Annotated in this window: 51 protein-coding genes and 1 pseudogene (1 of these 52 running past the window's edge); 22 read left to right on the forward strand and 30 right to left on the reverse strand. The window is 59.7% G+C overall.

Features of this window, described 5'->3' with window-relative positions; all coding sequences use genetic code 11:
• Positions 1–42: 42 nt before the first annotated feature.
• From ACI77D_RS05905 to ACI77D_RS05920, 4 genes are all read right to left on the reverse strand, one after another.
• Positions 43–420 carry a hypothetical protein gene (locus tag ACI77D_RS05905; protein WP_237140866.1) on the reverse strand — a complete coding sequence of 126 codons (378 nt, stop codon included), beginning with the start codon at positions 418–420 and terminating at the stop codon, positions 43–45.
• An 83-nt stretch (positions 421–503) separates the two neighbouring features.
• On the reverse strand, positions 504–1,802 hold the full coding sequence (locus tag ACI77D_RS05910; RefSeq protein WP_407016222.1) for a sensor histidine kinase: 1,299 nt from the start codon (positions 1,800–1,802) through the stop codon (positions 504–506).
• A complete protein-coding gene (locus tag ACI77D_RS05915; protein WP_064453983.1) occupies positions 1,792–2,490 on the reverse strand; it encodes a response regulator transcription factor in 699 nt (232 codons plus the stop codon). The genes ACI77D_RS05910 and ACI77D_RS05915 overlap by 11 nt, the downstream gene beginning before the upstream one ends.
• A gap of 75 nt (positions 2,491–2,565) precedes the next feature.
• On the reverse strand, positions 2,566–4,515 hold the full coding sequence (locus tag ACI77D_RS05920) for an LTA synthase family protein (protein ID WP_407016223.1): 1,950 nt from the start codon (positions 4,513–4,515) through the stop codon (positions 2,566–2,568).
• Positions 4,516–4,716: 201 nt separating this feature from the next.
• Between ACI77D_RS05920 and colR the strand changes: the two genes are divergently transcribed.
• The 7 genes from colR (at position 4,717) to ACI77D_RS05955 (ending at position 11,991) form a co-directional block, all read left to right on the forward strand.
• Complete coding sequence (gene colR / locus ACI77D_RS05925) at positions 4,717–5,400, forward strand: two-component system response regulator ColR (RefSeq protein ID WP_016975511.1); 684 nt, start codon at positions 4,717–4,719, stop codon at positions 5,398–5,400.
• Positions 5,390–6,670: a HAMP domain-containing sensor histidine kinase gene (locus tag ACI77D_RS05930; RefSeq protein ID WP_064453981.1), complete on the forward strand. Its 1,281-nt coding sequence runs from the start codon at positions 5,390–5,392 to the stop codon at positions 6,668–6,670. Before colR ends, ACI77D_RS05930 begins: the two co-directional genes overlap by 11 nt.
• 189 nt (positions 6,671–6,859) lie before the next feature.
• On the forward strand, positions 6,860–7,540 hold the full coding sequence (locus ACI77D_RS05935; protein WP_128591768.1) for a class I SAM-dependent methyltransferase: 681 nt from the start codon (positions 6,860–6,862) through the stop codon (positions 7,538–7,540).
• Positions 7,541–7,544: 4 nt separating this feature from the next.
• On the forward strand, positions 7,545–8,264 hold the full coding sequence (locus tag ACI77D_RS05940) for a lipopolysaccharide kinase InaA family protein (protein ID WP_064453979.1): 720 nt from the start codon (positions 7,545–7,547) through the stop codon (positions 8,262–8,264).
• Positions 8,261–8,488 (forward strand): hypothetical protein, encoded by a 228-nt coding sequence (locus tag ACI77D_RS05945; RefSeq protein ID WP_053257809.1) that lies wholly within the window; start codon positions 8,261–8,263, stop codon positions 8,486–8,488. Before ACI77D_RS05940 ends, ACI77D_RS05945 begins: the two co-directional genes overlap by 4 nt.
• 744 nt (positions 8,489–9,232) lie before the next feature.
• Positions 9,233–10,429: an MBOAT family O-acyltransferase gene (locus ACI77D_RS05950; RefSeq protein ID WP_407016224.1), complete on the forward strand. Its 1,197-nt coding sequence runs from the start codon at positions 9,233–9,235 to the stop codon at positions 10,427–10,429.
• Between the two features lie 11 nt (positions 10,430–10,440).
• Complete coding sequence (locus tag ACI77D_RS05955) at positions 10,441–11,991, forward strand: alginate O-acetyltransferase AlgX-related protein (RefSeq protein WP_407016225.1); 1,551 nt, start codon at positions 10,441–10,443, stop codon at positions 11,989–11,991.
• A 53-nt stretch (positions 11,992–12,044) separates the two neighbouring features.
• Here the strand turns inward: ACI77D_RS05955 and ACI77D_RS05960 are convergent, their stop codons facing one another.
• The 3 genes from ACI77D_RS05960 to ACI77D_RS05970 are packed head-to-tail and all read right to left on the reverse strand — an operon-like array spanning position 12,045 to position 15,680.
• Positions 12,045–13,142, reverse strand: a complete 1,098-nt coding sequence (locus tag ACI77D_RS05960; RefSeq protein WP_407016288.1) for a DUF1513 domain-containing protein — start codon at positions 13,140–13,142, stop codon at positions 12,045–12,047.
• A 2-nt stretch (positions 13,143–13,144) separates the two neighbouring features.
• Positions 13,145–14,209, reverse strand: a complete 1,065-nt coding sequence (locus ACI77D_RS05965; RefSeq protein ID WP_407016226.1) for an imelysin family protein — start codon at positions 14,207–14,209, stop codon at positions 13,145–13,147.
• A 31-nt stretch (positions 14,210–14,240) separates the two neighbouring features.
• On the reverse strand, positions 14,241–15,680 hold the full coding sequence (locus ACI77D_RS05970) for a di-heme oxidoredictase family protein (protein WP_407016227.1): 1,440 nt from the start codon (positions 15,678–15,680) through the stop codon (positions 14,241–14,243).
• A gap of 139 nt (positions 15,681–15,819) precedes the next feature.
• On the opposite strand from ACI77D_RS05970, the gene ACI77D_RS05975 reads away from it, so the two are divergent.
• On the forward strand, positions 15,820–16,383 hold the full coding sequence (locus tag ACI77D_RS05975) for an NAD(P)H nitroreductase (RefSeq protein WP_221295577.1): 564 nt from the start codon (positions 15,820–15,822) through the stop codon (positions 16,381–16,383).
• Positions 16,384–16,522: 139 nt separating this feature from the next.
• Here ACI77D_RS05975 and ACI77D_RS05980 read toward each other — a convergent pair whose 3' ends face one another.
• The 8 genes and pseudogenes from ACI77D_RS05980 to gap all read right to left on the reverse strand — a co-directional run bounded on the left by ACI77D_RS05980 (position 16,523) and on the right by gap (position 25,584).
• Positions 16,523–17,278, reverse strand: a complete 756-nt coding sequence (locus tag ACI77D_RS05980; RefSeq protein WP_407016289.1) for a methyl-accepting chemotaxis protein — start codon at positions 17,276–17,278, stop codon at positions 16,523–16,525.
• 102 nt (positions 17,279–17,380) lie between these two features.
• Positions 17,381–18,715: pseudogene (locus ACI77D_RS05985) on the reverse strand (HAMP domain-containing protein); the annotation flags it as partial.
• 85 nt (positions 18,716–18,800) lie between these two features.
• A complete protein-coding gene (locus tag ACI77D_RS05990; protein WP_064453971.1) occupies positions 18,801–19,202 on the reverse strand; it encodes a YbaN family protein in 402 nt (133 codons plus the stop codon).
• 169 nt (positions 19,203–19,371) lie between these two features.
• A complete protein-coding gene (locus ACI77D_RS05995; protein WP_221295576.1) occupies positions 19,372–19,980 on the reverse strand; it encodes a biliverdin-producing heme oxygenase in 609 nt (202 codons plus the stop codon).
• 138 nt (positions 19,981–20,118) lie between these two features.
• Positions 20,119–22,683, reverse strand: coding sequence for a TonB-dependent receptor (locus tag ACI77D_RS06000; RefSeq protein ID WP_407016228.1), 2,565 nt, complete (start codon positions 22,681–22,683; stop codon positions 20,119–20,121).
• Positions 22,684–22,799: 116 nt separating this feature from the next.
• A complete protein-coding gene (locus ACI77D_RS06005) occupies positions 22,800–23,768 on the reverse strand; it encodes a FecR family protein (protein ID WP_407016229.1) in 969 nt (322 codons plus the stop codon).
• 74 nt (positions 23,769–23,842) lie between these two features.
• Positions 23,843–24,361, reverse strand: a complete 519-nt coding sequence (locus ACI77D_RS06010; protein ID WP_064453967.1) for an RNA polymerase sigma factor — start codon at positions 24,359–24,361, stop codon at positions 23,843–23,845.
• Between the two features lie 221 nt (positions 24,362–24,582).
• Entirely contained in the window at positions 24,583–25,584 is a 1,002-nt protein-coding gene (gene gap, locus ACI77D_RS06015; RefSeq protein ID WP_407016230.1) for a type I glyceraldehyde-3-phosphate dehydrogenase, read from the reverse strand.
• Between the two features lie 221 nt (positions 25,585–25,805).
• Between gap and edd the strand changes: the two genes are divergently transcribed.
• The 4 genes from edd (at position 25,806) to ACI77D_RS06035 (ending at position 30,916) form a co-directional block, all read left to right on the forward strand.
• The gene (gene edd / locus ACI77D_RS06020; protein ID WP_407016231.1) at positions 25,806–27,632 is read left to right on the forward strand and encodes a phosphogluconate dehydratase; all 1,827 of its coding nucleotides are present in this window, start codon (positions 25,806–25,808) and stop codon (positions 27,630–27,632) included.
• Positions 27,629–28,585 carry a glucokinase gene (locus tag ACI77D_RS06025; protein ID WP_128591785.1) on the forward strand — a complete coding sequence of 319 codons (957 nt, stop codon included), beginning with the start codon at positions 27,629–27,631 and terminating at the stop codon, positions 28,583–28,585. Before edd ends, ACI77D_RS06025 begins: the two co-directional genes overlap by 4 nt.
• A 137-nt stretch (positions 28,586–28,722) precedes the next feature.
• Positions 28,723–29,457, forward strand: a complete 735-nt coding sequence (locus tag ACI77D_RS06030) for a response regulator (RefSeq protein WP_053257795.1) — start codon at positions 28,723–28,725, stop codon at positions 29,455–29,457.
• Positions 29,447–30,916, forward strand: a complete 1,470-nt coding sequence (locus tag ACI77D_RS06035) for an ATP-binding protein (protein ID WP_064453963.1) — start codon at positions 29,447–29,449, stop codon at positions 30,914–30,916. The genes ACI77D_RS06030 and ACI77D_RS06035 overlap by 11 nt, the downstream gene beginning before the upstream one ends.
• Before the next feature lie 125 nt (positions 30,917–31,041).
• On the opposite strand, the gene ACI77D_RS06040 is transcribed toward ACI77D_RS06035, so the two are convergent.
• On the reverse strand, positions 31,042–31,971 hold the full coding sequence (locus tag ACI77D_RS06040) for an AraC family transcriptional regulator (RefSeq protein ID WP_064453962.1): 930 nt from the start codon (positions 31,969–31,971) through the stop codon (positions 31,042–31,044).
• A 328-nt stretch (positions 31,972–32,299) separates the two neighbouring features.
• Between ACI77D_RS06040 and ACI77D_RS06045 the strand changes: the two genes are divergently transcribed.
• A complete protein-coding gene (locus tag ACI77D_RS06045; protein WP_407016232.1) occupies positions 32,300–32,641 on the forward strand; it encodes an antibiotic biosynthesis monooxygenase family protein in 342 nt (113 codons plus the stop codon).
• Positions 32,642–32,684: 43 nt separating this feature from the next.
• Positions 32,685–32,933, forward strand: coding sequence for a hypothetical protein (locus ACI77D_RS06050; RefSeq protein WP_407016233.1), 249 nt, complete (start codon positions 32,685–32,687; stop codon positions 32,931–32,933).
• Positions 32,934–33,059: 126 nt separating this feature from the next.
• Here ACI77D_RS06050 and ACI77D_RS06055 read toward each other — a convergent pair whose 3' ends face one another.
• Positions 33,060–33,692: a flavin reductase family protein gene (locus tag ACI77D_RS06055; RefSeq protein WP_064453959.1), complete on the reverse strand. Its 633-nt coding sequence runs from the start codon at positions 33,690–33,692 to the stop codon at positions 33,060–33,062.
• Between the two features lie 192 nt (positions 33,693–33,884).
• Here ACI77D_RS06055 and ACI77D_RS06060 point away from each other — a divergent pair, with 192 nt between their 5' ends.
• Positions 33,885–34,640 carry a hypothetical protein gene (locus tag ACI77D_RS06060; RefSeq protein WP_064453958.1) on the forward strand — a complete coding sequence of 252 codons (756 nt, stop codon included), beginning with the start codon at positions 33,885–33,887 and terminating at the stop codon, positions 34,638–34,640.
• A 139-nt stretch (positions 34,641–34,779) separates the two neighbouring features.
• On the opposite strand, the gene ACI77D_RS06065 is transcribed toward ACI77D_RS06060, so the two are convergent.
• The 4 genes from ACI77D_RS06065 to ACI77D_RS06080 all read right to left on the reverse strand — a co-directional run bounded on the left by ACI77D_RS06065 (position 34,780) and on the right by ACI77D_RS06080 (position 41,257).
• Positions 34,780–36,099: an MFS transporter gene (locus ACI77D_RS06065; RefSeq protein WP_221295570.1), complete on the reverse strand. Its 1,320-nt coding sequence runs from the start codon at positions 36,097–36,099 to the stop codon at positions 34,780–34,782.
• Positions 36,100–36,395: 296 nt separating this feature from the next.
• The gene (locus ACI77D_RS06070; RefSeq protein ID WP_407016234.1) at positions 36,396–37,721 is read right to left on the reverse strand and encodes a sigma-54-dependent transcriptional regulator; all 1,326 of its coding nucleotides are present in this window, start codon (positions 37,719–37,721) and stop codon (positions 36,396–36,398) included.
• Entirely contained in the window at positions 37,715–39,481 is a 1,767-nt protein-coding gene (locus ACI77D_RS06075) for an ATP-binding protein (RefSeq protein WP_407016235.1), read from the reverse strand. The genes ACI77D_RS06070 and ACI77D_RS06075 overlap by 7 nt, the downstream gene beginning before the upstream one ends.
• A gap of 252 nt (positions 39,482–39,733) precedes the next feature.
• Complete coding sequence (locus ACI77D_RS06080; protein WP_064453954.1) at positions 39,734–41,257, reverse strand: fumarate hydratase; 1,524 nt, start codon at positions 41,255–41,257, stop codon at positions 39,734–39,736.
• Between the two features lie 221 nt (positions 41,258–41,478).
• Between ACI77D_RS06080 and ACI77D_RS06085 the strand changes: the two genes are divergently transcribed.
• Both ACI77D_RS06085 and ACI77D_RS06090 read left to right on the forward strand, forming a co-directional pair.
• Positions 41,479–42,411 (forward strand): iron-sulfur-binding ferredoxin reductase, encoded by a 933-nt coding sequence (locus tag ACI77D_RS06085; RefSeq protein ID WP_064453953.1) that lies wholly within the window; start codon positions 41,479–41,481, stop codon positions 42,409–42,411.
• 30 nt (positions 42,412–42,441) lie between these two features.
• The gene (locus ACI77D_RS06090) at positions 42,442–43,191 is read left to right on the forward strand and encodes an enoyl-CoA hydratase-related protein (RefSeq protein ID WP_064453952.1); all 750 of its coding nucleotides are present in this window, start codon (positions 42,442–42,444) and stop codon (positions 43,189–43,191) included.
• Between the two features lie 197 nt (positions 43,192–43,388).
• On the opposite strand, the gene pyk is transcribed toward ACI77D_RS06090, so the two are convergent.
• Positions 43,389–44,840: a pyruvate kinase gene (gene pyk, locus ACI77D_RS06095; RefSeq protein WP_064453951.1), complete on the reverse strand. Its 1,452-nt coding sequence runs from the start codon at positions 44,838–44,840 to the stop codon at positions 43,389–43,391.
• A gap of 174 nt (positions 44,841–45,014) precedes the next feature.
• Between pyk and ACI77D_RS06100 the strand changes: the two genes are divergently transcribed.
• Together ACI77D_RS06100 and ACI77D_RS06105 are read left to right on the forward strand one after the other, a co-directional pair.
• Complete coding sequence (locus ACI77D_RS06100; RefSeq protein ID WP_017139782.1) at positions 45,015–45,389, forward strand: tol-pal system YbgF family protein; 375 nt, start codon at positions 45,015–45,017, stop codon at positions 45,387–45,389.
• A 225-nt stretch (positions 45,390–45,614) separates the two neighbouring features.
• On the forward strand, positions 45,615–45,974 hold the full coding sequence (locus ACI77D_RS06105; RefSeq protein ID WP_064455007.1) for a PilZ domain-containing protein: 360 nt from the start codon (positions 45,615–45,617) through the stop codon (positions 45,972–45,974).
• 61 nt (positions 45,975–46,035) lie between these two features.
• On the opposite strand, the gene ACI77D_RS06110 is transcribed toward ACI77D_RS06105, so the two are convergent.
• The 6 genes from ACI77D_RS06110 to ACI77D_RS06135 are packed head-to-tail and all read right to left on the reverse strand — an operon-like array spanning position 46,036 to position 52,703.
• The gene (locus ACI77D_RS06110; protein WP_407016236.1) at positions 46,036–47,367 is read right to left on the reverse strand and encodes a DUF58 domain-containing protein; all 1,332 of its coding nucleotides are present in this window, start codon (positions 47,365–47,367) and stop codon (positions 46,036–46,038) included.
• 7 nt (positions 47,368–47,374) lie between these two features.
• Positions 47,375–48,370, reverse strand: a complete 996-nt coding sequence (locus ACI77D_RS06115) for an AAA family ATPase (protein WP_407016237.1) — start codon at positions 48,368–48,370, stop codon at positions 47,375–47,377.
• On the reverse strand, positions 48,367–49,524 hold the full coding sequence (locus ACI77D_RS06120; protein WP_407016238.1) for a DUF4350 domain-containing protein: 1,158 nt from the start codon (positions 49,522–49,524) through the stop codon (positions 48,367–48,369). The genes ACI77D_RS06115 and ACI77D_RS06120 overlap by 4 nt, the downstream gene beginning before the upstream one ends.
• Positions 49,521–51,047 (reverse strand): DUF4129 domain-containing protein, encoded by a 1,527-nt coding sequence (locus ACI77D_RS06125; protein ID WP_407016239.1) that lies wholly within the window; start codon positions 51,045–51,047, stop codon positions 49,521–49,523. The genes ACI77D_RS06120 and ACI77D_RS06125 overlap by 4 nt, the downstream gene beginning before the upstream one ends.
• The gene (locus tag ACI77D_RS06130) at positions 51,034–52,014 is read right to left on the reverse strand and encodes a stage II sporulation protein M (protein WP_407016240.1); all 981 of its coding nucleotides are present in this window, start codon (positions 52,012–52,014) and stop codon (positions 51,034–51,036) included. Before ACI77D_RS06130 ends, ACI77D_RS06125 begins: the two co-directional genes overlap by 14 nt.
• Entirely contained in the window at positions 52,011–52,703 is a 693-nt protein-coding gene (locus ACI77D_RS06135) for an RDD family protein (protein ID WP_064453945.1), read from the reverse strand. The genes ACI77D_RS06130 and ACI77D_RS06135 overlap by 4 nt, the downstream gene beginning before the upstream one ends.
• A gap of 166 nt (positions 52,704–52,869) precedes the next feature.
• Between ACI77D_RS06135 and sbcB the strand changes: the two genes are divergently transcribed.
• Positions 52,870–54,297 carry an exodeoxyribonuclease I gene (sbcB, locus tag ACI77D_RS06140; protein ID WP_407016241.1) on the forward strand — a complete coding sequence of 476 codons (1,428 nt, stop codon included), beginning with the start codon at positions 52,870–52,872 and terminating at the stop codon, positions 54,295–54,297.
• 90 nt (positions 54,298–54,387) lie between these two features.
• Here sbcB and mvaT read toward each other — a convergent pair whose 3' ends face one another.
• On the reverse strand, positions 54,388–54,762 hold the full coding sequence (gene mvaT, locus ACI77D_RS06145) for a histone-like nucleoid-structuring protein MvaT (RefSeq protein ID WP_064453943.1): 375 nt from the start codon (positions 54,760–54,762) through the stop codon (positions 54,388–54,390).
• 347 nt (positions 54,763–55,109) lie between these two features.
• On the opposite strand from mvaT, the gene purU reads away from it, so the two are divergent.
• Positions 55,110–55,958: a formyltetrahydrofolate deformylase gene (gene purU, locus ACI77D_RS06150; protein WP_005790961.1), complete on the forward strand. Its 849-nt coding sequence runs from the start codon at positions 55,110–55,112 to the stop codon at positions 55,956–55,958.
• Between the two features lie 86 nt (positions 55,959–56,044).
• Positions 56,045–56,215, forward strand: coding sequence for a hypothetical protein (locus ACI77D_RS06155; protein WP_167353710.1), 171 nt, complete (start codon positions 56,045–56,047; stop codon positions 56,213–56,215).
• 36 nt (positions 56,216–56,251) lie between these two features.
• Here the strand turns inward: ACI77D_RS06155 and ACI77D_RS06160 are convergent, their stop codons facing one another.
• A protein-coding gene (locus tag ACI77D_RS06160) for a methyl-accepting chemotaxis protein (RefSeq protein WP_407016290.1) crosses the window boundary here: on the reverse strand, positions 56,252–56,517 show its end. The gene runs 499 nt beyond the window's last position; the window shows 266 of its 765 coding nt (coding positions 500–765); the start codon falls outside the window, past its right edge; the stop codon is at positions 56,252–56,254.

Below are 56,517 nucleotides of genomic sequence, written 5' to 3' on the forward strand. Positions count from 1 at the left end.
CAGCGATGCAGGCGGGGTTTTTTTATGGGGCTTGATGATGAATCAGCCGAGGGTGCGCCGTCGCAACAGCTTCCTGAAGGTCATTCCCCGCGCCAAGGTCACTTGGGCAGTCGGCATAAGTGCCAGGGGTTGCGGTGCAGCAACTTCCTTGAGTGGGCGAGGGACAGGCAGGTGCGCGAGTTTTTCAGGGGCGGTGGGCCTGGGCCGCCTCCCAGGTGCGGGTGTGACGACCAGACCCTGGGTTTTTGCGGGGCGCGCCGTATTCGCGGTGTGGTCGCCAGCGTGTTTGTCTTCCATTCGTGGCGATGGCGAGTCTGTGACCGCCAGGCGCGAGGCCGACGCATTGCCGGGCAAGAGTGAGCCGGAAAAGATGCACAGCGACAGCATCAACGTGGACAAATGCTTCTTACGGGGACGCATGAAAGAGCTCTCCAACCTGGGATTCAGTTGGTGAGGTTACGAGCAATGCGAAAGCTTCACTGTCACAGGCTGTAACACGCAGGTTACATCGGCCTTAGTGGCAGAATAAGGCTCAGGCGTGCGCCGCCCAAAGGGCTGCGCGATACCGACAATTCACCGTGATGCCACTGGGTTGCGCGCTTGGCCAGTGCCAGGCCAAGGCCCGAGCCAGTAGGCTCATCGCCGCCCAGGGCAAGCCGCACAAAGGGCTCGAAGATCTTGTCGCGGTTCTCCGCCAATACGCCGGGGCCATCATCGTCTACATGCAGCACCAGGTGATGTTGGCCGTGGTAAGTGGCACTGACGCACACCTGATCGCGTGCGTAGGTGATGGCGTTGCTCAACAGGTTGCGCACGATCAGGTGCAGCAGGGCACGGTCACCGATCAGTTCAAGGTGGGCGGGCTCGGTTTCCAGGCTCAACTGGCGGTGGTGCCCGTCGAGCAAGGCAAACTCCTGGTGCAGCCATTCTCGCAGGTTGATCGGCTCATGCTGCAGGTCGGTCGGTGCGCCCGCCAGTCTCGCAAAGGCGAGGCTGGCGCGAACCAGGGCTTCGAGCTCTTCGACATCGGTGAGCAAGCGTTCTTGCAGGCGTGTACGGGTGAGCGGGTCTTCGCTTTTACCCAGAAGCGTCAAGGCAAAACGCATGCGTGCCAATGGCGTACGCAGTTCGTGGGACACGGCCTGGGAGACTTCGCGGTGGCGTTCGTTCATGGCGCTGATATCCCGCGCGTGCTGCTGCAACGTCATCAGCAACGGCGTCCATTCCTTGCCCATGGCAGGCAACATCACATTCGGGGTGCGTGCCAGTGTGCCAAGGCAGGTCTTGAGGGTGTTCAGGTCAGTGGTGCGACGGCGGTGCAGGCGTAAACCGATCCCGAGTAGCAGTAGCACCGGCAGGCCTGCTACACCGGCGGTGATCCAGTAAACCGGGAATTTCAGCAGATCCTTGATCTCGGCACTGCCCCACATAGGGCCGAATTGGATCACCGTATCGTCATCCAGCGGAAAGTAGCTGATGTCTTCGTCGCTGCTCAGTGCCGGTTGTTTATGTTCCAGCATGACCAACGCTTCCGGCGGCAACTCGACCTCGTCCAGCGTGATCAGATTTACCGGGTACTGGAAGTGCGCGCGCAGGATGTCCATGCGTGCTTCACGTTGGTCGGCCGGCAAGGCTCTAAGCTGTTCGGCTACCAGGTAGGCCGGCCCGGCCATCAGGCGCAAAAAGCTGTCTTCGCCGACAAACACCGAGGCGTTGGCGCATAGCCACAACAGATAAAACGTCAAACTCGCCCAGCCCGCGCCTGCTACGGCGACCATCCAGGGCCGCACCTTAGTCAACATGTCGGGCCTCCTGCGGGCTTTCCACGAACAGGTAGCCTTGGGCGGTGATGGTCTGGATGGTCACCGGGCATTCCAGGCTCATCAGCTTTTTACGCAAGCGCGACACACGCATATCGATGGAACGGTTGAGCCCGTCGTATTCCAGGCCGCGCAGGCTCTGCAGGAGCTTTTCCCGCGTCAGCAACACCCCGCAATGGCGCGCGAAAATCGCCAGTAATTCGAACTCGGCAACCGAGAACTGCAAAGGGGTCTCGTCGAGCCAGGCGAAATGGCTGTTCAGGTCCAGCCGAAAGGCGCCCCACTGGTAATAAGCACGCGGGGCTTGAGGATGGCGACGCAGCAACGAGCGAATTCTGGCCAGCAACAGCAGCGGGTCGACAGGCTTGACGACATAGTCATCCGCGCCGACGTTGAAGCCGGTCAGTTGCTCGGCGTTTTCATCCAGCGCGGTCATCATCAGGATCAGCCCCGGGTACTGATCGCGAATCTGTCGGCACAGGGTAAACCCGTCGATGCCCGGCAACATGACATCGAGGATCAACAGCGCCGGCTGTTCGTCAAGAATGCGCTGTGCGGCGCGATCGCCACGGTGCTCAACCGCCACGGTAAACCCTTCGGCACGCAGGAATTCGGCCGTCAGTGCGGCCAAGGGGCGGTCGTCTTCAATCAGCAGCAGGGTGTCGGACATGAGAGGGCGCCATCGCCGGAGAATGGGCGCAAGTGTTACGCCCTTGCCATGGGGAGGCAAGGGCTCACGAGGGCGTCAGCGCACGCTGATTGCAGGCGCCGCGTCCTTGGGCGCTTTCCAGCTCAATAATTGCTGTGTGAACCCATAACTGGCGGCCTGATAGTAAGTAATTGCGCGTTGGATCAACGGGTCATCCGTGCCCACGCGTAACTCCTGGCTCTCGCCCAAGGCCTGATCGTGGCGACGCAGGCCTTGGCGTGGGCTGAGGATCGCCAGGTCCTTGCCATCAAACAACCCCAGGTGCTGGTAGTTGCCGACCACTACGCGCGGTGGCAGCGGGCTGTCTTGCAACAGGTTGCGGCCGAAGAAGGTGGATTCGTAGCTCAGGTTGATCAAACCCAGCAACGTAGGTGCCAGGTCGATCTGGCTGGCCAGTTGCGCGGTTTCCCGGGCCTCGATCAGCTTGGGTGCATAGATAAACAGCGGGATCTGGTAGTTGGCGATAGGCAAGTCTTCCTTGCCTGCGCTGCCGGCGGTGTGGTCGGCGACGAACACGAAAATCGTGTTATCGAACCACGGCTTCTGGCGTGCCGCGTCGAGGAACTCGCCGATGGCGTGGTCGGTGTATTTCACCGCGCCGTCACGGCCGTTGCCGGATTTGATATCGATGCGACCTTCCGGATAGGTGTAAGGGCGATGGTTGGACGTGGTCATCAGTTGCAGCAGGAAGGGCTGCTGCTTGGCGTAGTCGGCATCGGCCAGTTTCAGGGTTTGCCGGTAGAGGTCTTCGTCGGCCATGCCCCAGGCGTTTTTGAACGAGATTTCCGATTCCGCCACGCTGCTCTGGTCCACGACCCGATAACCGTTGCCGCTGAAAAACGCGTTCATGTTGTCGAAGTAACCGCGTCCGCCGTAGACAAAGACACTGTCGTAACCGATGGCGCCGAGTTGTTGGCCGAGGCTGGCGAAACCGCTTTCACGGCCGATGCGCTTGACGATTGAACGGCCGGGCGTGGGAGGAATCGCCAGGGTGATCGCCTCCAGGCCACGGTCTGTGCGGGTGCCGGTGGCATAGAAGTTATTGAAATACAGGCTTTGTTTACGCAAGGCGTCGAGGTTGGGTGTGAGGTTGCGGTCGTCGCCATTGCTGCCCATGTATTTGGCGCTGAAGCTTTCGATGGTCACCAGCACGATGTTGGGTTTGCGCAATGTGCCGGGGTTGGTGATTGCACGGCGGATGTCCAGCGGGTCGGTGCCGATGAAGCGCGCATTGGGCTCGCTGAGTTCAGCACGCAATTGCTTGGCGACAACCTCGGTGGGCAGGCTTTTATAGAACTGTGTGTAATCCAGCTCGTTGTTGCGGAACGCGGCAAAAAACTGATACGGGCCGTTGCTCGCCAATTCATTCTTGTAAGCGTTGCCACCCGAGGAACGTGGGCTGTCCTGACTGATCAATTGCATGAAGAGACCGGCGACTACCAACAGGCACAGGGCATTCCACAAGCGACCACGCAGGGGCGGCAGGGGCGCGTTCATGGCGCTGTTGAACGGCTTGCGCAAGGCCAGGCTCAGCACAATCGCGAGCATCGCCAACAGGCTGAGCAGCTTGCCGATCGGGTAGGATTCCAGCAGGTTGTTCATCACCTCGTTGGAGTACACCAGGTAATCGACGGCGATAAAGTTGAAGCGCACGCCGAATTCATCCCAGAACAGCCACTCGGCCACCGACGTAAACAACATGGCGAACAGGCTGACGGTCAGCACCGCCTGCAGGAACCAGCGATGGCCACGACGGCGCCACAGTGCGGGTGGGCAGAGCAGCAGATACAGCCCCAGCGGCAAAGCGGCATAGGCCAGGAAAGCCAGGTCATACAGCAAGCCAACGCCAAACACGGGCAGCAGGTTGCCACCGACTTCATCCAAATGCGTGATCAGCAGCACACTGCGGGTGAGCAGGAAAATAACCAGCCATGCGCCGGTTACGAGCAGCAGAAAGCGCATCGGCGCGGTGTTGAAAAACCCCATGTCCATATTCCTTATATCAATGGACGCCGATATTCGGCCAGTCACTGTAGCCAGTTTGTGAAGCTATAGTGAAAAACTTGTTGGTTTGTATAATTGGTTGAAAACCTATATCGACGTGGCGTCCAGCTCTATCCCTGAGCCTCGCTTGGCCTTAAGCTGCGCGAGCCAACACGGCCGTTACCGCGTACGGAGACACTGCCCATGCGAATTTTATTGGTTGAAGACAACCGCGATATTCTGGCCAATCTGGCCGATTACCTGGGGCTAAAAGGCTATACCGTAGACTGTGCGCAGGACGGTTTGTCGGGCTTGCACCTGGCCGCCACCGAGCATTACGACCTGATCGTGCTCGACATCATGCTGCCTGGCATCGATGGCTACACCTTGTGCAAACGCCTGCGTGAAGACGCTCGTCGCGATACGCCGGTAATTATGCTCACCGCGCGCGACCAGTTGGATGACCGGCTGCAGGGCTTCAAATCCGGGGCCGATGATTACCTGCTCAAACCGTTCGCCCTGTCGGAATTGGCCGCGCGCATCGAAGCGGTTCTGCGCCGTGCCCAAGGGGGCGGCCGTCGCGCGCTGCAAGTGGCCGACCTGCATTACGATCTTGATACCCTGGAAGTGACCCGCGAAGGGCGCCTGCTCAAGCTCAACCCGGTGGGCCTGAAATTGCTCGCGGTGCTGATGCAAAAGAGCCCGCACGTGTTGCGCCGAGAAATTCTCGAAGAAGCCCTGTGGGGCGACGACTGCCCGGACAGCGACAGCCTGCGCAGCCACGTTCACCAATTGCGCCAAGTGATCGATAAGCCCTTCGCCAAGCCGTTGCTGCAAACCGTGCACGGTGTGGGTTATCGCCTGGCCGAGGGGCGTGATGGAGTTTAAGCAAAGCCTCGCCCAGCGGATCATCATCGCCTTTGCCTTGATGAGCGCACTGGTGGCGGGGGCGTTCGCCATGGGCATCGTTGCGACCGTGCACCTGGTGGAGGAAAAACTGATTTCGGCCGGCCTGGGCGGCGACCTGCAGCGCCTGTTGCTGATGGACAGTGTCGAGGACTGGAGCCATCGCCCAGAGCCGGATCAACTGTTCTATTTCAGCGGCGGGCCCGGGGATTTCGAACTGCCCAAGGATTTGCGCCACCTGGAGCCTGGCTTTCATGAGGTGTTTCGCGAGTCGCTGTCGTACCACGCCATGGTCGAAGTGGTCGATGGCCGGCGCTACGTCCTGCTGCAAGACCAAAGCGATTTCGAAGAGCGTGAGCGCGTACTGTTTGCCGTAGTGCTGGTGGGTTTTGTACTCAGCCTGGCGCTGGCGGTGTTCCTCGGTTGGGTGCTGGCCCGCAAGGTGATGGCACCCGTGGTGCGTCTGGCGCGCCAGGTTCGTCATCGTGACCAGTTGCTGGGTCTGGCGCCGCCCCTGGCGCCGGATTACGCGGCCGATGAAGTCGGTGAGCTGGCCGTGGCCTTCGACGCCACCCTGGGCCGGTTGCGGCAGGCATTGTCTCGTGAGCAATTGTTTACCAGCGATGTCAGCCACGAGTTGCGCACCCCCCTGATGGTGTTGGCCAGCTCCTGTGAGCTGCTGCTGGAAAACCCCGCCATTGATCAGCGCGGCCGCAATCAGGTGCTGCGCATTGCCCGGGCCTGCGAAGAAATGCGCGAGCTGGTGCAAACCTTCCTGATGCTGGCCCGTGCCAAACACGATGATGCGGCCATGTCGCCCCAGGTCAACCTGACCCAGGTGGCCGAAGATTTGCTCGGCATCTGGCGCGAGCCCATCGAGCACAAAGGCCTTGAATTGATCTACCTCCCAGGCAATCCCCTGGATACCCGCTACAACACCACCTTCTTGCATGCAGTGATGGGCAACTTGCTGCGCAACGCGCTGCACTACACCGAGCGGGGCTTTATCCGGCTGACACTCGAACCTAGCGGCTTTGTTGTGGAAGACTCCGGCGTCGGGATTCCCGAAGACAAGCGTGAAGCGATGTTCGAGCCCTTTGTGCGCGGCAGCGAAAAGCGCGGTGAAGGCCTCGGTTTAGGCTTGTCGTTGGTGCAACGGATCTGCGAGAGCCAGGGCTGGAGCGTCAGCCTGAGCACCATGGAGCCCAATGGCTGCCGCTTTCATGTGCAGTTGAGCCAGGTCAAACCCTGAGCACCCTCCCTGCCGCTATCCTGCGGCAGGTACCCCGCTTTTCGGCGAAGATGGCCCCATGCCACTGATTGTGTCTGTAAAGTCTTGAAATGTATGGGGCTGGACAGGACAAGTTTTTCACAACGGGTTGACCTGTTAGTCACACTTCGCTGCTTAAGGTTGTAGGCATCAGCAACTGGAGAACCGTTGATGTCTACCCCGATCAAGCTCGATTTTTCTGAAAAGTACGACGATCAGCACGCGCAGGAATATTTGCTCAAACATCAGGACAATCTGGCTCGCCGGTTGTCCCACAAACGCGACGAGCAATTGGCGCGCGGCGCGTTGGCCATGGCCGGCGAGCCAGGCTTGGTGTTGGACCTGCCCTGTGGGGCTGGACGTTTCTGGCCGTTACTGGCGGAAAAGCCCAATCGGGTGATTATCGGGGCCGACAATTCGGCATCGATGTTAAACGTCGCCACTATTGCCCAACCGGCTGACGTGGTGAAACGGGTACGTCCTTTGCAGACGTCTGCGTTCGATATTGATTTACCGGATAACTCGGTCGACAGCATTTTCTGTATGCGCCTGCTGCACCACATTGGTGATGCGGAACACAGGCTGGCGATACTGAAGGAATTTCAACGAGTTACCCGCGACAGCGTGATTGTTTCGCTGTGGGTAGATGGCAATTTCAAGGCCTGGAAACGCAAGCGCCTCGAAGCGAAACGTCGCGAGAAAGGTGAGCAGGAAGGTTATCAAAACCGGTTTGTGTTACCGGCTGCTACTGTTGAGGCAGAGTTTGAGCAGGCCGGTTTCCGGGTTCAGGAGTCCCTGGACTTCATGCCGCTCTACGCCATGTGGCGAGTATATGTATTGCGTAAGAGGTAACAGGATGGCAGTTGAGTGCGTATCAGGCAGTCACGTAGCTCCCGAAGAGCGATTTGATTATTTCTGGCGCCAACGGGGCGAGTGGGTCGAGGAGCCCAACCGTCGACGTGGGGGGGAAAGTGGTGTGCAACGGGTGATCAGCCCTAATGGCCGCTTGCTCTACAGCAAGCGCCAGACCGGGCACATCTACCGCAGTTGGCTCCACCCGTTTGGACGTCCGACCGTGTTGCGCGAGCGCGATGCCCTGAAGGGCCTGCGCTCGTTGGATGTACGCGTACCGGAACTGGTGTTCTGCGGCGCGCGCCGTGATCCGGAGCACCAGTGGAAAGCGCTGTTGGTGACCGCGTCATTAGACGGATTCGATGAAATCGAAAACTGGTACGCCGCCGGTGGCCGCGAGCAGTACGGCGAGTTGGTTCACGAACGCGTGCTCAAGGAGTTGGCCTACACCCTGGCACGCATGCACAAGGGCCGCTGGCAGCATGGTTGCCTGTACATCAAACACATCTTTGTACGGGTGACTGGCGAGGGCGACTCGGCCAATGTGGAAGTGGCGCTGCTGGATTTCGAAAAGTGCCGCCAGCGTTTGACCGCTTATCGGGCGGCTTCCCATGACATGCTGCAACTGCGGCGCCATTCGTCGTGGAGCAGTACCGACTGGGAAAAACTCAGCTACTTTTACGAGACGGCGTTTGGCAGCGCTATCAAGGGTTTAACCAGATGAAGCTAGAAATAGCACGAGGTTTGTTCCTGGTCGGCGCGTTGGGTATTGCAGCCCTGGCGCTGGCTGCGTGGGAACAACCTCGCACACAAGTGCTGAGCGCGGTGCAGGGTAGCGGGCAATGTCTGTTACCACGTGTTGCCAAGGCCAGTGTGGCGGTCAAGCCTGATCATGATTTGCTGTTATTCATGTTCGGGATGTCCCAAGGGATGAGACCGCAGAGTTGAATACATCACAGCCAACGTAAAAGGCCCCGCACTGCGGGGCCTTTTACGTTACTGAACGCGCAGATACCCGCCGAAAGACGTCCGTTCCAATGACTCACCTTGTTTGAAAATTGACGCCTCTAGCGTGCATTGGTGCAGGGAGCCCTTAGGAAATGTCTGACAGGCGTGTCGGAATTTTCCTGTTTCAAGCGCTCGAATTCCTGCGCGCTATGGTGTCTTCGCTCTCCTTTTTTCCAGCGACTGGGGCTTCTGTCGACGCTTTGCGTATTGCAGAAGGGGGGGAGAAGGATAATCGACCGGATATCGGTAGCTGAAGGAACGGGTGAATGTTGATGAACGTTAATAGCTCAAGATGAACGCTTGCAGTGGTAAACATGAAGAATAGGTACCTGCGGCTCTTATGAGGGTTGGAACGCAGTGGTCTTTAACTGCAAGTTTTGTTTTTTTTGGGGTGGGTCAATGATTTTTAGCTCTTCTATATTCATATTGGTGTATTTGCCAATAGTGTTTGCCGTGTACTTTCTTTTAAATAAAGCCAGGTTGGTATCAGCCGGGAAGATCTGGTTGGTATTGGCCAGTTTGTTTTTTATGGCTACTGGAGTGTTGCCTACCTGCCGCTGTTGCTGGGCTCAATTGTCTTTAACTACGCGGGCGGTTGGTTAGTCTCGCCGTATACAAAGGCTCTTCAAACGGCGCGGGCCAAAAAAGTGGGCGCTGGCCGGTGCGATTGCGATAAACCTTTCGTTGCTTGCCTATTTCAAATACACAAACTTTTTGATTGATAACTTTAACGCGCTGGCCGGTGGTCATGTCGGGTTTGAGCAAATCATCTTGCCACTGGGCATCAGTTTTTACACCTTTACGCAAATCGCTTTCCTGGTCGATAGCTACCGCGGCGAGGCAAAAGAATATGACTTCATTAACTACGCCTTGTTTGTAACGTTCTTTCCGCATCTGATTGCAGGCCCGATTCTTCACCACAAAGAAATGATGTCCCAGTTTGAATCGCGCTGGACATTGTTTATTCGCCACAAAAACATTCTGATGGGCATCTTCATTTTCAGCGTGGGCCTGTTCAAAAAGGTCATTTTGGCAGACACCTTCTCGGTGTGGGCAGATGCAGGCTATGCACCTGGCGCTCATCATGACTTCTACAGCGCCTGGGCCACCAGCCTGTCGTATACGTTCCAATTGTATTTTGACTTCAGTGGCTACTGCGACATGGCGATCGGCGCAGCGCTGTTATTCAATATCTGGCTGCCGATCAACTTTAACTCTCCGTATAAGTCCCTCGACATCCAGGATTTCTGGCGTCGCTGGCACATGACCTTGAGTCGCTACCTGCGTGATTATCTGTATATCCCGTTGGGCGGCAACCGCTGTTCATCCCCGCGTATCTACATGAACCTGATGTTGACCTTCATTCTTGGCGGCCTGTGGCACGGGGCGAGCTGGATGTTTGTGATCTGGGGCGCGTTGCACGGTGGTGCACTGGTTATCCATCGAGTCTGGAAGCAGTTGGGCATGAGCATGCCGAACCCGCTGGCCTGGCTGGTTACTTTTCTGTTTATCAATATCACCTGGGTGTTTTTCCGCGCGACCTCGATGCAGGACGCGAATAACATCATTATCAAAATGTTTGATTTCGGCTCCATCACCGGTACACCGGTCAGCGCCATACCCCCCGCCAACCTGGCGTGGGGCGGCGTGCTGTCGGATCACTTGCTGAGCCTGCTTCCACAGGGTATCGCCGTGAACGCGATTTGCTTCGCGATGATTCTGATTGGTTTCATTATCACCCCGATGAAGAACTCGTTCACGTTGACAGTCGAAGGCGCATTTGGTTGGAAAAAAACCATCTGGATGACGCTGGTATTTGCGATTGCCATGTATTCCACCCTGAAGACGACCAGCACCGTCTTCTTGTATTTTAACTTTTGATCGGTGTCGTGATGAAAAATAAAATAGCGGTCTTTTTCATTTCTGCATTTCTGATCCTGATGATTTCGCCGGTCTTCAATCTTGCAACACGCTTGCCCGGCCATACCGATGAAAATGTGAAATGGTGGGAACTCTCGTTCCTCTATAACGTTGATTTTGCGATGCCGTTGTTGGGCAGCCTCTACAGCATGGTCGGGGTTTCTATCGATCCGGGTGAAGTGATCCTGGGCAAGGATGGCTGGCTGTTCCTGGGCGATGACTACATAAAGTCTATTTCGGTTAAACGCACCGGTATGACGCCGCAAGAGGCCAGCACTGTCGAGAAAGTCGCGGACACGCAGGCCAAGTGGGACAAGTGGTACAAACACCACGGCGTTAAGCAGTACCGCGTGCTGATTGGCCCCGATAAAGATTCCATTTACCCGGAATTCTTGCCCGCTTGGGCGGCCCATTCGGCCAACCCTGTGACCGCGCAGTTGCTGAAAGTTGCTCCGCAAGGGGTGTACGTCGATGCGTTCACACCGCTCCTGGCAGCGAAAGACAAAAACCCACCGCTGTACTTCAAGACCGACACTCACTGGAACAACCTGGGTGCCTGGATCGCCTTTACCGCCTTGGCGGATAACTTGCGCAAAGCTGAGCCGAAGCTGGTTTGGCCGGATCCTGCCGACGGTAAAGTGGCTTCTATTCTCCCGCAGGGCGGCGGTGATTTGGCCAAGTTCCAGCGCGTGCAAAACTCGACGCGTGATCAGAGAGTTGTCCTGAGCTTTGACGAAAAATACAAAATCAAGGTTGATCGTTACGACTACAACTCGGGGAAATTGCTGGGTACGAGCCAGAATATGCCATCAGAGCCACCGCATCACGCTGAGCTATTTGTCTCCAAGGACGCTCTGAATGATAAAAAGGTCCTGTGGCTGCGCGATTCGTATGGCATCGCGATGTCTCCCTTCATGGCCGCAACCTTTTCCAATGTGGTTCAGGTGCACCACGATGCCCTCGACAGTGACAGCCTGACCAAATTGGTTGAGCGCTTCAAACCTGACTACGTTGTGTATTCCGTGGTAGAGCGCGGGTCGCGAATCGGCTTGTTCGTTTCGCCGCCTGAGCTGTATGCGATGTCGCCCAATAGCGATGAGTTTGTGCCGTCCGCCAAGGGCACGGTCTCGCTGATCAACGACGTCAAAACGACGAAAACGGCAGGGCGCTATGACATTACTGGCCCGGACCCTTTCATCGTGTTCACCATGGCCCCACAGGCCACGGGTTCAAAGTCGCATCAGTTGACCTTCGATGCAGAATGCTTCAACCCAGCGGAAAAACTCACGCCTGTGCAGATTTTCTGGTCCACGCCCACTGAAGGGTTCATGGAAAGCCACAGCGCCCGGTTCTTTATTAACCAGGGCACTACGTCTGTGGACCTGTCCGGCGCGCCTGGCTGGCCGACCACAGAGCAAGTCGTCAATGTTCGCTTTGACATCGACAGCACCACTGCCTGTTCAGGGTTTTCACTCAAGAACCTGGCTACCGGCGTGAACGCAGACGCAGTTAAAAAGAAGTAACAAAGACGCTGCCACCGCTATAGGGCCATACGTGGCCCTATGCATGACGGCGATCAGATCAGGTGCAGATGGTTATCCCAAAGCCCGGCCGGCAATTCCAGTGGCTTGGCGACCAACTGCTGCTGGCGGCAATCGTAGAAGCGGCAGCGCCCCTGGCCTGACGTGACGACGAACCCATCCGCCACCGCGCCCACGCCGGCACAGTCCGGCAAAGGCCCATCCAGGCGCAGCTCACCGCTGTCCATGTCCCAGATAAAAAAGCGATTGCCCCGTGGTGCCGTCAGTGCGACCAGGCGCAGTTCGCTGTGCACGGCGACACTCGCGGTGTAATGCCCCATCGCCTGCAATTGCTCATCGGCCACCGGGAACGCCACGAACGGCTGCCCCGGGCGCTTGATCGCGAGCAACTCGGAACGCTCCTGGGACGGCCCCATGAACTGCTGCCCGGTGAGGATCGTGCCATCGCTGGCAATCCCCATATGGCGCACGCTGTTCATCTGCTGGCCGAGGGTTTCCTTGCTGATCAGGCTGCCATCGCGGCGCATCAACACCAGGCTCGGCTCCATGGCGTTGAGGTTCATCTCCACACGGCTTTCGGCTTCGGTGCGAATGCCGCCGTTGGCCACCACCAGGGTTTCGCCGTCGGGCATCCATGACACCTGATGCGGGCCGATACCATGGGTGGAAATTTCGCCGCTGTGTACCAGTCGCTCGCCTTCGAACGTGTACACGCCAAGCAGGCCGCGGCCCGGATCGGAGGTGTCGTTCTCGGTTGCGTACAGCCAGTTGCCGCTTTTGTGAATGACCGCATGGCCATAAAAGTGGCGATGGGCGTTCGACGTGATGGTTTGCAGGAGCGCGCCATCACGCAGGTCGATCAGGTAACTTTCGGTGCCCGGGCGACGGGCGACGAACAGCGCAATCGACAGCGTCGGGTGGTTGATGATGTCGTGGCAGCGCTGGCCAACCTGCGTGGCAAACACCTGCTTGCCGTCCAGGCGATAGCCTACGGCGTAGTGCTTGCCGTCCGCATCATCGCGCGCCGACAGCAGCAGCGGCCCTTTGTCCTTTTGTTTGAACAGCGTCCAGCCACCCAACGTGATTGCACTGAGCAGCACGCTGCGAACCGCCAAAGCCTGTCGCCTGAGCATCATCAGTCACCGTCGTTGGCGTTAAAGCCCAGTTGGATGCCCAGCGCTTTGGCCAACTCGCCTTCGTGCAGGCGATGGACGACGTTGAGGCTGTCGTAAATATCGTTGAGCTGCTGGCGCCCGGCATCGTCGGCCAACAGTTCATTGAGGGTGCGCGGGTTGCCGGCGAACAGTTTCAGGGAAGCGGCATAGGCGGCGTCGATCTTGTCGGCCAACGGCTTCTGCTCCGACGGCAACAAGCCACGCAGGCCTTTGTTGTCGACACCGACCCACACGGTCTGGGCTGCCGCGAGGCTGGCCTGCAGGCTTTGCAGGGAAGACTGGCTGCGCCAGGCATCGGCCTGGAACGGTTGCGGGATGCCTTTGGTCTGGCGACCCATTGGCGTGCCGAGTTTTTTCTTCAGGGTGTCCAGTGCTGTCACTTGCGCGCGCAGCAGGTCGGCGATGGCTTCGTGGGAATCAGCGTAGCGCTGGTTCGGAAACTTGGTCATCTGCGCAAGCATGCCGTCGGTGCTGTTCCAACTGGCCAGGATCTCTTCGGCCAGGGCCTGCTGGCGCTCGCCGATGGCGACCAGCAGCGGGCAGTAGCGGGCTTTCTGGGTTTCGTCGGCGACGTCAGTCCTGGCGTCGTAGAGGATGTATTCATAGGCCGAAAGGCCCTGCACCACGACACTGGACTTGGCCAAGGCGGCGGCGTCGATCTGCGGCTGGGCGTTGACCAGTTGCTCGACCTGGCGACCCACCAGGTTTTTCTTGTCCGGCCAGAACTGCACCTGCCACGAACGGTTGCCCTCGGCCAGTGGGCCGATCAGCAGCGGTTGCAACTCGGCCCAGGCTTTTTGCGCGTGGAGGAAGTCGGCACGGGCGGTCTCCAGGCTTTCCTTGCCCTGGCAGTAGGCGAGGGCGCTGACGGCCAGTTGGCGGTCGGCGTCAACCCAGCGGCTGTAGGTCGGCAGGATCACTTGCTTGGCGATGGCCGCCGAGGTCACGGCTTGCGGGTCCTGAGGCGAGCAGGCGCCGAGTGCGAGGGCGGCCAGGCTGGTGAACAACAACTTGGGACGAAACATGTTGAGCTCCCTTCGGTAAGTGGGGCAAAGCTTATAGAGAATTCAGGAACGCCAGCAACGCAGCCCGCTGCTCGGCATTAAAGGACAAAACATGCTGCTGCGCCGCCTGCGCTTCGCCGCCATGCCAGAGCACGGCTTCAAGCAGATTGCGGGCGCGGCCGTCATGTAAAAACTGAGTGTGGCCACTGACGGTTTGCGTCAGGCCAATGCCCCACAACGGCGGCGTGCGCCAGTCGCGGCCACTGGCCTTGAATTCGCTGCGGTGGTCGGCCAGGCCTTCGCCCATGTCGTGCAACAGCAGGTCGCTGTAGGGGCGAATGACTTGGTTGGCCAGTTCGGGTTCGGCAGCGTTGGCGGCCGTGGTGAACGTTGGCTTATGGCAACCCTGGCAACCGGCCTGGTAGAACAGGTTCTTCCCGGCCAGCACCTGCGGCGTGTTGACGCCACGGCGTACCGGCACGGCGAGGTTGCGGGTGTAGAACAGCACCAGGCGCAGGATGTTATCGCTGACTTCCGGCTCACCGTCGGGGCCATTGCCGTTAGGGGCCTGTTTGCAGGCGACTTGGGCGTCGGTGCAGTCATCGAAGGGTCTCAGCGACGTGGTGAGGCCCATGTCACCGGAGAACGCGTGAACATTCTGTTGATTGAGGTTGGGTTGCCCGGCTTTCCAGCCAAAACGCCCGAGGACGGTGGTGTGCCGGGCGTCATCCCAGACCTGGTTGGCTCGGCCGACGATGGCGTCTTTGTCGGCGGTGTTCGGATCGGTGTTTTTCAGAATATCGGCGTCGCTGATCGCTTCGAGCAGGCCGAGGCCGATCATCGGCGGGGCGATTCGCGCCGAGAACTGTGTATCCGGGTGCATCGGGCCGTAGCCGAGCTGGGTGATTTGCAGGGCGGGCTTGCGCAACTCGACCTGCGTGCCGTCCTTGAACGTCACGTTGACGGGCGTGTAGTCGACCCGCACTTTGCCTTCGGGGGCTACGCCCGGCACCGCCATGTCTTGCAGTTGCCCGCCGTACACCGGCTCTGGCACCACGCCGATCTGTTCAATGAGCTTGGCGTAGGCCGGCAGGTCTGAGGTAGGCGCGGGGATCGACAGGCGCACCAGCATCGACACCGCATTGGGCGCATCGGGCAGCGGCGGGTGACCACGGCCATCCTTGATATGGCAGTTCTGGCAGGCGTTGGTGTTGAACAGCGGGCCCAGGCCATCGCGCGCAGTGGTGGTGGACGGCGCGATCACCCAGGGGCTGCGAAAGAAGCTGTTGCCGACGCTGAAGTCCAGGCGGCGGCTGGGTGCAAGGTTGGCCGAGGGCAGGGAAAACGCGTTCTGATCGCGCTTGTTGACCGTCGTCGCGCCGCCAGCTCGCGCTTCACCGGGCTCAGCCTTGGTGAAGCGTGGGGCGTCATCGCAAGCAGTCAGGCTCAAGGCAATCAATGTTGCGCACAGGCGAAGAAACGAACGGAACATCGAATTCCCTGAACGAAGGCGGAAAATAAGGCCGCAAAGTCTAACAGGGCAGGGCGGATTGAATAAGAGCAATTATCGTTTGGTGGAATCCGATTCATTACCGCTAGAATGGCCGCACATTTTTATCTGGAGGTGGCCAATGCAGGCTCTCGACGCTTTGCTCAACCGTGTTTCCGTGCCGCGTTTGCTGGAACCGGCACCGACCCAGGAGCAGCGCGACGTGCTGTTCGCCGCCGCCATGCGCGCGCCCGACCATGGCCAACTGCGCCCATGGCGTTTTCTGACCGTGGAAGGCGCGGCCCGTGAGCAAATGGGCACGCTGCTGGCCGAAGCCGCGCGACTGCAGGACGCCGACGCGCCGCAAGCCGCCATCGACAAGGCCCAGAACGGCCCATTGCGCGCACCGCTGGTCGTTGTGGTGATTGCCCGTTTGCAAGAACACTTCAAAGTGCCGAAGTCCGAACAACTGCTGGCGGCCGCCTGTGCGGCCCACGGCATTCTGCTGGCGGCGTACGCTCAGGGGATTGGTGCCGTGTGGCGCACCGGTGAATTGTCCTACTCGGCTCACGTCGCCAAAGGCCTGGGGCTGACGGCAGATGAGGAAGTGATTGGCTTCCTCTACCTGGGCACCCCGCAGAACCCGCCGCGCACTGCGCCGAAAGAAGACCTGACGCCGTTTGTTACAGCCTGGACTGGTCTGTAAGAAAGCGCAGATCTGCTTTATGTGGGAGCGGGCTTGCTCGCGAAAGCGGTGGATCAGTCAATACATCCAGTGACTGTCACACCGCATTCGCGAGCAAGCCCGCTCCCACATTTGCTCATCATCATTTTCAAGTCAGGCGTTACACCTTGAACTGATCCATCAACTTCATCTGCTGGCTGGCTAACGCGTTCAGTTGGCTGCTGATGGCCGCCGACTCGGTGGCCTGGCTGGTGAGGGTTTCGGTCACGGTGCGGATTGCCGAAACGTTGCGATTGACCTCTTCGGCCACAGCGCTCTGTTGTTCGGCGGCGCTGGCGATTTGCAGGTTCATGTCGCTGATTACTGTCACCGCATCGCTGATCTTGCCTAACGCTTGCGCCGCTTGATGGATCTGCCCGGCATTGCTCTGGGCCTGGTGTTGGCTGGAATGCATAGTCGCTACCACGCCCCGCGTTCCGCTCTGGATGCGTTCGATCACCAGGCGAATCTCTTCCACCGAATCCTGGGTACGTTTGGCCAGGTTGCGCACTTCGTCGGCCACCACCGCAAAGCCACGCCCGCTTTCCCCGGCGCGCGCGGCTTCGATGGCGGCGTTGAGTGCCAGCAGGTTGGTCTGCTCGGCAATGCTGCGGATCACTTCCAGCACCGAGCCGATCTGCTCGCTGTTCACCGCCAGGGCTTCGACTTCACTCACCGCTTTGCTGACTTCGTCGGCGAGGGTGGTGATATCACGGGTGCTCTGTTCAATGATCGACATGCCATCACGCGCCGACTGATCCGCCCCGCGCGCCGCGCTGGCGGCGTTGGAGGCGCTGTTGGCCACTTCATGGGCGGTAGCGCTCATTTCATTGGAGGCGGTGGCGACCTGGTCGATTTCGCGGAACTGCACCTGCATGCCTTCGCTGGTCTGGCGCGCGATGGCTGAAGACTGATCTGCCGTGCCACGTGCTTCGGTGATGCTTTGCTTGATCTGTGCGATGGTCGGCTGCAGCTTGTCGAGGAAGCGGTTGAACCAGTTTGCCAGCTCGCCCAATTCGTCTTTCTTGGCATAGCTCAGGCGCTGGGTGAGGTCACCTTCGCCGCTGGCGATGTTCTTGAGCATGGCGGCGACGGTATTGATGGGGCGGGTGACGCCGGTGGCAGTCAGCCAGATCAATAGCAAGCCGAGCAAGGCGGCGGCCGCGCCGACCAGCAGCGCTTTGAGCGTGGAGGCGTTTTGGGCCTTGTCGAGTATCCCTTGCAGTTTCAGTGCGTCGGCCAGCATCACTTCTTTTGGCAGTTTGATGACCACACCCCAGGATTTTGCATCGGCAATGGGTTTCACCGGGTACACGGCGCGAATCGTGTCGTCCTGTTCGCGGATCATGCGGGTTTCACTGGCCAGCAGTTGCACGATGTCTTTGCCTTCGGCGCCAATGGTGTCGATCAGGTTTTTGCCGACCTTGTCCGGTTGGCCACTGAATGCCACAATCAAACCGGTGCTGGAGAGGATTTCCAGGTAGCCGGCACCGTTGAACAGGTCTTTTTGCGCCGCGTCCGTGGCGGCTTGCAGGGCATTCAAGGCCAGGTCGATGCCCACCACACCGATGACTTTACCGTCCACGATTAACGGTAGCGAAATGGTGGTCATCAGCACCTGCTTGCCGGCGACTTCGTCGGCGTACGGGTCCAGCAGGCACACAGTGCGCGTGTCTCGTGGGCAGGTGTACCAGATGTTGTAGGGCGTACCGCTGAGATTGGGCGTGGTCTTGATCAGGTCGTCTTCGACCATCACGGTGTTCAGGCCATCGCCGCCGGCGCGGCTCCAGTAGCTGGAGAAGCGACCTTTTTCGTTGGAAACGCGGGCTTTGTCGTCGACGAACTCGCTGTCCTTGCCATCCAGGGCGTTGGGTTCGAACGACAGCCAGATACCCAGCACTTTGCTGTTGCGCTCGAAGGCGGTCTTGAGGCTCTGGTTGAGTTCTTCACGCAGGGCGCTTGCGTCCAGCCCGCGCTTGGCGGCCGTGTTGCGCAGGCCCTTGATCTGGTCGGCCAGCGCGGTGACGACGATCAGGCTTTCGCCGAAGGTTTTTTGCAGTTGTACGGCCTGTTCAGCGGCCTTGGCCTGCAACAGGTTTTGCACACTGTTGGTGAGCATTCGCGAGCTTGATTCGCTGACCAGTCGGTTGTTCTGGTCGGCCTCGTAAAGGTTGATGCCGACGATCAGCGCGATCACCCCCAGGAGGCAAAGGCCCGACAGCAGCACTATTTTCAAGCGGATGGAGAGGGTGTCGAACATAGGTTCACTCGCGATTGGACTTGTTAGAAAGCAAGCAGGGCGAGCCAAGTCCATTCGGCGCTATGTCCGGAACATCGGCGTAACGTGATGTTTCATGAGGCGGAGGCGATGAGCGGTAGGCAAAAGCTTGAACGCGGCGTTATACGGGGGTTGCAAGCCGTTCCGGGCGTGACCAGATCCACAGGTTGCCCAGGCTCATCCCGGCAATTGCCAGGTAGATCGGCCAGCCGTGGTCGAGCATCACCAGCATCAAACCGGCACATAGCAACATGCTCACAGTGGCGCTGACTTTGGCCCTGCGCGCGATGATCTTGCCGTTGCGCCAGTTGAACAGAATCGGCCCGAACAGCCGGTGGTTTTCCAGCCAGGCACTCAAGCGCGGCGAGCTTTTGGTTGCGGCCCAGGCGGCCAGCAGGATGAATTCGGTGGTGGGCAAACCCGGTATGACAATCGCCACCAACCCAATGCCCAGGCTGACGTAGGCCAGCAGGCCGAAGAGGATCTGCGCGATTTTTGAGGTGGATTGGGTTTTGCCGGTCATGGTGACGCTTATCTGGTGAGAGGGTTACACATTATCCGAACTGAAATGCGCTCAAATGTGGGAGCTGGCTTGCCTGCGATAGCGGACTGCCTGCCTGCACATCGGGGGCTGGCCCACCGCCATCGCAGGCAAGCCAGCTCCCACATTGAACCGGTTTCTACCGGCGTATTTACGCCAGTTCAGGGGCCGTAGCGTACGCCTGTTCCAGCAACACGGTGAAGCGCACAAACGCATCGATCGCACCTTTTTCGACCGCGGCTTCTTCTTCGGCGCTGAACGCCAGGCCGTCGAGGGTGCGGGTGAAACGCTTCCAGCCTTCGGCGCGACCACCGGCCGGCTCGCCGAGGTGGCGGGCCCCGAAGGTTTCGCTCAGGCCCAGGCCTACGGCGCGCTTGATCAGGAACGCAGCGCCCAGCTTGGAACCTTCGGACACGAACAGCCAACCCAGGGCTTCGGCCTTGCTCGGGTTTTTCACGGCGCCGGCGACCGGTGCTGGCACTTCAGTGTCGAGGTCTCCGAGGTCCAGCTTGGCGGCATCGGCGCGGCAGCGCTCGGCCAGGTCCGGGACGATCTTGATCAACTCGGGGTCGTTGTACAGGGCTACCAATTCTGATTGGAACAGGTATTGCGCGACCACGAAGCGGGCGAAGTTGGCTTGGGTTTCGAACGGGGCGTGGGCTTTGACCAGCGCATCGAGCTGGGTGTGCGGCGCGTGAGTGATCTGGTTCAGGCGCTGGGAGCGCAGGCTTGGGCGTTCTGCGGTAGGGGAAGCGGTCATCGAAAAAAGTCCTTGAGAAGAGTAGCGCCTGGGTGCCCTAAAGAGAGCGGTTATCAACTAGACGAACAAGAAGACGCGGCACAGTAAAAAATCCTCACCTCGCCGCTGTTTAATCGTGGCGAGGTAAGGAGGAAGTGGTCAGATGTCCCAGATCAGGTTGATCGCAAAGTTGCGGCCGGGCTGGGTCAGGCGGTCGAGGTTGGCGGGCGCTGTAACACCCGCTTCGCCGACGCCGTCGTAGCTGCGCACGTCATCCCAGTTCCAGTATTTCTTGTCGGTGAGGTTGTAGAGGCCGCCGTTGATGGTCACGTCGTTGGTAACTTTGTAGTAGCCGGTCAGGTCGACGATGCCGAAGCCAGGCGTTTTGAACGGGGCACTGGTGCTGCCATCAGGTGCGTGGAAGGTGGTGCTGTCGACGCGATTCTGTTTCTTGACCAGCGTCCAGCTGACCAACGCACCGTATTGCTCTTGCTCATAGCCCAGGCCGAATACGCCTTTAAGTGGGTTGACGCTGTTGAGCGGCTCGCCGTTGTCGTCGTTGCGGCCGTAGGTGTAGCCAACCGAGCCCTGGGTGTAGAGGCCTTGCGGTGCGCCGAAGGCGTCGAGGTTCAGGCGGCCTTTGGCTTCAATGCCCTTGATGGTGGCGTGCTTGATGTTGTTGGCTTCGAACTGTTGCACGGTGCCGCCGGCAACCGAGGCGTCCTCGTCGATGAAGTCGCGGTACTTGTTGTAAAACACAGCGATATCGAACGAACCTTCGTCGAAGTTGCCACGAATCCCGGTTTCCACGCCTTTACTGCTCTCAGGCTTGAGGTTCGGGTTGGGCTCGACGGTGTAGCCCTCATTCAAGTTTTCAAAGCGGCCATACAAGGCTTTGGCCGACGGTGTGCGGAAGCCTTCAGCGTATTGGCCGAACCAGGTGTAGTGATCGGTCAGCGCGTAGGTCAGGCCGAATTTAGGGGTGACACGGTGCCAGGTTTTTTCCGCATTGCTGTGATCGTAGATCCGGTTAGGGTCGACGGTGTTGAGGAATTCCTGGGTCAGCTTGGGTTTGAGCTGGGTGTAGTCGTAGCGCACGGCGGGCAGGAAGGTCCATTTGTTCCAGGTGATCTGGTCCTGCGCAAACAGCGAGTAGGTGTTAATGGTCGGGTCCGGGAAGTCGCTGGACTTTTTCACGCTGTCGGCGGCCATGGGGCTTGGGGCGCCGACGGCCGTGCAACCGCCGCCAATGGCGAGGCAGGTGGCGGCGCCTTCGCGGGAGCCGGTGACTTTCTGCTGCTTCAATGTGGTGCCGTACGTCACCTGATGATCGGTTTCGCCGAGGCTGAAAGCCTTGTCCAACTGTGCGTCGAACACCCATTGTTTTTCTTCGTATAGGGTCTCGCGGGTGCGCAATACACGGCGCGATGGCTGGTAGATTTCGGCGGTGGTCTGGTCGGTCTTGGCGATCTGGTAGTTCAGGCTGGTCTTGATGCGATCGGCAACCGGCGACTCAAGGGCAAAGGTGTTTTCCAGGCCGAAGCGCTCACGGGTGATGGTGTCGTTGCCTGAGCGGGCGCGGTACAGATTCATCCCACGACCACCGATGAACGGTCCGCCCACGGCATTCTTCAAGTTAACGTCGCGATCGTCCTTGAACTTCTCGTAGGTCAGGCCCAGGCGATTGTCGTCACCGTAGTTCCAGCCCAACTTGGCGAGGATATTGGTGGTGCGCGCATCCTCCGGGTTCGCCCCGGTGCGGGCCAGGCCGGTGGCGTTGTTGCCGTCGTAGGATTCCATTTCATGGCCATTACGCTGGCTCAGGTGCAGCAGGCCGTCGACGTCCTGCACGCGGCCGGCGACGGTGCCGGAAGTCAGCCAACTGTCGTCGGCGGAGCTGTAGCCGGTTTTCAGGCGGGCGCCGACGTCCTGGCCGGGCTTGATGATGTCGTCCGGATCGAGGGTGAAGTAACTCACTGCGCCGCCGATCGCGCTGCTGCCGTAGAGGGCCGAGGCCGGGCCACGGAGGATTTCCACGCGCTTGACGATTTCCGGGTCGACGTAGTTGCGGCGCGTCTTGGCGTAGGGGCCGTTGAAGAAGTTGTCCGGCACTTCCACACCGTCTACCTGAGTGAGGATGCGGTCGCCGTCGATGCCGCGAATGTTGTAGCCCGCGTTGCTGGCGCGGGTGCCTGCGCCGCCGACCGACACGTTGGGCTCGTAGCGCACCAGTTCACGAATGGTGTTGACGTTCTGGCGGTCCAGCGCCTTGCGATCCTGAACAGTGACGGTGCTTGGCACGCTGCTGACGTCCTGCTCGTTACGGGTGGCGCTGATGGTCACCTGTTGCAGGTTGAGCACGCTGCCCGCCGCACGTTTCTCCAGGACGATGGTGTTATTGCCCAGTTTGCGATAGCTCAGGTTGGTCCCTACCAACAGCCGGTCCAGGGCTTTTTCCGGCGACAGTGCACCGCGCACGCCGGGGGACGATACGCCCTGGCCCAACTCCGCGGGCAGGCCGACTTGCCAGCCGGTCACGGCGGTAAAGGCATTCAATGCCGAAACCAGAGGTTGCTGCTCAATGCTGAAACTGTAATTGCCGTGACTGCGCGCGGCAGGTTCGGCGGCGGTGGCGGCCATGGCCGGCGCGCTGGCCAGCAGGAGGGCAGCGGTCAGCAAGGACAGGACGGGCGAAGAGGACCGGCGGTTGAAACGAGAGTACATCGAGAGCGCTCCGGAGATACGAATCTTATAGTTGCGAACCGAATCAAATAGGAATCAGTTGCATTGGCTATAACGAGACGTACCGCCGGTTACTATCGAGTAAAAATAATTCTCATTTAGTTCAGGATCACCAGCGCCGGGTATTCCGAAAGCTTGGCCGAGGTGATGTGCGCCAGCGAGCGCACCACGTTGAGGGGCTGGTCGAGGCGGTAGTTGCCGGTGACGGCGGTGCTGGCGAGCTTGTCGTTGTTGTTGACGATCCAGCCTGGGTAATAGCGTCGCAGCTCGGCGAGCACTTCGCTCATTGGGCAGTTTTCGAACACCAGCCGGCCCTGGACCCAGGCCAGCTCCTTGCTGGCATCCAGCTTGGCGGGTTGGCCGAAACCCTTTGGGCCGATACGGATGCTCTCGCCGGCGCTCAGGCGAACGCGGGCATCATCGAACGTGTTGCTCAGGTCGACATCACCGCGCTGCACCTGCACCTGGGCCTCGCCGTTGAGATAACGCACGGCGAAGTCGGTGTCGCGCACGCTGGCGCGCACGGGGCCTGCGTCAATCTCCAGGGGCAGGCCACGATTGGGCGTCACTTCGAAAAACGCCTCGCCCTGGTAAAGGCGGGCGACGCGCTGCTGGTCCTTGATGCTGCTGGAAAACGCCGAGTTGGTGTTCAGCAGCACTTTGGAGCCGTCGTCCAACTGCAGACGCTGGCGTTCGCCGACCACCGTGAGGTGGTCGGCTTGCAGGCGAACGGGCAGGTTGCTGAAGTTGAACAGGCCGACCAACAGCACGGCGGCGGTGGCAATCGGTTTCCAATGGGGTTTGATACGGCGCCAGACCGTCGGCTTGCGCGGCGCGGCCAGCGCCACAGCGGCGCTGTACACCGGCGCGCCACCCCAGGCGGCCTGGGCTTTGCTGAATGCGTGCGGGTGCGCCGGGTCGCTGGCCAGCCAGGCGTCGAACTCGGCTTGCTGCCCGGGTTGTGGGCACTGCAAGGCGATCAGCCAGTCGAGAGCCTGGTCCATAGCCGTGTCTTGCAACACCTCATGAGCCAGCTCATGGGGACGCAGTTTATTCGGGGCCGTCACGGTGTTCCTCGGGTCTTCGCCACGTTCTATTCATTTTTCCTGCAATCTGGATCGACACTTCTGTCGGGTGAAGCTTAAGGCTGATCCAGACGTTCGGCCACACCTACACAGATGGCCATGATCAATTTCAGTTCCTTTTGCACGGTGCTCAAGGACACTTGCAACTGGTCGGCAATCTCCTGATAGCTGCAACCGTGCAGGCGGCTGAGGATGAAAATCTGCTGCTGGCGGGCGCTCAACTGGCCGAGGCTGACGCTCAGGTGTTCGAGCAGTTGCTCGGCCTGGGTCGCGTCTTCGGGTGTGCTGATGGGATCGGCGACGCTTTGCAGCACGTCCAGCGGGACATCTTCCTGCAGCGTGCGCGCCTGGATCCTGCGCGAGCGCAGATGATCCAACGCAAGATTGCGCGCGGTTTGATAGACGAAGGGTTCGAGGTGGTCGATCGGCCGCTCGCTGAGGGCCCGGGTGACGCGCAGATAGGTTTCCTGCAACAGGTCCTCGGCGGTGCTGGGGTTATTCACCATCCGCTGCAAAGTGCGTAGCAGAATCACCCGTTGGGTGAGAAAGACTTGGTTGAAGCGAGATTGGCTCACAGTGACACCAGACCGATAGGCAGTTAATGATAATGCTTATCATCAACTGAAATGGCAAGTGGCTATTGCTGTGAGCCAGCACCGATCAAATATGGGAAAGGTTTTTTGTGGGCGCCGGGCTTGCCCGCGATGCAGGCACCTGGGTATTTCAGTCAAACCGAGGTGATGCTATCGCAGGCAAGCCAGCCCCCATAGAAGCCAGCTCCCACACAGGCCGAGCATTACTCGGCGTTGCACAGCGCCAGGCAGTTATCCAGCATACGGTTGGAGAAGCCCCATTCGTTGTCGTACCAGGCCAGCACTTTCAACAGCTTGCCGCTGACCTTGGTGTGATTGGCATCGAAGATCGACGACAGCGGGTTATGGTTGAAGTCACTGGAAACCAGCGGCAGGGTGTTGTAACCGAGGATTTTCGAGTGCTGGCTGGCTTCTTTGAGCAGGGCGTTGACTTGCTCGGCCGTGGCGTCTTTTTTCAACAGCACGGTGAGGTCCACCAGGGACACGTTGATCACCGGTACACGCACCGCCATCCCGGTCAGTTTGCCCGCCAGTTCCGGCAGCACCAGGCCTACCGCTTCAGCGGCGCCGGTTTTGCTCGGGATCATGTTCTGGGTCGCCGAGCGCGCACGGTACGGGTCGGTGTGGTAGACGTCGGTCAGGTTCTGGTCGTTGGTGTAGGCGTGAATGGTTGTCATCAGGCCGCTTTCAATGCCCAGCTCGCGGTGCAGTACCTGGGCGACCGGCGCCAGGCAGTTGGTGGTGCACGACGCGTTGGAGATGATCTGGTGCGATTGACGCAAAATGTCATGGTTCACACCGTAAACCACGGTGGCATCGGCGCCTTTGGCCGGGGCCGAGATGATCACCTTGCGCGCGCCAGCAGTAATATGGGCGGCAGCCTTGTCACGGTCGGTAAACAGACCGGTGCACTCGAACACCACGTCGATCTTGTGCGCAGCCCACGGCAGGTCGGCCGGGTTGCGAATGGCACTGACGGCAATCCGGTCACCATTGACGGTCAGGCTTTCCTGATCGTGGGCGACCTCTGCTTCGAAAGTGCCATGTACGGTGTCGTATTTGAGCAGGTGGGCGTTGATCGAACTGTCGCCCAAATCGTTGATGGCGACGATCTGCAAATCCTGGCGATAGCCTTGGGTATACAGTGCGCGCAGGACATTACGGCCGATACGGCCAAAACCATTGATTGCGATACGAAGAGTCATTGGAAAGTGCCTGTCGTCGATTTGTTGTAAGAATTACAAGATTATTCGCATAAAAATAGAAAACAAGCCTTTTTAGTGGCAATATTTTGTTCAATCTACAACGAGTGACCTGAATCAACTGGTCCGATGATTCAAACGACACCCTGCCATCCCATGAGCTGCGGGCGTTTGATCAGCATAGGAACGCAGGTCGCCACATCCGTTAGCCTGGAGTTCTACACATGCATCCCCGCGTTATTGAGGTCACCGAACGGCTTATCGCCCGCAGTCGTGCAACCCGCGAGGCTTACCTTGCGCTCATTCGCGGCGCCGCCAGCGACGGCCCGATGCGCGGTAAGCTGCAATGCGCCAACTTTGCCCACGGCGTCGCCGGCTGCGGCACTGAAGATAAAAATAGTCTGCGCATGATGAATGCCGCCAACGTGGCAATTGTTTCTTCATATAACGACATGCTCTCGGCGCACCAGCCGTACGAACACTTCCCTGAACACATCAAGAAAGCCCTGCGCGAAGTCGGCTCGGTCGGCCAGTTCGCCGGTGGCACGCCTGCCATGTGCGATGGCGTGACCCAAGGTGAGCCTGGCATGGAGCTGAGCCTGCTCAGCCGCGAAGTCATCGCGATGTCCACGGCGGTAGCGTTGTCCCACAACATGTTCGATGCGGCGCTGATGCTGGGCATCTGCGACAAGATCGTGCCGGGCCTGATGATGGGCGCGTTGCGCTACGGTCACCTGCCGATGATCTTCGTACCGGGCGGCCCCATGCCGTCGGGCATTTCCAACAAGCAGAAAGCCGATGTGCGCCAGCGCTACGCCGAAGGCAAGGCCACCCGCGAAGAGCTGCTGGAATCGGAGATGAAGTCCTACCACAGCCCCGGCACCTGCACCTTTTACGGCACCGCCAACACCAACCAGTTGCTGATGGAAGTGATGGGCCTGCACTTGCCGGGCGCCTCGTTCGTCAACCCGTACACGCCGCTGCGTGATGCGCTGACCCGCGAAGCCGCGCACCAGGTCACCCGCCTGACCAAGGCCAGCGGCAGCTTCACGCCGATCGGCGAGATCGTCGACGAGAAATCCATCGTCAACTCCATCGTGGCGCTCAATGCCACCGGCGGTTCCACCAACCACACCCTGCACATGCCGGCGATCGCCATGTCGGCAGGCATCATCCTCACCTGGCAGGACATGGCCGACCTCTCCGAGGTGGTACCGACCCTGTCCCACGTGTATCCAAACGGCAAAGCCGACATCAACCACTTCCAGGCAGCGGGCGGCATGTCGTTCCTGATCCGCGAACTGCTTGAAGCCGGCTTGCTGCACGAAGATGTCAACACCGTGGCCGGCAAGGGCCTGAGCCGTTACACCCAGGAGCCGTTCCTGGTCGACGGCGAGCTGATCTGGCGCGACGGCCCGATCGAAAGCCTCGACGAAACCATCCTGCGCCCCGTGGCCCGCGCGTTTTCGCCGGAAGGCGGCCTGCGCGTGATGGAAGGCAACCTTGGTCGCGGCGTGATGAAAGTCTCCGCCGTGGCGCCGGAGCACCAGATCGTCGAAGCCCCGGCGGTGGTGTTCCAGGATCAGCAGGATTTGGCCGACGCGTTCAAGGCCGGCCAACTGGAAAAAGACTTTGTCGCGGTAATGCGCTTCCAGGGCCCGCGCTCCAACGGCATGCCGGAACTGCACAAAATGACGCCGTTCCTCGGCGTGTTGCAGGACTGTGGTTTCAAAGTGGCGTTGGTAACAGACGGGCGTATGTCCGGCGCGTCGGGTAAGATCCCCGCCGCGATTCATGTCAACCCCGAAGCTCAGAGCGGCGGGCCACTGGCACGGGTCCAAGATGGCGATATCATTCGCGTCGATGGCGTGAAGGGCACCCTGGAGCTTAAGGTGAACGCCGAAGAATTCGCAGCGCGCACGCCTGCCACGGGCCTGTTGGGCAATAACGTGGGGGCCGGTCGCGAACTGTTTGCATTTATGCGCATGGCCGCAAGCTCCGCAGAGCAAGGCGCCAGCGCCTTTACCTCTGCCTTGGAGACGCTTAAGTGAAGCTTGCGCTGGTCGGTGATATTGGTGGTACCAACGCCCGTTTTGCGTTGTGGCGGGATCAGGAACTGCATTCGATCCGCGTGCATGCCACTGCGGATCACCAGAGCCCTGAGGAGGCCATCAAGGTCTACCTCAAGGAAGAGGGCCTGGAAAGCGGGGACATCGGTGCGGTGTGCCTGTCGGTCGCCGGGCCGGTGAGTGGCGATGAATTTAAATTCACCAACAATCACTGGCGCCTGAGCAAAACTGCATTTTGCAAAACCTTGCAGGTGGATGAGCTGCTGCTGGTCAATGACTTCACGGCGATGGCCCTGGGCATGACTCGCCTCAAACCCGACGAATTCCGCGTGGTCTGCGAAGGCACGCCGGAGCCGTTGCGCCCTGCTGTGGTCATCGGCCCGGGCACTGGCCTGGGCGTTGGCACCTTGCTGGATTTTGGCGAAGGTCGCTGGGCGGCGCTGCCGGGGGAGGGCGGTCATGTCGACCTGCCGCTGAGCAGCCCGCGTGAAACCCAGCTGTGGCAGCACATCTACAATGAGATCGGCCATGTCAGCGCCGAAACGGCCTTGAGCGGTGGCGGCCTGCCGCGTGTGTACCGCGCCATTTGTGCAGTCGATGGGCACACGCCGGAGCTGGACACGCCGGAAGCCATTACCGCGGCTGGCCTGGCCGGCGACCCGGTAGCGATTGAAGTGTTGAACCAGTTCAGCATCTGGCTGGGCCGCGTGGCGGGTAACAACGTGTTGACCACCGGTGGACGCGGTGGTGTGTACATCGTGGGCGGGGTGATACCGCGGTTTGCCGACTTCTTTATCAACAGCGGCTTTGCCAAGAGTTTTCGCGACAAAGGCTGCATGAGCGATTACTTCAACGGTATTCCGGTGTGGCTGGTGACTGCGCCGTATTCCGGGTTGACCGGGGCGGGAGTGGCGCTGGAGCAAGCTTTTGCATAGGTACTGATGGCCTCTTCGCGAGCAAGCCCGCTCCCACATTTTGAAATGCATTCCAAATGTGGGAGCGGGCTTGCCCGCGATAGGGCCCGAAGGGCAACAAATGACTTAAGCTTGGCCATAACAACAAGGAGGACCCCGTGAGCGTAATCAGTAAATCGATTCTCCTCGTCGACGACGACCAGGAAATCCGCGAATTGCTGCAAACCTACCTCAGTCGCGCCGGCTTCCAGGTGCGTGGCGTGCCGGATGGCGCGGGGTTCCGCCAGGCGATGAACGAGGCGCCGTGCGACCTGGTCATCCTCGATGTGATGTTGCCGGACGAAGACGGTTTCAGCCTCTGCCGCTGGATTCGCCAGCACCCGCGCCAGGCGCAGGTGCCGATCATCATGCTCACCGCCAGTTCCGACGAAGCCGACCGTGTGATCGGCCTGGAGCTGGGCGCCGACGACTACATCGGCAAACCCTTCAGCCCTCGCGAGCTGCAAGCGCGGATCAAAGCCCTGCTGCGGCGTGCCCAGTTTGGCCAGGAACGCAGCATCGGCGGCGATGTGTGGGTGTTCGATGAATGGCGCCTGGACATGATCAGCCATCGCTTGTTTCACGTTGACGGTGAAGAGGTGATTCTCTCCGGCGCCGACTTTGCCCTGCTTAAATTGTTTCTCGACCACCCTCAACAAATTCTCGACCGCGACACCATCGGCAACGCCACCCGTGGCCGCGACCTGATGCCGCTGGACCGTATCGTCGACATGGCCGTCAGCCGCCTTCGCCAACGCCTGCGCGATACCGAAAAACCTCCGAGGCTGATCCGCACCGTGCGCGGCAGCGGTTATCAACTGGCAGCCAGCGTGGTTGCCGGCAATGCCCACTGAGCCGTTGACCGAGCGTCGCCGGCGCTTCCCGGTACCGCGCTCACTGTTGGGGCGGATGTTGCTGCTGACCTTGCTTGCGGTGCTGTTCGCCCAGGCGCTGTCCAGCGTGATCTGGGTCTCGCAACTGCGCGCCACCCAGCTCGAAGGCCTGGTCACCAGCGCCCGCAGCCTGGCGCATTCGATGACGGCCAGCGTGAGTTATTTCCGCTCGTTGCCAGTGGCCTACCGCCCGTTAGTGCTTGATCAACTGCGCAGCATGGGTGGCACCCGCTTTGTGGTGACGCTCAACGATCGCCCACTGGATATGCAGATATTGCCGCAGACCCCGCGCAAGCAGGCGGTGTTGCAAGCGGTGGACGAAGTGCTGCGCCAGACCCTGGGCAGCGACGTGCATATTTCGGTGGAATTCGTCAGCGCCGAGGACCTGCGTATTTTCAATGCCGGCTTGAAGCTCGATGAACTGCCGCGCTCCTGGGCGCATTACGCGCTGACGCTCGAACCGGTCAACCCGCCCGTGTTGGTCACTCAGATCCAGCTTGCGCCGGGCGAGTGGTTGTACATTGCCTCGCTGTTGCCCGAACCCTACACCAGCCTTGAAGAACAAGGCCTGCCTTCGCAGCAGGTGTGGTTCATCGTGTTGACCAGCGGCTTTCTGTTGTTGTTTATCGGCCTGCTGGTGCACTGGCAGAGCCGGCCGCTCAAGCGCCTGGCACGGGCGGCACGCGACATGTCCCTGGGCGCGGATGTGGAGCCGGTGGCCGAAGGCGGCGGCAGTGAAGTGGTGGAAGTGGGCCGTGCATTCAATGCCATGCGTGAACGCATCAGCCGCTACCTGACCGAGCGCAGCCAATTATTCAGTGCAATATCCCACGATTTGCGCACGCCGATCACGCGCCTGCGCCTGCGTGTGGAACTGCTTGAAGACGAGAACCTGCAAAACAAATTCGGCCGTGACCTGGATGAGCTGGAGTTGTTGGTCAAGGGCGCGCTGCAATGCGTGAAAGACACCGATATCCATGAAAACATCGAACCGGTCGACCTCAATCACGTGCTCGATTGCCTGGTAGAACCGTACCTGGCGCCCAACGGTAATGGCCGCATCACCCAGCAAGGCCGCGCCCTGGCACCGTACCCGGGCAAGCCGCTGGCGCTTAAACGCTGCATCGGCAACCTGATCGATAACGCGTTGAAGTACGGGCAGAACGCCCACTTGCATATCGAGGACGATGGCGCGGAATTCATCCTGCACGTTGATGACGAGGGGCCAGGCGTGCCGGAGCAGCGGCTGGAGCAAGTGTTTGAACCGCATTTTCGTTTGGCCGGCCAGCAGCAGGGTTATGGCCTGGGCTTGGGTATCGCACGTAACATCGCCCACAGCCATGGCGGCGAAGTGAGTTTGCAGAACCTGCGCGAGGGTGGTTTGCGAGTCACCTTACAGCTCCCGCGAACCCTGGACTAAAGCACACAGAGGATCAAATGTGGGAGCGGGCTTGCTCGCGAATTCAGAGTGTCAGTCACCGAAAACTTTGACTGATCCACCGCTTTCGCGAGCAAGCCCGCTCCCACATTTTGAACGCCTTTGGGTCAGATACTCTGGCGCAACCGGGCCAAATCTCTCAGCGGTGGCGCCCCAAACAACCGGCTGTATTCCCGGCTGAATTGTGACGGGCTTTCATACCCCACCCGATACGCCGCTGCCGAGGCCTCCAGCCCTTCGGCGATCATCAACCGCCGCGCCTCCTGCAAACGCAACTGCTTCTGGTATTGCAACGGGCTCATGGCGGTGATCGCCTTGAAGCGGTGGTGCAAGGTCGAGACACTGAGGTTCACTTCCTTGGCCAGGTCATCAATACGCAGCGGCTGCTCATAGTTGCCGTTCAGCCACTTGATCGCCTGGCTCACACGATGGCTCTGACTGTTGGCTACGGCAATTTCATACAGTCGGTAGCCTTGCGGACCACGCAGCAACCGGTAGAGGATTTCGCGGTTGATCAACGGTGCGAGCATCGCGATGTCTTTGGGGGTGTCCAGCAAGCGCGTCAGGCGCAGCACGGCGTCCAGCAACTGGGCGTCGATGCGGTCGACGTACATGCCGCGAGAAGTCGGACGCGATGGCACGCCCATCGGGCCGGCCTCGGCAATCAACGCGGTCAGTTGCGCCGGGTCGATATTGATCCGCACCGACAGGTTAGGGTCTTGCGGCGTCGCGTCGATGATCCGGCCGGCCACGGGCATTGCAACCGAAAACACCAAATAGTTGAGGGGGTCGTAGGCAAAAATCTCGTCTGCCAGGCGCACTTCCTTGCTACCACTGGCAAGGATGCACAGGGCCGGTTCGACCAGCACCGGCATGAAGTCGCGCGGTGTGTTGTGGCGGTTCAGGAACAACGAGGTAATCGCCGTGCCGTAGGAGCCATCTTCCCAGGTATGTCGGTGCACGATGCTGGCGAGTTCGACGCGCTGTTTTTCCGTCTCGGCATCGAGGGGAATGGACGTATGTTCCGGCGACGACATTGGGTGTCCTCTACAAGCTTCTTTGATGGACTCAGCTTAGCGGTGACGTTTCAAAAAGTGTTACGTCGATTCTGCACAATCCTTGCCTGATCCTGCGATATGTCGTGAATCAGGCAAGCGCGATGCCTGTCATCTGCCTGAAACACTGAGCCTGTGCATGGAATAAATCCCGGGTGCCAGACGTCTTATCTACGCTTCTCGCAGGATTGTGCAATAAGCCTGCAGGAATTGACTAACCACGCCCACACCTGCGCCGCTATCTTTGATCCTGTGGCAACACGCCCTCACAGTGTTTGCCGAGCATCACTTCTCAACGGGAGAGTCGAACATGTCCACCCCCATTCCCGCGAGCCATATGGCCTTTATCCGCGCCCGTACCGGGTGCAGCACCGAACTCGGTGCACGCTTGAGCAGTTTGATCGAACCGGGCCGTCAGGCTCAGGGTTGCCTGCAGTTTTCATTGCAGCATTCCCAGGTCGATCCCGATGTATGGCTGGTCTCTGGCTTCTGGAGCAGCGAGCAGGCGATGAGCGCCTACTTCAGTGCGCCGGCCCTGATGATCTTTACCGAGCTGTTGAACGACATGGTCGTGCGCAGCATGGACTTCCAGACCTTTACCGAGGCATCCGCTGCGCATGCCTACGGCGAGTACCTGCAACTGGCCGGTTAGTGCTTTAGAATGGCCGACTTTCCCATTGGCCAGGATTTGCAACATGGCACGTAAAGAGTTTGCCCACCACGAAGTCGTTTCCGCCTTGGTGCGAGAAGAAGAGGGTGGCTACAGCGCTGCCATTGCCGTCAAGGCACTGGATGGCATGGGCGCACCGCGCTTTCACAAGGTCCTTGATGGACAAACGTTCAAGACCGCTGACGACGCCGACGATGCGGCTGCCGCGCAATTGGTGCGGCTGGTCGATGTGGACGAAGAGGGTCAGTTGACCTGGTCAACAGCCGCCAACTAAACAACACCGCCGATCCAAATGTGGGAGCGGGCTTGCTCGCGAATGCAGAGCGTCAGTCACTGGAAATATTGACTGATCCACCGCTTTCGCGAGCAAGCCCGCTCCCACATTTTTATTGCATTCCAATCAGCGCGCAGTGGCGCCTGGACGATACATCTTGAACAGTGCCTCCGGCCCCAACTGGAAGTAATCCGCCGGGCCACCGCCACGCAATATCGGCTCGGCGGCGGCGGTGTCGTAAATCCCATCCTTGAGCAGCCACTTGGCGATGTGCACGGCAACGACCTCGCCGAGCACCAGCCAGCTTGGCACCAACTGCTTGTCGGCGCGCTGCAGCTGAATAATCTGCGTCACCTTGCATTCGAACGACACCGGGCTCTCGCCCACACGCGGCACGCCGACGATTTTCGAGGCCACCGGCGTCAGGCCGGACAGTTCGAACTCATTCACCTGCGGCGCTACCGCTGCGCAACTCTGGTTCATCTGCTCGGCCAGCGGGCGAGTGGCCAGGTTCCACACAAACTCGCCGGTCTGCTCGATGTTGTTCAGGCTGTCTTTGCGCCCGACGCTGGAAAACCCAATGATCGGCGGGATGTAGTTGAACGCATTGAAGAAACTGTAGGGCGCCAGGTTCAGACGGCCTTCGCTGTCGTGGGAGGAAATCCAGCCGATGGGCCGTGGGCCGACGATGGCATTGAACGGGTCGTGTGGCAGGCCGTGGCCATTGGCGGGTTCGTAAAAATGGATATCGTCAGACATGGCCGGGGTTCCTGCTGTTGGGTTCGGTGAAGGCGCCATACTGCAATTCATGGCGGCGAATTTCCATCGGCTGTATGGAATTTTCATTTAGTGCCCACCTATTTTTCACAGCGCCACGTTCAGTCTGCGCGGCAGGTCGACACCCCCCTAAGTCGGCCCATTGAAAGACTGAGCTTCGGAGCCTTCTGCACCATGAACAAACTTCCTCAGATCACCCTGGCGTTCTGGGTCATGAAAATCTGCGCAACGACCCTGGGCGAAACCGCCGGGGATTTGCTCTCGATGACCCTGAATGTCGGGTACGCCATCAGCTCGATGATCCTGATCAGTGTGTTTCTCGTCACCCTGGTGACACAGCTCTGGTCGAAAACCTACAACCCGGTGCTGTACTGGATCGTGATTCTGTCCACCAGCACGGCGGGCACCACGATGTCGGATTTCATGGACCGTACCCTGGGCCTTGGCTATGCGACGGGCTCGATGATCCTGATCGCGATCCTGATGATCATCTTTGCCCTGTGGCATGTCAGCGGTGATTCGCTGAACGTGAACAAGGTCCAGACTTTTCGGGGCGAACTGTTTTATTGGATGGCGATTCTGTTCTCGAACACCTTGGGCACCGCGTTGGGCGACTTCCTCGCGGATGACTCCGGGTTGGGTTTCGCTGGCGGCGCTTTGCTGATCGGCTCGGCTATTGCGGTGGTAGTGGCACTCAAATACTTCACCAAAATCTCGTCGGTGCTGTTGTTCTGGGTGGCGTTTGTATTGACCCGGCCGTTTGGTGCGACCCTGGGCGACTTCCTCACCAAACCTCATGAAAAGGGTGGGCTGGATTTCGGCACCATCGGTTCATCGGCGGTGTTGGCGGCGGTACTGGTGGTGATGATTGCCGGGGCGTCGTATGCGCAGCGCCGGTATGGTCGTCAGCAGTCCGTAGAGCTGACCTGACCCTGTTTAAGAAACGCTACGCAACGAAATGTGGGAGCAGGCTTGCTCGCGAATGCAGGGTTTCAGTCAACGGAAATACTGACTGATCCACCACTTTCGCGAGCAAGCCCGCTCCCACATTTTTTACTGTGCCCAGCCTTTAGTCCGTGGTAATCCGCGAATGCTTGCGGGTGTCTTTCATGGTCACGTAGACCACCAGCGACACCGCGATACACGCGGTCACATACCAGTAGTAACCGGTCTCCATGCCAATGCTCTTGAACCACAGTGCGATGTATTCAGCGGTGCCGCCGAAAATCGAAACGGTCAGTGCATACGGCAGGCCCACGCCCAGGGCGCGGATTTCCGTAGGGAACAGCTCGGCTTTTACCACCGCATTGATCGAGGTGTAGCCGCTGACAATGATCAGCGCTGCCATGATCAGAAAGAACGCGCCCCACCAGCTTTGGATGGTGTGCAGGGTGGTGAGGATCGGCACGGTGAACAGCGTGCCGAGGATGCCGAACGCGATCAGGATCGGCCGCCGGCCGACTTTGTCGGACAGCCCGCCGACCAGGGGTTGCAGGCACATGAACAGAAACAGCGTGGCGGCTGAAATGGTGGTGGAGTCGGAGATGCTCATGCCGACGGTGTTCACCAGGTATTTCTGCATGTAGGTGGTGTAGGTGTAGAACGCCAGGGTGCCGCCCATGGTCAGGCCGACCACGGTCAACACTTCCTTGGGGTGGCGCATCAAGGTGCGCATCGCGCTTTCCTTGGCTTTTTCCTTTTTGGTGAACGACTCGGTTTCTTCCATGCCGCGACGCAAGAACAGCGCGACCACTGCGCACAAGGCGCCGATGGCGAACGGGATGCGCCAGCCCCAGGCATACAGCTGCTCGGTGGTCAGGGTTTGTTGCAGAATGATCAATACGGCCAGGGCGATGAGCTGGCCGGAGATCAGGGTCACGTACTGGAAGCTGGAGAAGAAACCGCGACGTTCCTTGGTCGCCATTTCACTCAAATAGGTGGCCGAGGTGCCGTACTCGCCGCCGACCGACAGGCCTTGCAGCAAGCGTGCGAACACCAGCATGATCGGTGCGCCGATGCCGATGGTGTCGTAGCCCGGGGTCAATGCGATCAGCAGCGAGCCGAAGCACATCAGCAATACCGAGGCCATCAATGCGGCCTTGCGGCCCTTGTAGTCGGCGTAGAGGCCCATCAGCCAGCCACCGATCGGGCGCATGATGAAGCCCACGGCAAAGATGGCGGCGGTGTTCATCAACTGGGCGGTGGAAGAACCGGCGGGGAAGAAGGCTTTGGCGAAGTACAGCGAGAAGGCGGCGTAGACGTACCAGTCATACCACTCGACCATGTTGCCGACGGAGCCGCTGAAGATCGATTTGATCCGGCTGGACGTACTGCGTTCTTTTGCCGGCGCAGCCGCCGACCCCAGAGGCAAGGTGTTGGAGTTATCCATTGAAGGATCCTTCATCTAATTGTTTTTGTGGAGCGGCGCGAGCGCAGCCTGGTTCGGGCTATAGCAGGAGCTGTGCCAAGTAGATGAAGGCCCGGTTTAGAAGGGTTTGAAGAATTTTCTGAGCGGAAAGTCGCTGATAGTTTGAGGGTGATGAGCGGAAATCCGCTTATGGCTACTGGCTCCTTCGCGAGCAAGCCCGCTCCCACATTCGATCCCATTCCAACTGGAGGGATGCGGTCGAATGTGGGAGCGGGCTTGCTCGCGAAGGCGTCCTGCCAGGCAATAAAAAATTCAGCCTACAGAAACGTATCCCGCACCAACCCATGCCGCTGCATCTTTTCATTGAGGGTTCGACGCGGCAGTTGCAACTCGGCCAGTACCGCCTTGATATCGCCTTTGTGCCGAACCAGCGCCGCTTTCAGGCAATGAGCCTCGAAGGCTTCCTGCTGCGCTGCCAGGGATTGCCCCGCTTCGATACCTTCCGGCTCCGGTTCGCCAAGTCCCAGCACCTGGCGTTCGGCGACGTTGGCCAACTCACGCACATTGCCCGGCCAGTCATGGCTGAGCAGGCGCCCCAGTTGCGCGCCGCTCAAGGGTTCTGCGCTGCGGCCCAGGCGCTCGGCGGCGCTGTGTGCAAAGTGCTCGAACAGTAGCGGAATATCTTCACGGCGCTCGCGCAACGGCGGCAGGCGCAGTTGCGCGACGTTCAGTCGGTAGGCCAAATCTTCGCGAAAACGCCCGGCGCGGGCCTCTTCGAGCAGGTCGGGCTTGGTGGCGGCGATGATGCGCAAGTCCACGTGAATACTTTGATTCGAACCCAGACGCTCGAGTTTCTGTTCCTGCAACACGCGCAGCAGTTTCACCTGCTGGGCCAGTGGCATGCTTTCGATTTCATCGAGAAACAGTGTGCCGCCATGGGCGTATTCCAGCTTGCCGATGCGCCTGCCCTGGGCGCCGGTGAACGCGCCGCTTTCGTGGCCGAACAGCTCGGCCTCAAACAACTGCTCGGGGATCGCTGCACAGTTGAGCGCGACAAACGGCTTTTTCGCGCGCGGGCCAAAATCATGCAGGCAGCGGGCGACCAATTCCTTGCCGCTGCCGGTCTCGCCACGAATCAACACGTTGACGGGCAAGCTGGCCAGATCAAGTACCTGACGCCGCAGGTTCTGCAAACTCCGGGACACGCCCAGCAGGCTGGATTCCAGCTGCGCCCGATGGTCGGCCTGTTGATGCAGGCGGCGGTTTTCCAGGATCAGCCCGCGCTTGTCCAGCGCGCGGCGCAGGCTGTTGAGCAAGGCATCCGGGCTGAAGGGTTTTTCCAGAAAGTCGTAGGCACCGTCGCGCATGGCTTCCACAGCCATCGGCACGTCGCCATGGCCGGTGAGCAATATCACCGGCAAGTCGGCATCGCGTCGTTGCACTTCGGCCAACAGCTCCAGGCCGCTGAGCCCCGGCATGCGCACGTCGCTCAAGATCACCCCGGGGAAATCCTTGGGCAATTGCGCCAGGCATTCTTCAGCGCGGCTGAACAACTGCACGTCAAACCCCGACAGGCTCAGCCATTGCTCGACGGCCGTGCGAATGCTGGCTTCGTCATCGACCACAATCACCGCGTTCAACATAGCTCAGGCGTCTCCAGCACAATCGGCAAGGTCAGGGTAAACACCGCACCGTCGCCACGGTTGCCGGCGAGCAGGCGCCCGCCGAGTTCGTGCACGATGGCATAGGAAACCGCCAGCCCGAGGCCGAGCCCATCCCCCACGGGTTTGGTCGTAAAGAACGGATCGAAGACACTGTTCAAGTGCTCTTCGGCAATCCCGCCGCCGCTGTCGCTGACGGTCAATTGCCAGAGTTGCTGGTCGGCATGCAGGCGGATTTCCAGGCGTTTGCGCGGTTTGTCCGCCATGGCGTCGAGGGCGTTGCGCAACAGATTGATCAGTACCTGCTCCAGGCGGATAGCATCGCCGCGGACCCAGGCCGGGCGGGTCAGGTCCAGCACCACGCCGATGGCCTCATCGCGCAACCGCGCGTCGAGCAGGTGCAAGGATTGGTCGACGACTGTCGCCAGGTCCAACCTTTCGCGCAGGCCGCTGGGGCTTTTACGGGCGAACGTCTTGAGGTGGCCGGTGAGTGCGGCCATGCGCGTGAGCATGTCGTCCAGCGGGGTGAGCGCCTTGTAGGCATCGTCCACGCGACCGTGGTCCAGCAGCAGCCGCAAGGTCGCCAACTGCATGCGCTGGGCGGTCAGTGGCTGGTTGATTTCATGGGCGAGGGCGGCGGACATCTGCCCCAGTGCCGCCAGCTTGGCTGATTGCACCAGGCCATCTTGCGCCGTGCGCAGGGCCTGAGTGCGCTCCTCGACAAGCTGTTCGAGCTCTTCGCGGCTGCGTTGGCGCAAGCGGGCCAGGCGCCAGCGTTGAGTCAGGAACAGCACCAGGAACACCAGCGCCAGCCAGGAGCCGGCAGCCGCAAGCCCGGCATTGCGTTGGTCTTCAAAGGCGAACTGCGGCTTGCGCAACAGGTGCAAGGTCCAGCCTTCGGCCTTCAGCGGCAGGGATTCCCAGATGTAGTTGGCGCTGCCGTCGGGGCCGTTGACGCGCATCAGGTGGCTGTTCTCGTCGAAGCGCTGCAACGTCTGGGTGTCCAGCGGCCGCAGTTGTTTTTTGTCGTATTGGCGGGTGGCTTTGAGTTCAGTTAGGTCGCTGGCCGACAACGGACGCAAGTTGCGGTAACGCCAGCCCGGTTGATTGGCGATAAACACGATGCCGCGCGCGTCGCTGACCAGCAGCAGGTCATTGCCTTGGGCCCATTCGCGTTCGAGTTCGGGAAACTCCAGCTTCACCACCATAGCGCCGAGGAACTGTTCGTGTTCATCGACCACCGCGCTGGAGAGGAAGTAACCCGGAATGCCTGTGGTTACCCCCACTGCATAAAAACGCCCGGTGCCCTGGCTCAGGGTCTGGCTGAAATAAGGCCGAAACGCGTAGTTGTGCCCGACATAACTGCTGGGCAGGTTCCAGTTACTGGCCGCCACGGCCAGGCCGGTGTGGTCCATCAGCTCCAGGGTGGAAGACTGCGCGGCGCCGTTGATGCGTTCCAGCTTGCGGTTGAGCACGTCCTGGGTGGCGGTGTCCAGCGGGGCTTTCAGGGCGCTGATCATTTCCGAATCCAGCGCCAATACGGCGGGCAGGGCGCGGTATCGTTCGATCAGGGTGTGCAAGGAATTGGCGTACAGCGCCAGTTGCTGATTGGCGCGAGCGGCGTCATCCACCAGGGCCTGGCGCTCGGCATGGCGGGTGGCCAAGGCGGCGGCCAGCACCGCACCGGCGATGATCAACAGTGAGTAGAAGGTCAGGCGCAGGGGGCGTGGGATCACGATCATACGGTGATGGGCAGGCACAGTAAGGGGTGAGCACCATAGCATGGGCTGCTTGGATCTTGTGGCATGCAGGCTTGTGTGGGAGCTGGCTTGCCTGCGATGGCATCACCTCGGGGTCACTGAAAAACCGATGTGCCTGCATCGCAGGCAAGCCAGCTCCCACATGACCGAGTTTGTCATTGCAACATTGCCAGTCATAAAAAAGGCGACTGGGCCATGGGGCCGCAGTCGCCTTTATCCTTGCGAGGGAAGTGCTTACTGCACCTCTACCGCCAGGCTTTCACTGATCTTTTTCTGCCAGATGGCAGGACCGGTGATGTGGACGGATTCGCCCTTGCTGTCCACCGCTACGGTGACCGGCATGTCTTTCACGTCGAACTCGTAGATCGCTTCCATGCCCAGTTCGGCAAACGCGACCACGCGCGACTTCTTGATGGCTTGCGCCACCAGGTAAGCGGCGCCGCCAACGGCCATCAGGTACACGGCTTTGTGGTCCTTGATCGCTTCGATGGCGGTCGGGCCGCGCTCGGATTTGCCGATCATGCCCAGCAGGCCGGTTTGCTCGAGGATCTGACGGGTGAACTTGTCCATCCGCGTCGCGGTGGTCGGGCCTGCCGGGCCAACCACTTCTTCGCGCACCGGATCAACCGGGCCGACGTAGTAGATGAAGCGACCCTTGAGGTCCACCGGCAAGGTTTCACCCTTGTTGAGCATCTCGACCATGCGCTTGTGCGCAGCGTCGCGGCCGGTGAGCATCTTGCCGTTGAGCAAGACGGTTTCGCCCGGCTTCCAGCTCTGCACGTCTTCCGGGGTCAGGGTGTCGAGGTTGACGCGACGGGCCGACGGGCCGGCTTCCCAGACGATTTCCGGGTAAGCGTCCAGCGGTGGCGCTTCCAGCGACGCCGGGCCCGAACCGTCGAGCACGAAGTGCGCGTGACGGGTGGCGGCGCAGTTGGGGATCATGCACACCGGCAGCGAGGCTGCGTGGGTCGGGTAGTCCATGATTTTTACGTCGAGCACGGTGGTCAGGCCACCCAGGCCCTGGGCACCGATCCCCAGTTGGTTGACCTTCTCGAACAGCTCCAGGCGCATCTCTTCGATACGGTTCTGCGGGCCGCGCTTTTTCAGCTCGTGGATGTCGATGGATTCCATCAACACTTCCTTGGCCATCACGGCGGCTTTCTCGGCGGTGCCGCCGATGCCGATGCCCAGCATGCCCGGTGGGCACCAGCCGGCGCCCATGGTCGGAACGGTCTTGAGCACCCAGTCGACGATCGAGTCGGACGGGTTGAGCATGGCCATTTTCGACTTGTTCTCGGAACCACCACCTTTAGCGGCCACGTCCACTTCCACGGTGTTACCCGGGACGATGGAGTAGTGGATGACTGCAGGGGTGTTGTCCTTGGTGTTTTTACGCGCGCCAGCCGGGTCGGCCAGGATGGATGCGCGCAGGACGTTTTCCGGCAGGTTGTAGGCCTGGCGCACGCCTTGGTTGATCATGTCGTCCAGGCTCATCGTGGCGCCATCCCAGCGCACGTCCATGCCTACACGTACAAATACGGTGACGATACCGGTGTCCTGGCAGATCGGGCGATGACCGGTGGCACACATGCGCGAGTTGATCAGGATCTGCGCGATGGAGTCACGGGCTGCCGGGGATTCTTCGCGCAGGTAGGCTTCGTGCATCGCCTGGATGAAGTCAACGGGGTGGTAGTAGGAAATGAATTGCAGGGCGTCGGCAACGCTCTGAATCAGGTCGTCTTGCTTGATCACGGTCATGAGTCGCGCTCCTCTATAAGACGGGAACATTCAATAAAGGTGGCTTCAGTGGGGTACATCGGTCGGCTGAAGTCACCTTTCCAAGGCACGCCGAGTGCAGCAGGCGCGACGCTAAAAAGGCGCGGCAGTATAACCCGGCGCGGTGGCCGATACACCCGACTATGGTCAAACTGTGTCGGGCGTGATTCCCTGTACGCAGCCCCTTCTGATTGAGACCTTATATGCCTGAACTGCGTGTCGGCGAACGCCACTGGTCGGTCGCCACCGGCAGCAACCTGCTGGATGCCTTGAATACGGCGGGTGTGGCTGTGCCTTACAGTTGCCGGGCGGGCAGTTGCCATGCGTGTCTGGTGCGGTGCCGGGGTGAGGTCGAAGACAAGCAACCCGATGCCCTTACCCCGGCGCAACGCCAGGATGGCTGGCGGTTGGCCTGCCAGTGCCAGGTCATCGCAGATGTGCAGGTCGACGCGTTTGACCCGCTGCGTGACGGTTTGCCGGCCAAGGTGGTGGGTGTTGATTGGTTGAATGTGAATGTGCTGCGCCTGCGCCTGCAACCGGAGCGTGGCCTTCGCTACCGGGCCGGCCAGCATCTGGTGGTGTGGGCGGGGCAGGTGGCGCGTCCGTATTCGTTGGCGAGCTTGCCCCAGGAAGATGCATTTCTGGAGTTTCATCTCGATTGCCGTCAGCCCGGCCAGTTCAGCGATATCGCCCGGCAGTTGCAGGTAGGCGACGTGTTGCAGTTGGGCGAGTTAAGGGGAGGGGCATTGCACTACGATCCCGACTGGCAATCGCGGCCGCTATGGCTGTTGGCGTCCGGCACGGGCCTGGGCCCTTTGTGGGGTGTGTTGCGTGAGGCGTTGCGCCAGGATCATCAGGGCGCTATTCGCGTGATTCACCTGGCCCATGATGGCGAGGCGCATTACTTGGCTGAGCCCCTCGCGCAGCTGGCTGCGCAGCATCCGAACCTGACGGTTGAGCTGTGGACCTCGGCTGAGCTGGACCCAGTATTGGCGCAACTGCGGCTTGTTTCGCGGCAAACTCTGGCCTTACTCTGCGGGCACCCTGTCAGCGTAGAGGCGTTTTCCAAGCGCCTGTTCCTGGCCGGGCTGCCGCGCAATCAACTGCTGGCCGATGTGTTCCTGCCTCGTGGTTGAGCGCTGAATTCTACAGCCGCGAGATTCGCCATGACTGACGCCATCCTGCTGCAACGCGAACGCGGGCTGCTGACCTTGCAGCTCAATCGTCCCGACAAGAAAAACGCCCTGACGCGCGCCATGTACACGCAACTGGCCGAGGCGCTGGAACAGGCTGATGCGGACTCAGGCGTCAGTGCCGTGTTGATCCAGGGCAGTAGCGACTGCTTCACGGCCGGCAACGATATTGCCGACTTCCTCGAACAGCCGCCCAGTGACCTCGACAGCCCACCGTTCCACTTCATGAAAAGCCTGCTCAACTGCCGCAAACCGGTCATTGCCGCTGTAGCGGGCGCGGCAGTCGGTATCGGCACGACCCTGCTGCTGCATTGCGACCTGGTGTATATCAGTCGCGATGCACGCTTGCGCATGCCATTCGTTAATTTGGGGTTGTGCCCCGAGTTTGGCTCAAGTCTGATCCTGCCGCGTCTGTTGGGGCATGCGAAAGCGGCAGAATTGTTGCTGCTAGGCGAAGGTTTTACGGGCGAGCAGGCGGCGGCATGGGGGATTGCGACCGAGGCGTTGGGCAGCGGCAAAGCGGCGTTGGCCAAAGCGCGAGAGATTGCCGAACGCTTTGAAACCCTGGCGCCAGGGGCGGTGCAGGTCAGCAAACACCTGATGAAAAGTGTTGATCGCGAGCAGTTGCGGCAAGTGATCGAGGAAGAGGGCGCGTTGTTTACTCAGCGCTTGAAATCGCCGGAAGCGATTGCGGCGTTGTCGGCCTTTATTTCTCGGCGATGAATGTGCGTTGACGGGGCCGACGTATTCGCGAGCAAGCCCGCTCCCACATTCGACCGAGTTCCTTCAGGGTGTACGCAGTAAAATGTGGGAGCTGGCTTGCCTGCGATGAGGCCCTCTAATTTAACCCGTCACCCTGCCTTGAAATGCAAAAAGCCCCGCCATTCACATGGCGGGGCTTTTGTTTTTCAGCGTGTCACTCAGACCATTGGGTCGCCAACGTGCAGGATTTTCATGCCGTTGGTGCCGCCGATGGTGTGGTAGCTGTCGCCCTTGGTCAGGATGACCCAGTCGCCTTTTTCCACAACGCCACGTTTAAGCAGTTCGTCGATAGCCGCCTGGCTGACTTGGTTTGGCGGCAGGGATGCCGGGTCAAACGGGACGGTGTACACGCCACGGAACATGGCCGCGCGGGCCTGGGTTTCGCGGTGCGGGGAGAACGCGTAGATCGGGATCGAGGAACGGATGCGGGACATGATCAACGGCGTGTAGCCACTTTCGGTCAAGGCGATGATCGCTTTAACGCCCGGGAAGTGGTTGGCGGTGTACATGGCTGCCAGCGCGATGCTCTGGTCGCAGCTTTCGAACACTTTGCCGATACGGTGGCTGGAGGTCTTGCTGGTCGGGTGCTTTTCGGCACCGACGCAGATACGCGCCATGGCCTGGACGGCTTCGAGCGGGTACGGGCCGGCAGCACTTTCAGCCGAGAGCATCACGGCGTCGGTGTAGTCGAGCACGGCGTTGGCCACGTCAGACACTTCGGCACGGGTTGGCATCGGGTTCTGGATCATCGACTCCATCATCTGGGTCGCCACGATCACCGCTTTATTGTGGCGGCGTGCGTGCAGGATGATCTTCTTCTGAATACCGATCAGCTCGGCGTCACCGATTTCCACGCCCAGGTCGCCACGGGCAACCATGACTGCGTCGGACGCCTTGATCAGGCCGTCGAGGGTTTCGTCATTGGCCACGGCTTCGGCGCGTTCGATCTTCGCCACCAGCCAAGCGGTGCCGCCGGCTTCGTCGCGCAGTTTACGGGCGTATTCCATGTCGGCGGCGTCGCGCGGGAAGGACACGGCGAGGTAGTCCACTTCCATTTCGGCGGCGAGCTTGATGTCGGCCTTGTCTTTTTCAGTCAGGGCTGGCGCCGTCAGGCCACCGCCGCGGCGGTTGATGCCTTTGTGGTCGGACAGCGGACCACCGATGATCACGGTGCAGTTCAGTTCGGTGGGGGTCGCTGTGTCGACGCGCATGACCACGCGACCGTCGTCCAGCAGCAGTTCGTCACCGACACCGCAATCCTTGACCAGGTCCGGGTAGTCGATACCTACGACGTCCTGGTTGCCTTCGGTCAGCGAATGGCTGGTGGAGAAGGTGAACTTGTCACCGATCTTCAGTTCGATTCGCTTGTTGGCGAATTTGGCGATACGGATTTTCGGGCCTTGCAGGTCACCCAGCAATGCCACGAAGCGGCCGTGCTTGGCGGCCAAGTCACGCACCAGCTTGGCGCGAGCCTTGTGCTCGTCCGGGGTGCCGTGGGAGAAGTTCAGACGGGCAACGTCCAAACCAGCCAGAATCAGCTGTTCGAGGACTTCCGGCGAGTTACTGGCCGGGCCAAGGGTGGCGACGATTTTGGTACGACGGACGGACATGCACAGACTCCTGAGTTCAAGCGCTGGGGAAGGCTACTATGCTCTTTGGTTGTAGTCATTGTTCGTTTGCACTACTTATCGATGATTCGCTTGTTTTCGCTCCAATCGAATAGACGAACATCCTTGAAGATTTTCGACGAGGGGTCGATACACTGCACAAGACAGGAGAACCCCATGCGAATTTTGCTCATTGCTGCCTTGGCCGTCAGTGTCGTCGGCTGTACCCGCTGGTCGATGGACCATCATTTGAACAATGCTTACCGTGCCTATGGGGTGGGTGATTGCGAGCGCGTTACCCTGGAGTTGTCCCAGGTAGACCGCGAGAGCCGTACCCGTCGCTATGTGCAACCGGAAGTCTCGATGTTGCGCGGGCAATGCCTGGAACGGCAAAAATTGTTTGTCGATGCGGTGCAAACCTACCAGTTCATCATCAATCAGTACCCGTCCAGCGAGTACGCCTACCGTGCCCGTGCCCGGCTCGACACCCTGCAGCAACTGGGACATTACTCCGGCGCGAGCGTTGCGCAACCACGCCCGGCGTCACTTTGATGATATTTGTCATTCTATAGCTCGCCCGGCGCCAGTCTTGAGCTATTCTTTGAGTGTTCGTTTGTACAAGGTTATGTTCAAACGAATGGAATGCTTGGGGTTGGCAGCTGTAGAGCGACAAAGCGCATGCTGTAGTCGCGCTGATCCCCAGGGAGAGCGGGCCCTATCGCCCGTTCCGAATCACTGGCGCGGCCAGACTCATGGCCAATGGATGGCGATTTCAACATGTTTACCGACCGACGGATTGAGCGGCACCAGTTGTCATGTTTCCTGAAAGTGTTCAACCGGCTTACGGACAAGCCTATTGGCTACTTGGGTAACGTGTCCAAAGACGGGCTGATGTTGATCAGCCAATTACCCATGATGGTCGATGTGGCGTTTGAGCTGCGTTTGAAAATTCCTACAGCTGACGGTGATTTCCAGGCAATTGACCTCACCGCAACCTGCTTATGGAGCCATGAAGACGTCAACCCGCAACACTATGACTCAGGGTTCAGTGTGGTCGAAGCGCCCGAGGCATATGAGCAATTGATCAATGCCCTGTGGCATTACTTCAGTTTTGATCCTTTGCAGGCTTCCGCCTAGACATTGCGCGCTGTCGCCCCGGCCCGGGTGTGATTAACCAGGCCGTGGTGGTGCGCATGTTTCACAATACGCCCGCTTTTTTCCAGCCCAAATAACGCGTCACCAAGGCCGCTCCAAGCCCTGAGGGCAGCGTATCCAGTACCGACAAGCCGTGCGCGCTCAAGCGCTCATGCAGATCGTTTCTTTTATTGAGGTAGTCGATGGTGCCGCTGTAGGCCAGCGCTTCGGGCAAGGTTTGCACGGGGGATTGGCGCAGTTGGTCGAGCACGTCTTCCCGCAGGCTGGCGACCAGTACCCGGTGTTGCCGACCGATGCGTTTAACCGCCGTCAGCAGTTCTTCATCGTCTTCATCCCGTAGATTGGTGACCACAATGACGAGCGCCCTGCGTTTTTGTCGGGCCAGTAACTGGCTGGCGGCGGCTTGGTAGTCGGCGGTGCGGCGGGTGGTGTCGAGGTCGTATACGGCATTGAGCAACAGGTTCAGTTGGCCGGTGCCCTTGACGGGCGCCAGGTAGCGGGGCTGGTCACAGGCAAAAGTGCATAGCCCCACCGCGTCGCCTTGGCGCAAGGCGACATAGCTGAGCAGCAAACACGCATTGAGGGCGTGATCGAAGTGAGAGAGTTCTGCGTCCTGGCTGCGCATGCGCCGGCCACAATCAAGCATGAACACAATTTGCTGGTCGCGCTCGTCCTGATATTCCCGGGCGATTGGCGTGCGCTGGCGCGCGGTGGCTTTCCAGTCGATCTGCCGCAGGCTGTCGCCTTCGCGAAACTCGCGTAACTGATGAAACTCCAGCCCCAGCCCTCGCCGCTGGCGTTGACGTATGACCAGTTGGCTCAACCAATTGTCGACCCCCAATAACTGTGCGCCATACAGATGGGCGAAGTCCGGATAAACACGGGTCGTATCGCGGGCCTCAACCAGACGCCTCGCGGACCAGAGCCCCAAGGGGCTGGGCAGGTGAATCTCACAACGGCTGAAACTGAAGTGCCCGCGTCGTAAGGGGCGCAGGCGATAGCCCAGTTCGCTGCTTAGACCGGGGCGCAGTTCGATGGATTGGGGCATATTCTCCATGCTCAGGCCGTCAGGCGCATGGTCGAATACCTTTACCGTCAGCGGCTGTGGGTAATCGTGTTCGAGCGTCAGACGCACATCGCCCCAACGACCCAGGGCCAGGCTACCTGGCATCTGCCGCCGCACGCGAGCACACGGCAGGCGGCTTAAGCGCAAGGCGTCCAGCAGCGCCAGTAGAAACAGCGCAAGCAGCAGGCCCCAAGCCACCGAATACAGGGTGTCGGGCACCTTGAATTGTAAGGCCGCAGCGGCCCCCAGCAGGGTGTTCAAACCCAGCAGTACGCCGAGCCAGATCAGCAGCAGACGAGTCGGCTTCATGGACGGGTCATTGCCGAGGTGCCGGAATCTGGTCCAGCAACTGCTTGAGCACCTGGTCCACTTCCAATCCGTCGAGGTCCAGTTCGGGAGCGATACGAACCCGGTGGCGCAGCACCGCCAACGCGCAGCCCTTGATATCGTCTGGAGTGACGAACGCGCCCCCGCGCAGCAAAGCACGGGCGCGGGCGCCGCGTACCAGGGCGATGGAGGCGCGAGGGCCTGCACCGATGGTCAGCCCCGGCCAGCTGCGAGTAGCCCTGGCCAGGCGTACGGCATAGTCGAGTACGTGTTCATCCAGTGCCAGTTCGCTGGCAATCTGCTGTAACTGCAGCACATCCTCGGCTTGCAGCACGGTGCGTAATGGCTGCACGTCCAGCATATCGGCCCGGGATGAGCGCGTTACTTCGCGCACCATATCCAGTTCCTGCTGTGAATCGGGGTAGTCCATGCGCACTTTGAACATGAACCGATCCAACTCGGCCTCGGGCAGCGGGTAGGTGCCTTCCTGTTCAATGGGGTTTTGCGTCGCCAGCACCATGAAGGGTTGGCCGATGGGCAGTGCCTCACCTTCAAGGGTGACTTGACGCTCCTGCATGGCTTCAAGCAGGGCGGCCTGAGTCTTGGCCGGGGCGCGGTTGATTTCGTCGGCCAGCAACAGGTGAGTGAACAGCGGCCCCTTGCGCAGCTTGAATTGTTCGGTGTGCAGGTCGTACACGGCGTGACCGGTGACATCGCTGGGCATCAGGTCCGGCGTGAACTGGATGCGTGCGAAATCGCCACCGAAACAACGGGCCAGCGCGCGCACCAGCAGCGTTTTACCAAGGCCGGGTACGCCTTCAAGCAGTACATGGCCGCCTGCGATCAGTGCGGTGAGCACGTCGTCGATCACCTGATCCTGGCCGATCACTGCCTTGCGCAGTTCAACGCGCAGGGCCTGTGCCTGTTGGCTGGCGTGTTGAAGGCTTTCGGCAGTCTGGTCAGTGGCCGTTGGAAAATCGCTCATAGGGCGTTCCTCAGAGTTTGCAGGCATGCTACTTCCCGGCTGAAATCGGCGCTGGAGAGCCGTTTTGCCGGGAGTGGGCCGAGGGCCTGGCGGATGACGTGGGAGGGTTGGCGCGTCAGGCGTTCAAGTACCTGCCACTGTTCAGCGGTTTCGAGGTGTTCAAAGCCTGGGTGGCGACGCCTTGCAGCACGCTGGACATCACCCTGTAACGCTTGCAACAGCGTGCCTTGGCCACTGCGTCGCAGCAGGAAGTCGGCACTGGCCTTCAAGTGTTCCTGCAACTGCCGGCGTGCCTTGGGTGCTGGTGTACGGATTGGGCCTTGGCGCATACCGGCCTGCCAGAGTGCCAGGGCAATCAGCGCGATGAGCGCCACCAGGGCCTGGGGAAAGTTGCGTATCAACAGGGTCAGTAGATTGTCCACGTCGCTGTTGAACAGCAAGGTTACGTCCGTGCCCTGGTTGAGGTACCACAACAGCCAGGCGTTATCGTGTTTGCCGATACTCGGGGTTTTCCACAGATCGCTGTCGGTCACAACCGTTACGGTGCCGTGCCCGAAGTTGCGTTGCATCAAATGGCTGGACCTGGCGCTGTTGGCGGAAAACTGCGCCAGGTGCTTGGGATCGGTGAGGCTGAAGTCGGTATCGAAGCTGAAGTAGGCCGGGGCGGTTTCATTGTCGACATAGAGTTTGGTCAGGTCCGGCGCTGTCTTTTTGCGCGAGGAGGTGGGTTCGTCAGCGGCCTCACTCAATGTTTGGTGGATGTTCAACCGATCAAGCAGCAGGTCGCCGCTGTTGCCTGTCTCTTCATCCCATAGCGCTTCGGCGACCAGCAGCAAGTGGCCACCGGATTTTGCCCAGTCCAGCAGTTGGTCCACCTGGCGTGGCGTCATGTTGCTGCGCTCACCCAGCAGCAACAGGCTGTGCCCTTTGGCAGGCAGGTTGGCAAGCCTTTCAAGACTGTTGGCATGCTCCACTGCAAGGCCTTGCTGGCGTAGAAAGTATTCGGCCGCCAGGTAGGTGTTTGCCATGACTTGCGGCGACGGGCCACGGTCGACTACCTCGTCGTAGGGCGTTGCGATATGCCAAACGTAAAGGCCACCTGCTCCCAGCAAACATACCAGCAGCAGGCCGACCCACAGCATTGGCCGGTTCATTGGGTGGCTCCCGGGCTGAAGAGGGCACGCCAATCGCGACACAGTTGCTGTTGTACCCAGGTGGGGGGAAGACGGTGGCCATAGGCGAGGTTTTGCCAGTGGTGAGTCAGTTCATCGCTGAAGGCCAGTAGCTGCGGTTGTTGCAGTTGATGAACGCGTTCCAGGACCTGGCCTTCGGTGTCCGCGATTTTCAGAGGCAGGTTGAAGTCGTGCAACAGTCGGTTGAGCAGGCCGCGATACAACAGGCCAAGGGCTTCCCTTGGTTGGGTAAGCCATAGCTCTTCGGCAGCGCTGGCGACGTCCTCAGGCAAGGTGTCGGTGCCCAGCTCCAGGCCGAATAAGTGTGTGGGTGCCGGTTTGGCAACGTTGGGTTTGAGTGACCCGCGTCGGCTGACAAAGGTGCGCAGCCAGTCGCGATAGTGCCAGACCAATAGCGCCACGCAGCCCGCGAGCAGGCTCCATAACAGTATTTCCAGGCCAAAGGCTGCGTGTTTGAAAGTATTGCTGTTGAAGGTGTCCAGCAGCGACTGAAGCCAGGCCGGAAGCTTGCCGTCACCGCGCGCCTTGTGTTTCGCAGTGAGAGGGTCATCGCCAAAACGGTAACGGGTGACGGTTTCCCGATTTTTGAACGGGGGAGTGTCCAGCAGCGTCTTGATCGATTGGCTGGCGGCCTGGGTCGTGACCTGCCTGGGAGATTCCGGGGCGTCGGCCATGGCAGGGCGGCTGAACGGTAGAAGCATCAACCCGGCCATCAGCAGCAACGGTACGATACTGCTCAGGCGTTGGCGCAGCCGGCGGAACACCAATTCCAGGTCCCAGGCCTCCAATACAGTGCGGCGGTTGAGGTACAGGCTGAAACCGCATGCGACATAGATGGGTTCCCAGAACACCAGGATCAACGCGTAAAAGGCGTTGCCCAAATGCTCCAGCCACAACCCCTCTGAACCGGTTGCCAGTGCCAGCCGTTGCCAGTCCCAATCCAGTTCCAGTTGTTGCGGAATGAATAGATAGAACAGTGCCATGCAACCGAACCAAAGGCCTATTTCCAAATGCACCCCGATGGTGGTCAGCCAGCGTGCAGCACCGGCGTTGCGCTGCAGGAGCACTCCTAAGCGTCTTTGGCGGGCTTGGCCGTCCAGGCCTTCGAGTTGGCTCACCGGCATCACAAAGCTGCGACTCAGGCTGAATCGCCTCCAGGTCAGGCTGGCCAGCAGTTGACCTTTGAGCAGGCGCGGCCAATGGCGTACTGCCTGCTTGAGGCTGGGTGTCTCGCCAAACAAGGCCGTTGACAGGATGTACAACGGTAGCCGGTCAAAGGCCGGTTTTAGCCACCAGAACAAAAACATGGCCGTGGAAGGGTAATTCCACAGCAGGGCGGTCAGCACAATGAAGATCGGCAGGGTCACCATTGCCCAACTGGTCATCAATAGCAGGCGATGTTCCCGAGCCATTAATACGCCCAGGTCCATGGCTTCCCAGGGAGTGCGAGGTCGAATCACCACGCTGGCATCACTCAGGCGCATGGTGAGTCCGTCCGGCAAGGGTCAGGTAAGCGGCCATCAGCAGCCACAGCCCTGCGCCTGTCAGGTATTTGATCCAGGGGGCGATTGTGCTGGAAGAAGACCAGTAGGCTTCAATAAATGCCGCTATCAACAGGAATAACATGACCCCGCAGAGCATCTGCACGCTCTTGCGTGCCGCCAGGCGCAGAGATTCGCCGCGTGTCAGTTGCCCGGGGGCGATCAATGCCCAGCCCATCTGCAGACCTGACGCGCCGGCCAGCGCAATGGCACTGAGCTCGAAAGCACCATGGCCGATGACAAATGACCAGAAGGTCTGGCCATAGCCTATCTCTGTGAGGTGCCCGGATACGGCGCCGATGATCAGGCCGTTGAAAATCAAAAAGAACACACTGCCCAGGCCGAACAGCAGGCCGGCGGCAAAGGTCTGGAAGGCAATACCGATGTTGTGCATCACGTAGTAGCCAAACATCATCCAGTCTTCACTGGATGCACGATCGGCGGCGCGCCCCAGGCGGCCGGCATCCGGGTCATACATGCTGTGCATCTCGGCCACTTGCTGGGGGCTGACGATGCTGTAGATCAGGTCTGGAAACAGGTAGACCAGCAACCCAACCCCGACCAGGCTGCCGAAGAACAGCAGGCTGGCGATCAAAACGAAGCGCCACTGTTCACGTACCAGACGAGGAAAGTCAGCCAGGACGAAGCCCAATACGTTCGCCCCCAATTGGCTCCGATGGCGGTACAGCTGTTGGTGGCCGCGTAGAGCCAGTTGTTGCAATGGGTCTATCAGGTAGCTGCTGTAGCCACGTTCCTGGGCCAGCGCGAGGTGCTGGCACACGCGTCGATAATGGTGTGGAAAGTCAGCCACTTCGCTGGCTTTGGTCTTGCCTTGCTCCAACTGCTTGAGTTGTTCGGCAAAGGCTTGCCACTGCGGCTGATGGCGGCTTTCGAACAGGCTCTGCTTCATGTCGGCCCCAGCAAGCCGCGAGCCACGCCATTGAGTTGCTCCACGGCGCGAGCTGGCGAGACCTGCAGCGGCGTTGCAAGGATGGAAGCGAGTTCCTGTACCCGCTCGGCGGAGAGCTCACTCTGGCGTTCGGCGAAGCCAAGGATGGCACGTTGCTCGCTGAGCTCCAGTGTAAAGGGCAGGCGCAGGGCGACGGCCTGAGGCACCTTGGGGCGAGCCAGTGGTTGTTCGCGGTAGATCACCAGCGTGCCGGCGGCAAGGTCGCCAAGCCGTTTGAAATGGGGGTGTTGCAGGCAACTGATGGCGCCGAGGAAGTAGCCGAAAGGCAGCATGTCGACAAAACGCAGCAGGTTGCGAATGAGTGAGGCGGACCAGCCAATGGGTGTGCCGTCATCCTGTACTACCCGCAAGCCCATGACCTGCTTGCCCGGAGAGCAACCCTGGTTGAGTACCTCAAAGAGCACCATGTACCACCAACTGATCAGGAACAGCAGCAGCGAACCCAGGCCGAAACCGATATTGCCGAGCAGCGCCAGCGGTACGAGCAGGATGCCCATGACCAGGCCGCGCAAACCCAAATCGAAAGCAAAGGCCAGTGCACGTGGCATCAGCCCGGCCGGGCGCAAGGGCAAGTCTATGCCCTCCGGGGTCTCGATCTGGTAATGGGTATCCAATGGAACTGATGGCATCGCGATCCTTGGCAGTGCGTGCGGCTGGAATGCACGGATGCTAGCAGTGTCGACGGTGGAAGCAACCATTCAAGGTTTTGCTGGATATTTGTACAGGTCAGGTATCGCTGGCCCCGGACGTATTACAGCGCCTAGACTTTGCCGATCTTCAGGACAGGAACAGCCCGTGACCACCATCTTCTGGTACGACTATGAAACCACCGGCATCAACCCGCGCAGCGATCGCCCGCTCCAGGTCGCCGGTATTCGTACCGACCTCGAACTCAACGAGGTCGGCCCGCCGGTCAACCTTTATTGCCGGCCGAGCGATGACATCCTGCCGCACCCGGCCGCCTGCGCGATAACCGGTATTACCCCCGGCATCCTGGCGGAAAAGGGCCTGGCCGAAGCCGACTTCATGACCCGCGTGCACGCCGAGTTGGCCGCGCCGGGTACCTGTGGGGCCGGTTACAACACCTTGCGTTTTGATGATGAAATGACGCGCTACAGCCTGTACCGCAACTTTTTTGATCCTTATGCCCGTGAGTGGCAGGGCGGCAACAGTCGTTGGGACTTGATCGATGTGGTCCGCACAGCCTACGCGCTGCGCCCCGAAGGCATTGTCTGGCCCGAGCAGGACGGTCGTGTCACCCTCAAGCTTGAGCGTTTGACCGAAGCCAATGGCATAGACCATGGCCAGGCCCACGATGCCTTGTCGGACGTGCGAGCCACCATTGCCTTGGCCCGTTTGGTCCGCGAGAAACAGCCCAAGCTGTATGACTGGCTATTCCAACTGCGCAGCAAGCAGCGTGTGATGGATCAGGTTCGCCTGTTGCAACCCATGGTGCATATGTCAGGTCGTTTTTCCGCCGCGCGTCATTACCTGGGCGTGGTACTGCCCCTGGCCTGGCACCCGCGCAATCGCAATGCGTTGATTGTCTGTGACCTCGGGCTCGACCCGCAGGGTTTACTGGACCTGGACGCCAATACCTTGCGCCAGCGGCTCTACACGCGCCGTGAAGACCTGACGGACGGTGAACTGCCGGTGCCGCTCAAGTTGTTGCATATCAACCGTTGTCCGGTCGTTGCGCCCTTGAATGTGCTAAGGGCGCAGGATCGTGAGCGCCTTCAGTTGGATATGGATGTCTGCCAGGCGCGGGCGCTGCGACTAACTGACGCACAGGAAGTTTGGCGCGACAAGTTGGCGGCGATGTATGCCGAGGAAGATTTTGTGCCGAGTCAGGACCCTGAGCAGCAGCTCTATGACGGTTTTATAGGTGACCGCGACCGGCGTTTATGCGAACAAGTCCGGGCGGCAGAACCTTCACAGTTAGCACATCAGCAGTGGCCTTTTGATGATCATCGATTGCCGGAATTATTATTCCGCTACCGTGCACGTAACTTTCCTGACACCTTGAACAACGAGGAGCAACAGCGCTGGAAACTTTTTTGCCAGCAACGTTTGTCAAACCCGGAATGGGGCGCGCCGAATACCTTGTTGGCATTTAAGCAGGCACGTGAGGAGTTGGCCGTTAGTGCTACATCGGTTCAGTGCCAGGTGCTGGATCAATGGCAGGAGTATGCCGACTCTTTAGCGGCTCGCCTGGACCTGTAGTCAGGTAAGTGGAGAATATTCGGACAATAAAAAACGCCAGCAAGCTGGCGTTTTTAATGTGTTGCATATCAGGCGATAGCCCGACCAGGCTTAGCCCAGCAGGGTAGCCCAACCTTCAACGACGTCGCCGCCCCACTTGGCTTTCCACTCTTTCAGCGTCTTGTGGTTGCCACCTTTGGTTTCAATCACTTCGCCGTTGTGCGGGTTCTTGTATTGCTTGACCTTGCGAGCACGCTTGGTGCCGGTAGTTTTCACAGCGCCACGGGGTGCTTTGATTTTCGATTCCGGATCCAGCAGCGCGATGATGTCACGCAGGGATTTGGAGTATTCACCCATCAGGGTGCGCAGTTTGCCTTCGAATTCCAGCTCGGTTTGCAGCTTGTCGTCTTGGGACAGGTTCTTCAAACGGGCTTGCAGCTCTTTGATAGCTTCTTCGGTGGCGCGGTATTCGTTGATCAGAGACATGGGGACTACCTTATGTAGAGCACTGATTGACAGGAGTGGCCCAATAATAGTCAGGCAATTTCCCCAAGTAAACATTTAAGGAGACATTTATGTGAATTACGTTGAATGTTTGTGGCAAAGCTATGCAATCGAGTTAATTAGTAGGTGGTAGGTGTAAAGATAATCCTGTTTTATTTTTGATAACTGCCTGAGTGTGAGGTGGCACCGTCATATAGCGGCGCTAAAACCTTACGCTATTAAGGGATGTCGCCAGGCCATGTGTGCAGATTAAGCCGCAAGGAATACTGCAGTTTTTCTGCGTAATCGCTAGAATGGCGACCTTTGCGAAGTTCTGGAGTTTTCCCCTAATGCGCACTTTTCGGCTGGTGATTGCTTGCCCGGACCGGGTTGGCATCGTTGCCAAAGTCAGTAACTTTCTGGCCTCCCACAACGGCTGGATCACCGAGGCGAGCCATCACTCGGACGATCTCAGCGGTTGGTTTTTCATGCGTCACGAGATTCGTGCCGACACGCTGCCCTTTGGTCTTGAAGCTTTTCGTGAGGCGTTTGCGCCGATCGCCGAAGAGTTTTCGATGACCTGGCACATCACCGACACGGAGCAGAAAAAACGCGTTGTACTGATGGCCAGTCGTGAGTCCCATTGCCTGGCTGACCTGTTGCACCGCTGGCACAGCGATGAGCTGGACTGTGAGATTGCCTGTGTGATTTCCAACCATGACGACCTGCGCAGCATGGTCGAATGGCATGGCATCCCGTATTACCACGTGCCGGTCAACCCACAGGATAAAGAGCCGGCGTTCGCCGAGGTCTCCCGCCTGGTCAAGCAGCATGAGGCTGACGTCGTCGTGCTGGCGCGCTACATGCAAATCCTGCCGCCGGAACTGTGCCGCGAATACGCGGGTAAGGTGATCAATATTCACCACAGTTTCCTGCCGTCGTTTGTGGGTGCCAAGCCCTACCACCAGGCCTCCCTGCGTGGCGTGAAGCTGATTGGCGCAACCTGCCACTACGTCACCGAGGAGCTGGACGCTGGCCCGATCATCGAGCAGGACGTAGTGCGCGTCAGCCACAGCGACAGCATCGAAGACATGGTGCGTTTCGGCCGTGACGTCGAGAAGATGGTCCTGGCCCGTGGCCTGCGTTACCACTTGGAAGATCGCGTGCTGGTGCACGGCAATAAGACCGTCGTGTTCTGATAGCGACGTGCTTATTGAAGAATAGGGGGCCTGGGCGTTAAATCGTCCCAGGCCCTTTTTCTTTGCCCGTCATTGAGGATTGATTGATGAGCGATCCGCTGGACAAAGCCACCTCCAAAGCCCCAGCGACGCTGGGGGAGGGGTGTTTGAGCCGGTTCGACCCGGATGAGCTGGACGCAGAGGACGGTACCGAGTTTCCCGGTGCGGTCGAGTTATGGGCGCGCGAACAGGCTAAAGCCGAACCCAAGGAAGAATAGTGGCCCGCCGCCATGCCAGGCGGCGGGCTGCTTGCATCAGATCCGGAAACTGCCCACCAACTGCTTCAGGCGTGCTGCCTGTTGTTCCAGGTCGGTACAGGCCCGCAGGGTTGAGTGCAGGTTTTCCACACCCTCCTGGTTGAGTGTGTTGATTTCGGTGATGTCCATGTTGATCGACTCCACCACCGAGGTCTGTTCTTCGGTAGCGGTGGCCACTGACTGGTTCATGCCGTCGATCTCGCCAATGCGCTGGGTCACGCTGTTGAGGCGTTCGCCGGCCAGGTTGGCGATGTCCACACTCT

This window comes from Pseudomonas sp. O39, from assembly GCF_045447295.1.
GTDB lineage: Bacteria > Pseudomonadota > Gammaproteobacteria > Pseudomonadales > Pseudomonadaceae > Aquipseudomonas > Aquipseudomonas antarctica_A.

Excerpts from the sequence above, each read along its gene's own strand:
- ACI77D_RS05980 (WP_407016289.1), bottom strand. The coding sequence starts at position 17,278 with ATGCAGGTGCAGTTCCGCGAAATCGACCAGGTCGCCACCGCCTCCAAT.
- colR (WP_016975511.1), top strand. The coding sequence starts at position 4,717 with ATGCGAATTTTATTGGTTGAAGACAACCGCGATATTCTGGCCAATCTG.
- gap (WP_407016230.1), bottom strand. The coding sequence starts at position 25,584 with ATGACTCTTCGTATCGCAATCAATGGTTTTGGCCGTATCGGCCGTAAT.
- ACI77D_RS06070 (WP_407016234.1), bottom strand. The coding sequence starts at position 37,721 with ATGTTGAACGCGGTGATTGTGGTCGATGACGAAGCCAGCATTCGCACG.
- ACI77D_RS06090 (WP_064453952.1), top strand. The coding sequence starts at position 42,442 with ATGACTGACGCCATCCTGCTGCAACGCGAACGCGGGCTGCTGACCTTG.
- ACI77D_RS06000 (WP_407016228.1), bottom strand. The coding sequence starts at position 22,683 with ATGTACTCTCGTTTCAACCGCCGGTCCTCTTCGCCCGTCCTGTCCTTG.
- ACI77D_RS06110 (WP_407016236.1), bottom strand. The coding sequence starts at position 47,367 with ATGAAGCCGACTCGTCTGCTGCTGATCTGGCTCGGCGTACTGCTGGGT.
- ACI77D_RS05940 (WP_064453979.1), top strand. The coding sequence starts at position 7,545 with ATGGCAGTTGAGTGCGTATCAGGCAGTCACGTAGCTCCCGAAGAGCGA.
- ACI77D_RS05930 (WP_064453981.1), top strand. The coding sequence starts at position 5,390 with ATGGAGTTTAAGCAAAGCCTCGCCCAGCGGATCATCATCGCCTTTGCC.
- ACI77D_RS05905 (WP_237140866.1), bottom strand. The coding sequence starts at position 420 with ATGCGTCCCCGTAAGAAGCATTTGTCCACGTTGATGCTGTCGCTGTGC.
- ACI77D_RS06105 (WP_064455007.1), top strand. The coding sequence starts at position 45,615 with ATGTTTACCGACCGACGGATTGAGCGGCACCAGTTGTCATGTTTCCTG.
- ACI77D_RS06125 (WP_407016239.1), bottom strand. The coding sequence starts at position 51,047 with ATGCGCCTGAGTGATGCCAGCGTGGTGATTCGACCTCGCACTCCCTGG.
- ACI77D_RS05970 (WP_407016227.1), bottom strand. The coding sequence starts at position 15,680 with ATGTTCCGTTCGTTTCTTCGCCTGTGCGCAACATTGATTGCCTTGAGC.
- ACI77D_RS05965 (WP_407016226.1), bottom strand. The coding sequence starts at position 14,209 with ATGTTTCGTCCCAAGTTGTTGTTCACCAGCCTGGCCGCCCTCGCACTC.
- ACI77D_RS05990 (WP_064453971.1), bottom strand. The coding sequence starts at position 19,202 with ATGACCGGCAAAACCCAATCCACCTCAAAAATCGCGCAGATCCTCTTC.
- ACI77D_RS05915 (WP_064453983.1), bottom strand. The coding sequence starts at position 2,490 with ATGTCCGACACCCTGCTGCTGATTGAAGACGACCGCCCCTTGGCCGCA.
- ACI77D_RS05910 (WP_407016222.1), bottom strand. The coding sequence starts at position 1,802 with ATGTTGACTAAGGTGCGGCCCTGGATGGTCGCCGTAGCAGGCGCGGGC.
- ACI77D_RS05995 (WP_221295576.1), bottom strand. The coding sequence starts at position 19,980 with ATGACCGCTTCCCCTACCGCAGAACGCCCAAGCCTGCGCTCCCAGCGC.
- ACI77D_RS06155 (WP_167353710.1), top strand. The coding sequence starts at position 56,045 with ATGAGCGATCCGCTGGACAAAGCCACCTCCAAAGCCCCAGCGACGCTG.
- ACI77D_RS06035 (WP_064453963.1), top strand. The coding sequence starts at position 29,447 with ATGCCCACTGAGCCGTTGACCGAGCGTCGCCGGCGCTTCCCGGTACCG.
- ACI77D_RS06085 (WP_064453953.1), top strand. The coding sequence starts at position 41,479 with ATGCCTGAACTGCGTGTCGGCGAACGCCACTGGTCGGTCGCCACCGGC.
- ACI77D_RS05920 (WP_407016223.1), bottom strand. The coding sequence starts at position 4,515 with ATGGGGTTTTTCAACACCGCGCCGATGCGCTTTCTGCTGCTCGTAACC.
- ACI77D_RS05935 (WP_128591768.1), top strand. The coding sequence starts at position 6,860 with ATGTCTACCCCGATCAAGCTCGATTTTTCTGAAAAGTACGACGATCAG.
- ACI77D_RS06100 (WP_017139782.1), top strand. The coding sequence starts at position 45,015 with ATGCGAATTTTGCTCATTGCTGCCTTGGCCGTCAGTGTCGTCGGCTGT.
- ACI77D_RS05960 (WP_407016288.1), bottom strand. The coding sequence starts at position 13,142 with ATGCTCAGGCGACAGGCTTTGGCGGTTCGCAGCGTGCTGCTCAGTGCA.
- ACI77D_RS06060 (WP_064453958.1), top strand. The coding sequence starts at position 33,885 with ATGAACAAACTTCCTCAGATCACCCTGGCGTTCTGGGTCATGAAAATC.
- edd (WP_407016231.1), top strand. The coding sequence starts at position 25,806 with ATGCATCCCCGCGTTATTGAGGTCACCGAACGGCTTATCGCCCGCAGT.
- pyk (WP_064453951.1), bottom strand. The coding sequence starts at position 44,840 with ATGTCCGTCCGTCGTACCAAAATCGTCGCCACCCTTGGCCCGGCCAGT.
- ACI77D_RS06130 (WP_407016240.1), bottom strand. The coding sequence starts at position 52,014 with ATGAAGCAGAGCCTGTTCGAAAGCCGCCATCAGCCGCAGTGGCAAGCC.
- ACI77D_RS06065 (WP_221295570.1), bottom strand. The coding sequence starts at position 36,099 with ATGGATAACTCCAACACCTTGCCTCTGGGGTCGGCGGCTGCGCCGGCA.
- ACI77D_RS06075 (WP_407016235.1), bottom strand. The coding sequence starts at position 39,481 with ATGATCGTGATCCCACGCCCCCTGCGCCTGACCTTCTACTCACTGTTG.
- ACI77D_RS06135 (WP_064453945.1), bottom strand. The coding sequence starts at position 52,703 with ATGCCATCAGTTCCATTGGATACCCATTACCAGATCGAGACCCCGGAG.
- ACI77D_RS06080 (WP_064453954.1), bottom strand. The coding sequence starts at position 41,257 with ATGACCGTGATCAAGCAAGACGACCTGATTCAGAGCGTTGCCGACGCC.
- mvaT (WP_064453943.1), bottom strand. The coding sequence starts at position 54,762 with ATGTCTCTGATCAACGAATACCGCGCCACCGAAGAAGCTATCAAAGAG.
- ACI77D_RS06055 (WP_064453959.1), bottom strand. The coding sequence starts at position 33,692 with ATGTCTGACGATATCCATTTTTACGAACCCGCCAATGGCCACGGCCTG.
- ACI77D_RS06120 (WP_407016238.1), bottom strand. The coding sequence starts at position 49,524 with ATGAACCGGCCAATGCTGTGGGTCGGCCTGCTGCTGGTATGTTTGCTG.
- ACI77D_RS06050 (WP_407016233.1), top strand. The coding sequence starts at position 32,685 with ATGGCACGTAAAGAGTTTGCCCACCACGAAGTCGTTTCCGCCTTGGTG.
- ACI77D_RS06040 (WP_064453962.1), bottom strand. The coding sequence starts at position 31,971 with ATGTCGTCGCCGGAACATACGTCCATTCCCCTCGATGCCGAGACGGAA.
- ACI77D_RS05975 (WP_221295577.1), top strand. The coding sequence starts at position 15,820 with ATGCAGGCTCTCGACGCTTTGCTCAACCGTGTTTCCGTGCCGCGTTTG.
- purU (WP_005790961.1), top strand. The coding sequence starts at position 55,110 with ATGCGCACTTTTCGGCTGGTGATTGCTTGCCCGGACCGGGTTGGCATC.
- ACI77D_RS05955 (WP_407016225.1), top strand. The coding sequence starts at position 10,441 with ATGAAAAATAAAATAGCGGTCTTTTTCATTTCTGCATTTCTGATCCTG.
- ACI77D_RS06045 (WP_407016232.1), top strand. The coding sequence starts at position 32,300 with ATGTCCACCCCCATTCCCGCGAGCCATATGGCCTTTATCCGCGCCCGT.
- ACI77D_RS05945 (WP_053257809.1), top strand. The coding sequence starts at position 8,261 with ATGAAGCTAGAAATAGCACGAGGTTTGTTCCTGGTCGGCGCGTTGGGT.
- ACI77D_RS06115 (WP_407016237.1), bottom strand. The coding sequence starts at position 48,370 with ATGAGCGATTTTCCAACGGCCACTGACCAGACTGCCGAAAGCCTTCAA.